The sequence below is a fragment of the Arthrobacter glacialis genome (genome assembly GCF_002909445.1).
GTDB lineage: Bacteria > Actinomycetota > Actinomycetes > Actinomycetales > Micrococcaceae > Specibacter > Specibacter glacialis.
On the sequence record NZ_PPXC01000009.1, the window covers coordinates 1 to 56,982 of the forward strand.

At 62.8% G+C, this 56,982-nt stretch carries 52 protein-coding genes and 1 pseudogene (1 of these 53 only partly in view); 30 read left to right on the forward strand and 23 right to left on the reverse strand.

All coding sequences use genetic code 11. The features are described from left to right. Positions 1 to 431 precede the first annotated feature (431 nt). Positions 432 to 974 (forward strand): annotated as a pseudogene (locus tag CVS27_RS21295) (GrpB family protein). A gap of 277 nt (positions 975 to 1,251) precedes the next feature. On the opposite strand, the gene CVS27_RS12260 reads toward CVS27_RS21295, so the two are convergent. Then, a complete protein-coding gene (locus CVS27_RS12260; RefSeq protein ID WP_103466040.1) occupies positions 1,252 to 1,938 on the reverse strand; it encodes a histidine kinase dimerization/phosphoacceptor domain-containing protein in 687 nt (228 codons plus the stop codon). A gap of 164 nt (positions 1,939 to 2,102) precedes the next feature. Between CVS27_RS12260 and CVS27_RS12265 the strand changes: the two genes are divergently transcribed. Further along, positions 2,103 to 2,774: an alpha/beta fold hydrolase gene (locus CVS27_RS12265; RefSeq protein ID WP_103466041.1), complete on the forward strand. Its 672-nt coding sequence runs from the start codon at positions 2,103 to 2,105 to the stop codon at positions 2,772 to 2,774. A 77-nt stretch (positions 2,775 to 2,851) separates the two neighbouring features. Here the strand turns inward: CVS27_RS12265 and CVS27_RS12270 are convergent, their stop codons facing one another. Next, positions 2,852 to 4,288: an MFS transporter gene (locus CVS27_RS12270; protein ID WP_103466183.1), complete on the reverse strand. Its 1,437-nt coding sequence runs from the start codon at positions 4,286 to 4,288 to the stop codon at positions 2,852 to 2,854. A 406-nt stretch (positions 4,289 to 4,694) separates the two neighbouring features. Beyond that, positions 4,695 to 5,318 carry a TetR/AcrR family transcriptional regulator C-terminal domain-containing protein gene (locus tag CVS27_RS12275; protein ID WP_103466042.1) on the reverse strand — a complete coding sequence of 208 codons (624 nt, stop codon included), beginning with the start codon at positions 5,316 to 5,318 and terminating at the stop codon, positions 4,695 to 4,697. A 182-nt stretch (positions 5,319 to 5,500) separates the two neighbouring features. On the opposite strand from CVS27_RS12275, the gene CVS27_RS12280 reads away from it, so the two are divergent. The 3 genes from CVS27_RS12280 to CVS27_RS12290 are packed head-to-tail and all read left to right on the forward strand — an operon-like array spanning position 5,501 to position 8,983. Then, positions 5,501 to 6,493, forward strand: a complete 993-nt coding sequence (locus tag CVS27_RS12280; protein WP_103466043.1) for a nitrilase-related carbon-nitrogen hydrolase — start codon at positions 5,501 to 5,503, stop codon at positions 6,491 to 6,493. Further along, on the forward strand, positions 6,490 to 7,539 hold the full coding sequence (locus CVS27_RS12285; protein WP_103466044.1) for an agmatine deiminase family protein: 1,050 nt from the start codon (positions 6,490 to 6,492) through the stop codon (positions 7,537 to 7,539). The genes CVS27_RS12280 and CVS27_RS12285 overlap by 4 nt, the downstream gene beginning before the upstream one ends. 37 nt (positions 7,540 to 7,576) lie before the next feature. After that, positions 7,577 to 8,983 carry an APC family permease gene (locus CVS27_RS12290; RefSeq protein WP_103466045.1) on the forward strand — a complete coding sequence of 469 codons (1,407 nt, stop codon included), beginning with the start codon at positions 7,577 to 7,579 and terminating at the stop codon, positions 8,981 to 8,983. Here CVS27_RS12290 and CVS27_RS12295 read toward each other — a convergent pair. Then, the gene (locus CVS27_RS12295) at positions 8,980 to 9,606 is read right to left on the reverse strand and encodes a response regulator (protein ID WP_103466046.1); all 627 of its coding nucleotides are present in this window, start codon (positions 9,604 to 9,606) and stop codon (positions 8,980 to 8,982) included. The genes CVS27_RS12290 and CVS27_RS12295 overlap by 4 nt on opposite strands. Then, positions 9,603 to 10,820: a sensor histidine kinase gene (locus CVS27_RS12300; protein ID WP_103466047.1), complete on the reverse strand. Its 1,218-nt coding sequence runs from the start codon at positions 10,818 to 10,820 to the stop codon at positions 9,603 to 9,605. Before CVS27_RS12300 ends, CVS27_RS12295 begins: the two co-directional genes overlap by 4 nt. 230 nt (positions 10,821 to 11,050) lie before the next feature. On the opposite strand from CVS27_RS12300, the gene CVS27_RS12305 reads away from it, so the two are divergent. Continuing rightward, positions 11,051 to 11,608, forward strand: coding sequence for a GlcG/HbpS family heme-binding protein (locus CVS27_RS12305; protein WP_103466048.1), 558 nt, complete (start codon positions 11,051 to 11,053; stop codon positions 11,606 to 11,608). A gap of 9 nt (positions 11,609 to 11,617) precedes the next feature. Further along, on the forward strand, positions 11,618 to 12,322 hold the full coding sequence (locus tag CVS27_RS12310; protein ID WP_103466049.1) for an ankyrin repeat domain-containing protein: 705 nt from the start codon (positions 11,618 to 11,620) through the stop codon (positions 12,320 to 12,322). Here CVS27_RS12310 and CVS27_RS12315 read toward each other — a convergent pair. Next, positions 12,306 to 12,482, reverse strand: a complete 177-nt coding sequence (locus CVS27_RS12315; protein WP_103466050.1) for a YciI family protein — start codon at positions 12,480 to 12,482, stop codon at positions 12,306 to 12,308. The genes CVS27_RS12310 and CVS27_RS12315 overlap by 17 nt on opposite strands. A gap of 237 nt (positions 12,483 to 12,719) precedes the next feature. Between CVS27_RS12315 and CVS27_RS12320 the strand changes: the two genes are divergently transcribed. The 4 genes from CVS27_RS12320 (at position 12,720) to CVS27_RS12335 (ending at position 14,966) form a co-directional block, all read left to right on the forward strand. Then, the gene (locus CVS27_RS12320) at positions 12,720 to 13,505 is read left to right on the forward strand and encodes an AraC family transcriptional regulator (RefSeq protein WP_103466051.1); all 786 of its coding nucleotides are present in this window, start codon (positions 12,720 to 12,722) and stop codon (positions 13,503 to 13,505) included. Between the two features lie 77 nt (positions 13,506 to 13,582). Continuing rightward, positions 13,583 to 14,200 carry a LysE family translocator gene (locus CVS27_RS12325; RefSeq protein WP_103466052.1) on the forward strand — a complete coding sequence of 206 codons (618 nt, stop codon included), beginning with the start codon at positions 13,583 to 13,585 and terminating at the stop codon, positions 14,198 to 14,200. Positions 14,201 to 14,280: 80 nt separating this feature from the next. Beyond that, a complete protein-coding gene (locus CVS27_RS12330) occupies positions 14,281 to 14,757 on the forward strand; it encodes a DUF2975 domain-containing protein (RefSeq protein WP_103466053.1) in 477 nt (158 codons plus the stop codon). Further along, positions 14,757 to 14,966, forward strand: a complete 210-nt coding sequence (locus CVS27_RS12335; RefSeq protein ID WP_103466054.1) for a helix-turn-helix domain-containing protein — start codon at positions 14,757 to 14,759, stop codon at positions 14,964 to 14,966. The genes CVS27_RS12330 and CVS27_RS12335 overlap by 1 nt, the downstream gene beginning before the upstream one ends. Positions 14,967 to 14,996: 30 nt before the next feature. Here the strand turns inward: CVS27_RS12335 and arr are convergent, their stop codons facing one another. From arr to CVS27_RS12355, 4 genes are all read right to left on the reverse strand, one after another. Beyond that, on the reverse strand, positions 14,997 to 15,425 hold the full coding sequence (gene arr / locus CVS27_RS12340; RefSeq protein WP_103466055.1) for an NAD(+)--rifampin ADP-ribosyltransferase: 429 nt from the start codon (positions 15,423 to 15,425) through the stop codon (positions 14,997 to 14,999). Positions 15,426 to 15,499: 74 nt separating this feature from the next. Then, the gene (locus tag CVS27_RS12345) at positions 15,500 to 16,312 is read right to left on the reverse strand and encodes an ABC transporter ATP-binding protein (protein ID WP_103466056.1); all 813 of its coding nucleotides are present in this window, start codon (positions 16,310 to 16,312) and stop codon (positions 15,500 to 15,502) included. After that, complete coding sequence (gene fepG / locus CVS27_RS12350; protein WP_370739513.1) at positions 16,312 to 17,367, reverse strand: iron-enterobactin ABC transporter permease; 1,056 nt, start codon at positions 17,365 to 17,367, stop codon at positions 16,312 to 16,314. The genes CVS27_RS12345 and fepG overlap by 1 nt, the downstream gene beginning before the upstream one ends. A 2-nt stretch (positions 17,368 to 17,369) precedes the next feature. Further along, entirely contained in the window at positions 17,370 to 18,371 is a 1,002-nt protein-coding gene (locus CVS27_RS12355; protein WP_243400176.1) for an iron chelate uptake ABC transporter family permease subunit, read from the reverse strand. 165 nt (positions 18,372 to 18,536) lie between these two features. Between CVS27_RS12355 and CVS27_RS12360 the strand changes: the two genes are divergently transcribed. The 8 genes from CVS27_RS12360 to CVS27_RS12395 all read left to right on the forward strand — a co-directional run bounded on the left by CVS27_RS12360 (position 18,537) and on the right by CVS27_RS12395 (position 28,326). Further along, entirely contained in the window at positions 18,537 to 19,589 is a 1,053-nt protein-coding gene (locus CVS27_RS12360) for an ABC transporter substrate-binding protein (RefSeq protein ID WP_442319971.1), read from the forward strand. A 105-nt stretch (positions 19,590 to 19,694) separates the two neighbouring features. Next, positions 19,695 to 21,218, forward strand: coding sequence for a SulP family inorganic anion transporter (locus tag CVS27_RS12365; RefSeq protein WP_243400164.1), 1,524 nt, complete (start codon positions 19,695 to 19,697; stop codon positions 21,216 to 21,218). Positions 21,219 to 21,325: 107 nt separating this feature from the next. Further along, complete coding sequence (locus CVS27_RS12370; RefSeq protein WP_103466060.1) at positions 21,326 to 22,063, forward strand: SRPBCC family protein; 738 nt, start codon at positions 21,326 to 21,328, stop codon at positions 22,061 to 22,063. Positions 22,064 to 22,205: 142 nt separating this feature from the next. Further along, positions 22,206 to 23,750, forward strand: a complete 1,545-nt coding sequence (locus tag CVS27_RS12375) for an aldehyde dehydrogenase family protein (RefSeq protein ID WP_103466061.1) — start codon at positions 22,206 to 22,208, stop codon at positions 23,748 to 23,750. Continuing rightward, positions 23,743 to 25,011, forward strand: coding sequence for a CaiB/BaiF CoA transferase family protein (locus CVS27_RS12380; RefSeq protein WP_243400165.1), 1,269 nt, complete (start codon positions 23,743 to 23,745; stop codon positions 25,009 to 25,011). The genes CVS27_RS12375 and CVS27_RS12380 overlap by 8 nt, the downstream gene beginning before the upstream one ends. Next, positions 25,004 to 25,795 (forward strand): enoyl-CoA hydratase/isomerase family protein, encoded by a 792-nt coding sequence (locus CVS27_RS12385; RefSeq protein ID WP_207767521.1) that lies wholly within the window; start codon positions 25,004 to 25,006, stop codon positions 25,793 to 25,795. The genes CVS27_RS12380 and CVS27_RS12385 overlap by 8 nt, the downstream gene beginning before the upstream one ends. 234 nt (positions 25,796 to 26,029) lie before the next feature. Then, positions 26,030 to 26,659: a TetR/AcrR family transcriptional regulator gene (locus CVS27_RS12390; protein ID WP_103466062.1), complete on the forward strand. Its 630-nt coding sequence runs from the start codon at positions 26,030 to 26,032 to the stop codon at positions 26,657 to 26,659. Further along, positions 26,656 to 28,326, forward strand: a complete 1,671-nt coding sequence (locus CVS27_RS12395; protein WP_103466063.1) for an MDR family MFS transporter — start codon at positions 26,656 to 26,658, stop codon at positions 28,324 to 28,326. The genes CVS27_RS12390 and CVS27_RS12395 overlap by 4 nt, the downstream gene beginning before the upstream one ends. Before the next feature lie 89 nt (positions 28,327 to 28,415). Here the strand turns inward: CVS27_RS12395 and CVS27_RS12400 are convergent, their stop codons facing one another. Together CVS27_RS12400 and CVS27_RS12405 are read right to left on the reverse strand one after the other, a co-directional pair. Beyond that, entirely contained in the window at positions 28,416 to 29,102 is a 687-nt protein-coding gene (locus CVS27_RS12400) for an ABC transporter ATP-binding protein (RefSeq protein WP_103466064.1), read from the reverse strand. 3 nt (positions 29,103 to 29,105) lie between these two features. After that, positions 29,106 to 30,578, reverse strand: coding sequence for an ABC transporter permease (locus CVS27_RS12405; RefSeq protein WP_103466065.1), 1,473 nt, complete (start codon positions 30,576 to 30,578; stop codon positions 29,106 to 29,108). 161 nt (positions 30,579 to 30,739) lie between these two features. Between CVS27_RS12405 and CVS27_RS12410 the strand changes: the two genes are divergently transcribed. Next, positions 30,740 to 31,813 (forward strand): lipid II:glycine glycyltransferase FemX, encoded by a 1,074-nt coding sequence (locus CVS27_RS12410; protein ID WP_103466066.1) that lies wholly within the window; start codon positions 30,740 to 30,742, stop codon positions 31,811 to 31,813. 228 nt (positions 31,814 to 32,041) lie between these two features. Next, positions 32,042 to 33,469, forward strand: coding sequence for a threonine/serine exporter family protein (locus CVS27_RS12415; protein ID WP_103466187.1), 1,428 nt, complete (start codon positions 32,042 to 32,044; stop codon positions 33,467 to 33,469). Between the two features lie 392 nt (positions 33,470 to 33,861). Here CVS27_RS12415 and CVS27_RS12420 read toward each other — a convergent pair whose 3' ends face one another. After that, a complete protein-coding gene (locus CVS27_RS12420; protein WP_243400166.1) occupies positions 33,862 to 34,716 on the reverse strand; it encodes a siderophore-interacting protein in 855 nt (284 codons plus the stop codon). 76 nt (positions 34,717 to 34,792) lie between these two features. Continuing rightward, complete coding sequence (locus CVS27_RS12425) at positions 34,793 to 35,551, reverse strand: uracil-DNA glycosylase (protein ID WP_103466189.1); 759 nt, start codon at positions 35,549 to 35,551, stop codon at positions 34,793 to 34,795. Between the two features lie 219 nt (positions 35,552 to 35,770). Between CVS27_RS12425 and CVS27_RS12430 the strand changes: the two genes are divergently transcribed. Beyond that, positions 35,771 to 36,046, forward strand: a complete 276-nt coding sequence (locus CVS27_RS12430) for a DUF3263 domain-containing protein (RefSeq protein WP_243400178.1) — start codon at positions 35,771 to 35,773, stop codon at positions 36,044 to 36,046. Between the two features lie 42 nt (positions 36,047 to 36,088). After that, entirely contained in the window at positions 36,089 to 36,691 is a 603-nt protein-coding gene (locus CVS27_RS12435; protein ID WP_243400167.1) for a LytR C-terminal domain-containing protein, read from the forward strand. Between the two features lie 129 nt (positions 36,692 to 36,820). On the opposite strand, the gene CVS27_RS21485 is transcribed toward CVS27_RS12435, so the two are convergent. Then, positions 36,821 to 37,429: a TM2 domain-containing protein gene (locus tag CVS27_RS21485; RefSeq protein ID WP_103466068.1), complete on the reverse strand. Its 609-nt coding sequence runs from the start codon at positions 37,427 to 37,429 to the stop codon at positions 36,821 to 36,823. Positions 37,430 to 37,879: 450 nt separating this feature from the next. On the opposite strand from CVS27_RS21485, the gene groL reads away from it, so the two are divergent. Continuing rightward, positions 37,880 to 39,508: a chaperonin GroEL gene (gene groL, locus CVS27_RS12445; protein ID WP_103466069.1), complete on the forward strand. Its 1,629-nt coding sequence runs from the start codon at positions 37,880 to 37,882 to the stop codon at positions 39,506 to 39,508. A gap of 177 nt (positions 39,509 to 39,685) precedes the next feature. Then, entirely contained in the window at positions 39,686 to 40,666 is a 981-nt protein-coding gene (locus tag CVS27_RS12450) for a ribonuclease HI family protein (RefSeq protein ID WP_103466070.1), read from the forward strand. A gap of 481 nt (positions 40,667 to 41,147) precedes the next feature. On the opposite strand, the gene CVS27_RS12455 is transcribed toward CVS27_RS12450, so the two are convergent. From CVS27_RS12455 to CVS27_RS12465, 3 genes are all read right to left on the reverse strand, one after another. Next, positions 41,148 to 41,441, reverse strand: coding sequence for a WXG100 family type VII secretion target (locus tag CVS27_RS12455; RefSeq protein ID WP_103466191.1), 294 nt, complete (start codon positions 41,439 to 41,441; stop codon positions 41,148 to 41,150). Between the two features lie 177 nt (positions 41,442 to 41,618). Beyond that, a complete protein-coding gene (locus CVS27_RS12460; RefSeq protein ID WP_103466071.1) occupies positions 41,619 to 43,211 on the reverse strand; it encodes a sensor histidine kinase in 1,593 nt (530 codons plus the stop codon). Positions 43,212 to 43,216: 5 nt separating this feature from the next. Further along, on the reverse strand, positions 43,217 to 43,927 hold the full coding sequence (locus CVS27_RS12465; RefSeq protein ID WP_103466192.1) for a response regulator transcription factor: 711 nt from the start codon (positions 43,925 to 43,927) through the stop codon (positions 43,217 to 43,219). Between the two features lie 266 nt (positions 43,928 to 44,193). Between CVS27_RS12465 and CVS27_RS12470 the strand changes: the two genes are divergently transcribed. From CVS27_RS12470 to CVS27_RS12480, 3 genes are all read left to right on the forward strand, one after another. Next, positions 44,194 to 44,505 (forward strand): ArsR/SmtB family transcription factor, encoded by a 312-nt coding sequence (locus CVS27_RS12470; RefSeq protein ID WP_103466072.1) that lies wholly within the window; start codon positions 44,194 to 44,196, stop codon positions 44,503 to 44,505. 106 nt (positions 44,506 to 44,611) lie between these two features. Continuing rightward, on the forward strand, positions 44,612 to 45,787 hold the full coding sequence (locus CVS27_RS12475) for an MFS transporter (RefSeq protein WP_103466073.1): 1,176 nt from the start codon (positions 44,612 to 44,614) through the stop codon (positions 45,785 to 45,787). 321 nt (positions 45,788 to 46,108) lie between these two features. After that, the gene (locus CVS27_RS12480; protein WP_103466074.1) at positions 46,109 to 47,386 is read left to right on the forward strand and encodes an SdrD B-like domain-containing protein; all 1,278 of its coding nucleotides are present in this window, start codon (positions 46,109 to 46,111) and stop codon (positions 47,384 to 47,386) included. 127 nt (positions 47,387 to 47,513) lie between these two features. Here the strand turns inward: CVS27_RS12480 and CVS27_RS12485 are convergent, their stop codons facing one another. From CVS27_RS12485 to CVS27_RS12500, 4 genes are read right to left on the reverse strand one after another with little or no spacing between them, the layout of a single operon-like run. Then, positions 47,514 to 48,950 (reverse strand): sulfatase family protein, encoded by a 1,437-nt coding sequence (locus tag CVS27_RS12485; RefSeq protein ID WP_103466075.1) that lies wholly within the window; start codon positions 48,948 to 48,950, stop codon positions 47,514 to 47,516. Continuing rightward, entirely contained in the window at positions 48,950 to 49,882 is a 933-nt protein-coding gene (locus CVS27_RS12490; RefSeq protein ID WP_103466076.1) for a carbohydrate ABC transporter permease, read from the reverse strand. The genes CVS27_RS12485 and CVS27_RS12490 overlap by 1 nt, the downstream gene beginning before the upstream one ends. 9 nt (positions 49,883 to 49,891) lie before the next feature. Further along, complete coding sequence (locus tag CVS27_RS12495) at positions 49,892 to 50,857, reverse strand: carbohydrate ABC transporter permease (RefSeq protein WP_243400168.1); 966 nt, start codon at positions 50,855 to 50,857, stop codon at positions 49,892 to 49,894. Then, positions 50,858 to 52,165, reverse strand: a complete 1,308-nt coding sequence (locus CVS27_RS12500; RefSeq protein ID WP_103466077.1) for an ABC transporter substrate-binding protein — start codon at positions 52,163 to 52,165, stop codon at positions 50,858 to 50,860. Positions 52,166 to 52,426: 261 nt separating this feature from the next. On the opposite strand from CVS27_RS12500, the gene CVS27_RS12505 reads away from it, so the two are divergent. Together CVS27_RS12505 and CVS27_RS12510 are read left to right on the forward strand one after the other, a co-directional pair. Then, the gene (locus CVS27_RS12505; RefSeq protein WP_103466078.1) at positions 52,427 to 53,566 is read left to right on the forward strand and encodes a LacI family DNA-binding transcriptional regulator; all 1,140 of its coding nucleotides are present in this window, start codon (positions 52,427 to 52,429) and stop codon (positions 53,564 to 53,566) included. Positions 53,567 to 53,575: 9 nt separating this feature from the next. Further along, positions 53,576 to 54,580 (forward strand): Gfo/Idh/MocA family protein, encoded by a 1,005-nt coding sequence (locus CVS27_RS12510; RefSeq protein ID WP_103466079.1) that lies wholly within the window; start codon positions 53,576 to 53,578, stop codon positions 54,578 to 54,580. A gap of 96 nt (positions 54,581 to 54,676) precedes the next feature. Here the strand turns inward: CVS27_RS12510 and CVS27_RS12515 are convergent, their stop codons facing one another. Continuing rightward, a protein-coding gene (locus tag CVS27_RS12515; protein ID WP_103466080.1) for a polysaccharide lyase 8 family protein crosses the window boundary here: on the reverse strand, positions 54,677 to 56,982 show its 3' portion. The gene runs 61 nt beyond the window's last position; only the last 2,306 of its 2,367 coding nucleotides appear in the window; the start codon falls outside the window, past its right edge — the gene reads right to left on this strand; it ends in the stop codon at positions 54,677 to 54,679.

A 56,982-nucleotide genomic window follows, 5' to 3' on the forward strand; every position in this document is an offset into this window, starting at 1 on the left:
ATTGATCACCCTCCATGATGGTTGGTGGCCCTGTTTTCAATTGGCAGCCGTGGCCCTATTTTCGGTTGGCGTTAACACCTGGCACCAGGATCGCATGGTGGGCCGCGCGCGCGGAGCGGTTGCCGCGGCAGGAGCATACCGTTTTTCAAGTCCAACCAAGCCCCTTGGGAACTGCGTTCGGGTATCGCTCCGCCCGACCGCAGCACTTGAATATGAACGGGACCGGTTTCTCAGGCCGGTCTCTGGCAGCGGATATGATCAAAGCATGATCGGACCCGCAAATGCTTTCGGCCCCATGCTTGAAGTGAAGACGTGGGTGGGACTCATCCCCTGCCCTCCGTTATTCCGGTGAGGTTTCCGGTTATGGGCCCAGCAACCGACCGGTGTGTTGGCTCCGGAGAACGTGGATTGCTTTGTTGTAGCCTTGACCGATGAATATTGAAGTGGTGCCCTATTCGTCAGACTGGGCAAAGCAATTCCATGACCTTGCTTACGACCTTCGGTCATGGCTTCAAAGTGTGCCAGTGATCGCGATCGAGCATGTCGGTTCTACTGCGGTTCCGGGGCTTTTTGCGAAGCCGATCCTCGATGTCGACATTATTGTGCGTCGCAAGTATGTGAATGCCGCGATCACCGCACTTACAGCAGCCGGCTAGACCCACCAGGGAGACCTGGGTGTGACCGACCGTGAGGCATTCATCGCACCCGATAAGAACCCAGCTCGCCACGTGTATGTCTGCGTCGAGAACACCTTGCACGTTCGTAACCATCTGGCAGTGCGCAACACACTCCGCCAGGGTTCTGATCTCCGAAACCGCTATGAACAAGTGAAGAGGCAACTCGCGAGCGATACGGAAATAGTCATGTCGCGCTGCGTAGCAGGGACGTCCGAAGTGCTTCAGGACGTGCTGGCGGCCTCGGACCTCACGGCTGAGGAGAAGCAGCAGATCTACGACTTGAACAATCCACCCTAAGACTTGTGCGTCAGTGGTGGCAATTGAATGGGACACGTCGAGCAAGTGAGCCCGTCCCGCAGAGCGTTCCCCTGCGAACACTGAACCGTGGCGCCGGTCCCCCTCTGCCACGGTCGAGTAAACACATCCACGGAAGTGCAAGTGAACTGACTAGTCTCGACTTTTCTTTTTCGCGAAGAAGCCCGCGCCAATCAATCCGATTGTCACGATTACGCCGATCATAATGAAGTCGGAACTTTCCATTTCGTCACCCCCATCGGTCCTTGGTCTTGTTGTACTACAGCGAAGCGCTGCGGATGGCGGTCAGAGCCTCCCGCGCCCTCTCGGGTTTGGTCTCCAACGAGGAGGACGCAACGCCCGCGCTGAGACTGATCACCGATATCTGGTGGGCCACCACATCGTGGAGGTCCCTTGCGATGCGGACCCGCTCCTCAGCCACACGCCGTCGTGCCTCCTCCCGACCCTGCTCGGCACGCTCCGCCCGCTCGGTCAACGCCGTGATGCACTCCCGCCGCGACCTGGCTGCATCACCCAGCGCCCCCGCAAGGACAATGAACATGACGAACTGCAGTGCACGCGAATCGAACAGCTCCCCGCCAAGCGGAACCGCGTTCACCACGAACACCACCAGAACAGCCGCCGCAACACACGGGATGCCAACCATCCGGCGTCGACGGTCAGCCACCGAGAATGCAGTGATTGCGACAGCCAGCAGCGAGCTCGGTGACAAAACACCCGTGAAGGCAACGGCCACGTTGCAGACCAAGCTCACCCCGAGCGCGGCGATTGGCCAGCGGCGACGCAGCGGCATCACCGCTGCCGGCAGAAGCGCCGCCACCAGCAGCAGCCCACGGACGCGGAAAAGTTCATCGGGGAAGGGGAACACGCCAACGATCACAACGGCGGCGATGGCCAGGAAATCGCTCCCGCGGGCCGCGAATGGTGGGGGAGGAGGTGGCTGCACACTTCCAGTTTCTCCCCTTCCGCGCTGCAGCGGCTCAGCCCAAAGGACGATATGCGCGTACCGCGAACGCGGTACAAAGGTGTCCCCGTGGGGGTGACGCGCCGGGAGCCGCCGACTAGAAGACTCAATGGCAGGGCGCACCGTGGGCCATTGGAAGGGTAGCCATGAAGAAGCATCTCAAGAGAATCCTGGTATCGGCAGCGGCTGTGGGTGCCGTGCTGGCAGTCGGGTTGACCACCACGTCAGTGGTCAATGGTGTTGCGAGTGAGTCCGAGAGTCACCGGATTGAGCAGTACGGGCAAAAGGTGGAGGTCGACGGCGGCGCCATGAACGTTTTGATTGCCGGGGCAGGCCCGGCGGACATTGTCCTGCTCCCGGGATTCGGCACAGCCTCCCCGGTCCTGGACTTCGAACCGCTGGTCACCGACCTGGCCAAGGATCACCGGGTGATTGTGGTTGAACCCTTTGGCTACGGACTCAGCGACGGCTACAACGATTCCGTATACGCCGAGCACGCACGTGAGCAGATCAGCCTGCTCAGCAACAAGAACTCCCTCACACCCACCTATCTCAACGAAATGGCGCACATTCGCACCAACTTCGAAAGCGCACGTGGCACGAGCTTCCCCGCGGACTTGCCGCTGCTCTTGTTCGTTGAATCTGACAATGCGAAGAACCCGGACTGGCTGGGTCTGCACCAGCGGCAGGCCTCGAGTGTCGCGGACGGGACAGTGATTCCGGTCCTCGACGAGCACTACCTTCATCATTCCCATACTGGCGAGATTGCCGATGAATTCCGGTCGTGGGAGGGCGATCGCACCCCAATAAGTAGCTGAAGGACACACCCGTCGGGCGGCTGGGTGCGCCCACCTTGACGGTGACCGCACCCAGCCGCCGCAGTTAGCGAGCGGCGTTATCGGGCGCTGGCCGTTTCCTTTTCGGCCACCGGGGCACGCTTGGGTCCGTGCAGGGTCATCGCGGCCAGCAATGCTCCGGCCAGGGCGATCACGGCTGCGCCGATGAATGCTGAGGAGAAGCCGGTGGTCAACGCTGGGAGGTTTCCGAGGTCGGAGGCGCCATTGGCGGCTGCAATTGCTGTCATCGCTGCCAAGCCAAGTGCGGACCCTACCTGGTAGCTGGTGTTGACCAGACCCGAAGCCAGGCCGCCTTCTTGCGGTGGGGCGCTGGAGATCGCCGTGCCCAGGGTGGGGATGAATGCCAAGGACATTCCCAGTGCGGCCAGAAGCGATGCAGGGAGCACATCCACCCAGAAGGTGCCGTCCACGCGAATAAATGACAACCAGAGCAGGCCGCCTGAGAGAGCTAGCAGACCGCTCACCGTCATGGTCTTGGGCCCGAACTTCGCGGTGAGTCGCGGTGCGAAAACGATCATGGTGATCATGGTGAACGCCGTCATGGGCAGTAGTGCGGCGCCGCTGGGGAATGCCGAGTAGCCCAGGACTTGCTGCAGGTACAGATTCAGGAAGAACCACATGGGGATCCAGGCGGCGGCAAGCAGCAACTGGGCCAGGTTGGCCGCGGCCAGATTCGGGATGCGGAAGATGGAAAGCCGCATCAGCGGCTCCTTCCGGAGGGCCTGAACCAGCACGAACAGTGCAAGCAAAACCACGGCCGCGACGAGTGTTCCCCAGGTTTCCACACTGGTCCAACCCACCTCGGGTGCCCTGACAATGGCGAAGACGCCCACGGCAAGTCCGGCCGTGACAAGGAGTGCGCCGGCGATGTCGATGGAGCCGCGAATCCGCGGCCCGTCTGCCGGGAGCGCCCTGGCCACGAGCGCAAGGACCAACAGTGCGAGCGGGATGTTAATGAAGAAGACCCACGGCCATGACATGTACTCGGTGATGACGCCGCCGAGGAACACCCCTGCCGTTCCGCCTGCCGGCGCGGCGGCACCGTAGAGGGCCAACGCACCGCCCAGTTCCTTGGGGCTCGATCCAAACGTCTTCATGAGTAGGGTGAGCGCAGCAGGTGCGATCAGTGCCGCGCCAACTCCCTGCACGCCGCGCCCGATCAACTCGAACGCCACGTTCCCGGCAAACCCTGCCACGGCGGAACCGGCGAGTAAGACTACCCAACCAGTGGCGAACATCCGCCGGGCGCCGAAGACATCACCCAGCCGCCCGCCCAGAAGCAGCAGCCCGCCGAAGGTAATGACATAGGCGTTGAAAACCCAAGAGAGGTTCTCGGGGCCAAAACCCAGGTCCTCCTGCATACGGGGCAACGCGACCCCCACGATGGAGGTGTCCATGATGACGACGAATTGCGCGAGTGCAATGAGCAAGAGCGCAAGCCGCTTCTTCCCCCGACTCGGTGTTGATTGAGACATGCTCTGGTTCCCTTCAATTGCGCCATTGTTGGCCATTCCACAACACTGATGAATACCCTATGGGGGTATGGAAATCAGTCTAATTGGATACCATACGGGGGTAGGGTATTTAATGCAAGCGCAGCCAAGTGCGCCATCGAAGTTCGATGGGCTGACAATGGGGAGGAGTGTGGGGTTGAGCCTGGTTGCGGAATTGCCTGAAAGGAGCCCTATTTAGGGGCCGGGGCAGCATTTCGGAGTTGCTGTTTTAGGCCGGTTTCAGCGGGCCGGGGCAGCATTAAGTGGTCAGGCGGACTGGGTGCGGATGCGCGCCAGATGCGCAGCAGAAGCGGCCGGACAATACTGATCATTGCGGCCGGCGCGGCCGGACAGCATTAATCGGCACCGCAGTCATGGCACTATGCCGTTAGCGGGACCGCTCGATCGCGGCCAGCTGCTGGGCCAGCCCGTTCATCACTATCTGCAACCCATATTCGAAGGCTTCATCCGCCCGCTGTTGCGTGCCCTGTGGCGGCGTCGCGAGGGCGGCCGCCAAGGCGGGCTCGGCATGGTCGCCCGGCGTCCACACCACTTCCGGTGCGGCAACGTCCAATGCTGAGCCGAGCACGAAGCTGTCCAGGGTGGTGATGGCTTTCAGTACTTCTGCCGGATCAAATCCGGCCTCCGTGAGTACGTCAGCCAGGAGGTTGTACATCCGTGTGGTGGCGGGGTGGGAGACCGGGTATGCGGTCAGCAGCGGAATGAGCCGGGGGTGGCGGGCGTAGCTGTTGCGGTACTGCCGGCAGGTCTCGCTGATGGTTGCGTACCAGTCGGAATCGTGGTGGGGCAGGCGAATGTGATCGGAGGCCAATCCGCGCATGAGTTCGACGATTTCCGTCCGCCCGGAAACGTGGTTGTACAGCGAGGACGGCCGGACTCCCAGCTTTGCGGCCAACGCGGGGATGGTGAACTCCCCGCTGTGGTCCACCAGCTCCAGGGCGCCCTTGGCGATTCGGTCCACGGATAACAGCGGCGTCAACGGGCGGGCCATGGCTCTCCTTGGGTAGGTGCCGAGTGGACGGCAGTTGGTTGCCGCTCGGGTTCTTACCGTTGAATCTACCAATTCCCGAGCCGGGATCTTGCATCCTGTCGCCATTGGCCCCATACTAAACGAATGCCATTCGTTTTACGTGATCCAAATCTCATTTCCCCCAATCCCGCAGGAGCGCCAGCATGATCGAAATAACCGCACTTGTTCCGCCACCCTCGTTCGCCCGAGTCGATGAACCCCGTCGCCTCCCGCTGCGTGTGGGCGTTGTGCAGCACCGATGGCAAGCCGATGCCGCTGCGCTGCGCGCCGAGCTGTCCCAGGGAATTGCCCGCGCCGCCGGGCACGGCGCGGCCATTGTGTTCCTGCCCGAGCTCACCTTGTCCCGCTACCCTGCAGATGCCATTCCGACGTCGGCGCCCGGTGCCGCCGCGGAGGACCTGTCCACCGGACCCACCTTTACCTTCGCGGCGGAAGCGGCACAGGCGAACGGCGTCCACGTGCATGCATCGCTCTATGAAAAGGCCGACGCGGGCGACGGGCTGGGATTCAACACCGCCATCCTGGTTTCCCCCGCCGGGGAGCTCGTCGGCCGAACCCGGAAACTGCACATCCCGGTCACCGAGGGCTACTACGAGGACAAGTACTTCCGCGGCGGCGACGGCGAGGCACCCTACCCGGTCTACACCCTCAAGGACCTCGACGGCGTCCGCTTGGGCATGCCCACGTGCTGGGATGAATGGTTTCCCGAAGTGGCCCGCCTCTACTCACTGGACGGGGCGGAACTGCTCGTCTACCCGACAGCAATTGGCTCAGAACCAGCCCATCCCGACTTTGACACGCAACCGCTGTGGCAGCAGGTCATCGTTGGGAACGGGATCGCCAACGGACTGTTCATGGTGGCACCGAACCGCTACGGCGACGAAGGGGCCGTGACCTTCTATGGCTCGTCGTTTATCTCCGACCCGTACGGACGGATCCTCGTCCAGGCGCCGCGCAACGAGTCCGCCGTCCTGGTGGCGGACCTGGATCTTGACCAGCGCAAAGACTGGCTGGATCTATTCCCCTTCCTTGCCACCCGGCGCCCCGACACTTACGCCCGCTTGAGTGAACCGGTCAACAGTTTGCAGCCGCACGGCAGCCATGAGAGCCAATTTGCGCACCAGGGGCGGGCATGAGTTGGCGGATGCCGGCGGAGACCGAAGCTCAGGAACGCATCTGGATGGCGTTCCCTGTCGACGGCTACACGCTGGGTGAGACGGCGGCTCAAGCCCATGAGGCGCGCTCAACGTGGGCCGCGGTGGCCCACGCGGCGGCCGAGTTTGAGCCGGTCACCATGGTGGTTGACCCGAGCGCCGCTGCGGTTGCCCGGGAATACCTTTCGGCAGAGATTCGCATCGTTGAGGCGCCGCTGAACGACGCCTGGATGCGGGACATCGGGCCGACCTTCGTGATCGACGACGGCGGCAACCGGCTCGGCGCCGTCGACTGGGTCTTCAACGGCTGGGGCCGGCAGAACTGGGCCGCGTGGGACAAGGACACCCTGATCGGAGCCGAAGTGACAGCCGGCGCCGGGGCCATGCCGGTGCCGTCGAAACTGGTCAACGAGGGCGGCGGCATCCATGTTGACGGCCGAGGCACCGTGCTGGTCACGGAGACCGTCCAGCTTGACCCGTTCCGCAACCCCGGGACGAGCAAAGCCGAGGTCGAGGCCGAACTGGCCCGGACCCTCGGGGCCAACAACGTGATCTGGCTGCCGCGCGGTCTCACCCGCGACTCCGATACCTTCGGCACCCGCGGCCATGTCGACATCGTCGCGACCATTCCTTCCCCCGGCGTTTTGCTGGTCCACCGGCAAACGAACCCGGAACACCCGGACTACACGATCTGTGCGGAAATCATTGACCATCTCGCCGGCACCAGGGACTCCGACGGGAATCCGTGGCGAATCGTGGAACTGCCCGCACCCGCAACCCTGCGGGACGAGGAAGGATTCGTCGATTACAGCTACGTCAACCATCTTGTGGTCAACGGGGGTGTCATAGCGTGCAGTTTCGACGATGTTGCGGACCAGGCGGCGGTGGAAATCCTCCGCGCATGCTACCCGAACCGCCGGGTCGTCACCGTGGACGCCCGACCACTTTTTGCCCGCGGAGGCGGCATCCACTGCATCAGCCAACAACAACCCGCACTGGCTACTGACTCCATTGTCTTTTCGCGGTAACCCATTCGGCGACCACCTAGCTAAGAAAGGCGACAAGATGTCACCGCAACCAGGAACACTGCAGCGCCGGCTGAAGCTGCGACACATAGTCTTCATCGGCCTTGCCTACATGTCACCCTTTGCGGTGTTCGATACCTTTGGTATCGTCACCGAAGCGACCAACGGCCATGTCCCGGCGTCGTACATCATCGTCACGATCGCGGTGATTTTCACTGCCTTTAGCTATGCCAAGATGGTGCGGATCTTCCCCTCGGCTGGGTCGGCGTATACCTACACCCGCAAGACGATTAATCCGGGCGTGGGTTTCCTGGTGGGCTGGGCGGCCCTGCTGGACTACATGTTCCTGCCAATGATCAATGCCCTCCTGGCCAAGATCTACCTCTCCGCCCAGTTCCCCGACGTCCCCGGCTGGGTTTGGATCGCAGGCCTCATCCTGGTCGTCACGCTGCTGAACATTGTGGGCGTGAGGATCAGTGCTTCCGCCAACATGGTCATGGTCGTTTTTCAGGCCCTCGTCGCGGTCGCCTTCGTGGGCCTCACCCTCAGGGCGATCCTCTCGGACAATGCCCTGCAGTTCTCTCTTGCCCCCTTCTATGCGATGGATATGGACACGGCAGGCCTGGTCGGCGGCGCGTCGGTGCTTGCCTTGGCCTTCCTGGGCTTCGATGCTGTCACGACCCTGTCCGAAGAGACCATCGACGCCGAGAAGAACATGCCGCGCGCAATCATGTGGGTGGCAGCACTCGGTGCCCTCTTCTTCGTCACGGTCACCTACGTCATGCAGACCCTCGTCCCGGATTTGGCGTCCTTGGAACGCATCACCACGGAAACGGAGAGCGCATCAGGGCACATTGCGCTGTTCATTGGCGGCATTGCCTTCCAAACAATTTTCCTGGTCGGTGCGATCTGCTCAGTACTGGCTTCGGGCCTCGCCTCACAGACAAGTGCCTCCCGCCTGCTGTTCGCGATGGGCAGGGACGGAATCCTGTTCAAGCGATTCTTCGGCTACTTGCATCCGCGGTTTGGCACACCAGTGCTGAACATTCTCGCCATCGCGGTGATCGCCTTGACAGCACTGATGTTGGACCTGAACTCAGCGACGTCGCTGATTAACTTCGGTGCGTTTACGGCCTTCGCGTTTGTGAACTTGTCTGTCATCGCGTTCCACCTCCGGCGAAAGGGCCCCCGGTCCGGGCGGTCGATGATCGGCTGGATCGTGGCGCCGGGCGTTGGTTTCCTGATCAATGCCTACCTCTGGGCCAATCTGGCTCCGCTGGCCATGAAAGTGGGCATCGTGTGGACCTTGCTCGGCGTCGTCTACCTGCTGTGGATCACCCGGGGATTCCGGCGGCCCACACCGGAAGTGGCTTTCGATGAAGCCGAGGGGACATCGCACCGCGAATCGGATGCCGGAGCCGAGCTCACCATGTCACGGGACGCTTAGCGCATGCCCTCGCGCCGGATGGCCGTGGAAATGGCAGCCGCCCTTGTTTCAACTCCGAGCTTGGCGTAAATATGGGCCAGATGTGTCTTGACGGTGGCCTCGGAGATGAACAGCCGCTGCCCCAGCGCCTTGTTGCTCAGCCCCTCCGTCAACAGGCTCAACAGCTCGGCTTCCCGGGGTGTCAGCACCTCGTCGGGATTGCGCAGCTGCTGAAACAGCCGGGATGCAACAGGAGCGCTCATGACACTTTTCCCCTGCACCGCGCCCCGGACTGCGGCAAAAATCTCCTCGGGCGTGGCGTCCTTGAGCAGATACCCCATGGCGCCTGCGTCCGCGGCCCGGACAATGTCGGCGTCGGAATCGTAGGTGGTGAACACAAGAATGGCCTGCCGGCTGTTGATCCGCCGCACCTGCTTGATGGTCTCTATGCCGTCGATGCCGGCACCCATGGCGAGGTCCATGACGATCACCGAGGGACTGTGCTCCGCCATGGCCAGCAGGGCCGCTTCCCCGGAGGCGGCCTCGGCAACAACGCTGATGTCCGGCTGGGTGCCCAGCAGGGCCTTGAGCCCGCTGCGGACCACCATGTGGTCGTCCACCAAGAGAACAGAAATGGGAGTCATGCGTCGATATCCTCCGTGGGAAGCTGCGCAGCCACGATGGTTCCCTCGCCGGGCGTGCTTCCCACCGAGAATACTCCGCCCAGCTGCTCCACGCGTGCCCGCATGGCCCGCAGCCCGTAACCACCGGTTTTCGACGGCGGGGCGGTGCCGCCTGGGTCGAAGCCGTCTCCGTCGTCGTAAATATCCAAGGTGACAGTGCCCGGCAGGTACCCCAAGGTCACCGTTGTGTGGGGAGCGGCAGCGTGCAGTTTGATGTTGGCGGCGGCACTCTGAACCACTCGGAGCAGAGCATGGCGGACATCGGAGGGAAGGGTGCGCGCCATGCCAGTGACTTGCACCCGGACGTCGGGAACGTAGGCGGATGCGGCCTGCAGCAGGGCCTCGGCCAGCGGCACGGTGTCCAGCCCCGGCGAGGCCAGTTCATGCACGAGGCTTCGAGTGTCCGTGAGGTTCGCCCGCAACAGTGTGCTGGCCCGGTCCACATCTCCCTTGGCGGCGGTGCTCGGCCAGGTCCTGGTGGCGGCCTCCAGCAGCAGCAGGCTGCTGGCAAGGCCTTGCGTCACTGTGTCATGGATTTCACGGGAAACCCGCTCGCGCTCGGCAATGGTGCCGGCCCGGCGCTCGCTGGCGGCGAGCTTGGCCTGGGCCGCTGAAAGCTGCGCGAGAAGGCGGCGCTGTTCCCGGGCATCGTGTTCAATCCGGTCGTAGATCAGCGTCAACATGGCACCGACGGCCAGCGGCCCCAGCAACATGGCGATGTCGCTGCCGCCGCTGAGCCTGAATAATCCTGCTGACGTTGCCAGGGCGATCACTCCACCTGCCAGATGTGCCGCCCAGCCAGACAAAACGGTCCGGCAGAGGAAGAACACAGCAACAGAACACCACGCAAAACTTGGTGCCACCAGAACCAGTGCCGACCACAAAACAACCAGGGCAAACATCCACAACGCCCAGGGTCGGCGTCGCCGTGCCAATACCGCCACCACCGCATAGATGCCGCACACGCCCGCCGCGAGAGCCAGCACCCAAATGTTGTCTGCGGGCGGATGCCGCATGACGTATCGCACCAGTGACGCCATCATAAGCACCACAAAGCCCAGGTGCACCACCGCATCAATCCGGCCCAGCTGGCGGGACTGTGGGATGACTGATTCCTGGACGCCACCGGAGGGATTGCCGGGGCGGGGCAGCGTGGCTGGAGCTGAAGGTGGCATGGTCCTGTTCCGGTGCAATGAAAGGTGTTTCTCCCATGCTAGAGCGTCTGCCGTTGCTGGTCTCTCAGCCTTTTGGCTGATGCGGCCACCGCATTGGATGATCCTGCTCCAGCCCAAGGCCCGATGCGCTGGCATGGCCGTCCGCGAAACCATGAAGACACGGCACAGGCACCCAAAAGCTGGCCAGTCCCACCCACAGGCCCAGCATTCAAAAACCCAAGGAGACCACCATGAAGAAGTCCACCAAGATCATGTCCGCCGCCGCCGTTGGAGCGTTGCTGCTCACGGGAGGCACCACCTTTGTTGCCAATGCCGGCACGAGCCCCGCCGCGCCAGCTGCCAAACCGGCCGCAGATGTCCTCATTGCTGCTTCAAACGCAGTGCCCCAGAACCGCATTTCCGTTGGTGCGTCTGCAAAAGCTGTGGGCGCGGCCCTGGAAAAATGCCAGGCAGACAAGCTTCCCTTCGTGACCGTTGCGTTGGTTGACCGCTTCGGCACCGTCCAGGCAATCCTGCGCGGTGACAATGCCGCCGAGCACACCATCGAAGCAGCCAAGGCGAAGGCCTACACGGCCGCCGCCTTCGGGGCACCCACCAGCGAGCTGGCCAAGCGCATCCAGGGCAACGGCCCCAGCATCGCGGACCTGCCCGGAACCTTGTTCCTGCCCGGCGGCGTTCCCCTGAAGGTCAACGGTGTCTCCGTGGCCGGGATCGGCGTGGGTGGTGCCCCCGACGGCATGCTGGATGAGGCCTGCGCAGCTGCCGGCGCCGCGGCCCTGATCAAGTAGCCTTTCCTCATGGCACGATTCACAGCGTCCAGCCCACACCAGCGTCTATTGCTGGCGGCCGCAGTGGGGGCCTTGACGGTGTTAATCTCGGCCTGCACAGCAGGCGAAGGGACGACGGCGGCAACCCAAGTGCCGCCGTCGTCCGCCGCCACGAGCCAATCACCTCTCCCCACCCTCGCAGCAACCGCAACCACGCCCGCTGCCCTGTCCACGGAGGCCCAAATGGACCTTGACCAGCAGCTGGTTCTCGCCGCCAAGGCCAACGACCTGCCCCTGGTGGACCGGCTCATCCAGGGCGGCGGCAACGTCAATGCCAAAGATTCGATGCAGGACTCGGCGTTCCTCTACGCCGGGGCCGAAGGGTTCAACGAGATCCTGGCGCTCACTCTTGCCCACGGGGCCGATGTGTCCAGCACCAACCGCTACGGCGGAACCGCCCTCATCCCGGCGAGCGAGCACGGGCATGGGGAGACCGTACGGATTCTGATCAAGGCCGGGGTGCCGGTCAACCACGTCAACAACCTTGGCTGGACGGCCATGCAGGAAGCTGTCCTGCTCAACAACGGCGGCCCCAAGCAGCAGGACGTTGTCCGGCAATTGCTGGACGCCGGTGCCGACCCGGACCTGCGGGACCCAGAGGGGTGCACTGCCCTGGAGAACGCGCAGCGCCTGGGCTTTACGGAGATCGTGGAGATCATCAGCGCGCACAGCTGAGCTGTACCAGTGCGTGGGCCAGTGTTCGGTTGCTAGCCCATTCCAGCGCGGCTTCAAGGTCGCTGGCTTCGATGACCCAGAAGCCGCCAAGGTATTCCTGGGGCAGCGTGTAGGGTCCGTTGCGCACAACGGCTGAGGCGCCATCGTTGTCAACAGTCATGGCTTACCGAGATCATGTACTGCTTCATGCGGTGCCTCCGCTGGAGATGTGAGGTGCTGGGACAATTGCCACTGTAGCGAGGACCGGGGCGCCACCGGCAGGGGCGGCCCGCACGTCGCCTCAGCGGTTCCGCCCGGAATTTAGCACTGGCATTGCTGCCTAGACTGGTTGAGCGGCCCGTGAACCTACGGGGCAAGCGCCGATGCCGGCATCGGGTGAAAAGAAAGAGGGAAAACGGTGACAGAGTTCTGGCACAGCAACAAGCTGCCGCACTTGGAATCGCGCCGCTCGTGCCAAGAGAGCGCAAGCTACCGGCCACACAGTCATGACAGGTTTTCAGTTGGCCTGATCGACTCGGGCAGCACTGTATTCAGCGGGGCCTCGGGGTACCCCGTTCCTTTGGCCGCCGGCGATGTCATTCTTATTCCGGCGGGTCACGTCCACGCCTGCAACCCGGACAGCGGTCACTGGCGGTACCAAATGATCCAGGCCGATCAGGACTGGGTTGGTGGGCTCCTGCAAGAGGGAACCACAGAGCTTGTCTCCGGAATCAGCGTGTACCGGCAGCCGGAAATGTACGGGCAATTCTCACTCATCAACGAACTGATTTTTACCGGCGCGGCACCCGGCCGGATCGAGGCAGGGTTCCGCGAGGCGTTGGCAGCATGTGCGGAACGTGAACCGGCGCATCGACTGCTTGCCACCACCGACGTTGAGCTCCTGCACCGGCTGAACCCGGTGTTCATCCGGCTGCGGGATGATGAGGAGAATCCACTGCTCGATGAACTGGCCCAGATCGCGGGGATGGGCAAGTACCAGCTCATCCGGGCCATGAAAAAGCTGACAGGATTCGCGCCACTGGCGTGGCGGCAGAACGAGCGTGTCATCACTGCCCGGAAGATGCTCCGCGAGGGACGGCCCCTGGCGGAGACAGCCCACGCACTTGGCTTTGTCGATCAAAGCCACTTCCACCGGGTATTCCGCGCCCATGTGGCTTCATCCCCGGGCAGTTATCGCAGCTAGGCGCAATATCGTACAAGACCGCACCGCTGCCATCTAGCAAACTTGACCACGTTCGCAGTCGAGGCAGTGGGAGACATATGGAACAGTTCTTTGCCGTGGCGGCGGCGCATTTCTTGGCGTTGCTGATCCCAGGAGTCGATTTTTTCCTGATCGCCCGCACCACCATGAGTCACGGATGGCGCAACGCCAGTGGTGCCTGCCTGGGCATCGCACTGGCCAACGGTGTGTTCATCGCGGCCGCGTTCTCGGGGCTGTCCCTAATCTCCCACCCGGTGCTGTTGGGAACAATTCAGGCGGCAGGTGGCATCTTTCTGAGCTACATCGGTGTGATGTTTCTGCGCGCAAGCACAGCAGTGCTTGTCCCCGAGATGGCGGTGGCGGCGCGCAGCACCTGGGGAAAGAGCTTGGGTCTCGGGTTCGCCTCCGGCCTGCTCAACCCGAAAAACGCACTCTTCTATGTCAGTCTCGCGGCGGGCCTTGCCGCCGCGGATGCCGTGTCGCTGGGGCTCTATGGTGCCTGGATGTTCGCCGTGGTCCTGCTGTGGGACCTCTTCCTTGCGATTGCCTTGGGGTCGGAACGGGCGCTCAGCAAACTGTCCCGCTTCCTGCCGTGGATGACAAAGGTCGCCGGAGGTTTTCTTGTGCTCCTGGGGCTCGGGATGGTCGTGACCCTCGTGGCAGGGCTGTGGCAGTAGCTGTGCCCCTACGGCCGCCTGCCTTGTCTAACCTATCGATTAACGATATATTTGCATCGTTGTTCGATGGAAGGATGGGGATGGGACGCTTAACTGTTCTGGCGCTGCGCACATGCCTCGCGGTGGGATTGGCTGGCCTGTTATTTGTGCAGCTGGTGATGGTGCCGTTGCTGGCCGTTGACCTGAGTGAGGCAGGACCCGAAGTGCTCAGGGTCAGGCCGGCCATTGTGGTGATAGTTCTGTTGGGACTGTTGGCCATCCAGGTGACGCTTGTGTGCGTGTGGAAACTCCTGAGCCTGGTGCGCAGGGACGCGGTGTTTGCGCAGGCGGCGTTCAAATATGTGGACGTCATCATCGCCGCCATTGCGGCGGCCGCGCTGCTCACCTTTGCCATGGGTGCAGTCCTGGCCCCTGGCGAGGCGGTGGCGCCGGGAGTGGTGCTCATGCTCGGGGGCGTGGGGCTGTTGATTGGCGCTGTGGCGTTGATAGTGGTGGTCATGCGCACTTTGCTGGCCCAGGCCATGACCATGCGCCAAGAGCTGGATGAGGTCATCTAGTGCCCATCATGGTCAATATCGACGTCATGCTGGCCAAGCGCAAGATGCCGGTGGGTGCCCTGGCCGAACGTGTCGGCATCACCCCGGCCAACCTGGCAGTGCTCAAGAACGGGCGGGCCAAGGCCATCCGGTTCACCACGCTTGAGGCATTGTGTGAGGCACTCGACTGCCAGCCCGGGGACCTGCTGCGGTGGGAACCCGAACCCTAAACCGGGCGCGGGCCCCGGTATTGCCGCGGATCAGTCGTTGATGGCTTCCACGCCGTCGCGCTTGAGCTGTTCAAGGTGGCCACGCATGTGCCCCAGCGCCTCGGGGGAGTGGGGTTCCCAGTCCAGCACCTCGGCAATGACCCGCAAGGGTTCGCGCGTGCGGTAGGACCTTGTGGGATTGCCCGGGAATTTCTTGTCCGTCAGATTGGGGTCGTCCTCGAAGGGACCCGTGGCTTCCACCCGGTAGATCCGCCCGGGGCCCTCGCCAGCGCTGAGCTCGGCGCCCCAGGTGGCCGCATCCAAGGTTGCCGTCAGGTAGAGGAAGTTGGCTGTTTTTCGTTCACCGTAATTTGAGCTGTGTCCGGTGTTCAACAGCTCGCCGGGCACCAGTGCGGCCTTGGTGCCGTGGTAAAAAGGCCCGGAATCGTTGGGCTGGGACGGTGTTGTCTGCTGCTCCATGGGTACCCCTGCGTTGACGTTTGCATCCCACTGTAGCCCCGCGCGGAGCACTGTGGTCCAAAAATCTTCCGCCCTCAGGCGGTGCGGGGGCGCCCCAGCGGAATGACCAGGGGCGTGTGGGAGACCGGGTCCTCGATAATCCTGCAGGGCATGCCGAAGACTTCCTCCACCAGTTCCTCGGTGATGATGTCAGCCGGTGCGCCCTCAGCCACCACAGCACCGTCCTTCATGGCAATGATGTGGCTGGCGTAGCGGCTGGCATGGTTGAGGTCGTGCAGTACGGCAACCAGCGTGAAGCCTTTGTCCAGATTCAGGTCACGGCACAGTTCCAGCAGTTCAATCTGGTGCGAAATGTCCAAAAACGTGGTGGGCTCGTCAAGCAGCAGCAGGGGAGTCTGTTGGGCCAGCACCATGGCCACCCACACCCGCTGGCGCTGCCCGCCGGAGAGCTCGTCAACAAGGCGGCCGGACAGTGATTTCACCCCTGTTGCTGCCATGGCATCGACGACGGCGGCTTCATCCGCCACGCTCCACTGCCGCAACAGTTTTTGGTGCGGGTAGCGGCCGCGGGCCACCAGATCGGCCACCGTGATGCCGTCCGGGGCAATCGAAGACTGGGGCAGCAGGCCCAGCTTCCGCGCCAATTCCTTGGCCGGGAATGCGGCCACGGACTTGCCATCGAGCAGGACCTGCCCGTTGCGCGGTTTGATCAGGCGAGCCAGCGCCCGCAACAGCGTCGACTTCCCGCACGCATTCGGGCCCACAATCACGGTGAACGAACCCTCGGGGATCTGGATGTTCAAATGCTCCGAGATGACCCGCTGGTCGTAGCCGATGGCCAGATCGGTGGTTTTCAGGCCCGGGTGGGTGGCTGTGGTGAGGCTCATTATTTCCTTGCTTCCCTGGCCAGCAGCCAGATCAGGTAGATGCCGCCGATGCTGACGGTCACGACGCCCACGGGCAATTGGATCGGCGCAAACAGCCGCTGGGCGGCGAGGTCACTGGCCACCAGCAACAAAGAGCCCAGCAATGCCGAGGGCAGCAGGGAAATCCCGGCGTTGCCGCACAAGCGGCGGGCCAGCTGCGGTGCTGCCAGCGCAACGAAGGCGATGGGGCCGGCGACGGCGGTGGCGGCGGCAGTCAGCGCCACCCCAAGAATTAGCAGCAGCAGACGGGTGGGTTCGGCCCGGACGCCCAAGGCGCGGGCTGCGTCGTCGCCCATTTCCAACATCCGCATCCGGCGCGAAACACCGAGTACAGCCGCCGACACCACCACGACCACCAGCACAGCGGGCCCGGCCTGTTCCCAGGTGATGCCGTTGAGGGAGCCGGCGCCCCACACGGCCGCTGCCATGGCCGCCTCAAGTTCGGCTTGCAGAATGAGCCAGTGGTTGAAGGCGGCGAGCATGGCGCTCATGCCAATGCCCACAATGATGAGGCGGAAGCCGTGCGAGCCGCGCCGAAACGCCAACAGATACACCGCCAAGGCCGTGAGAATACCACCCGCGAGTGCCCCGGCGGCCACTTGCCAGTAGCTTCCACCAACGGCCAGGATCACCAGCAGCGCCCCAGTGTATGCGCCGGTGTTAAAGCCGATGATGTCCGGGCTGCCGAGCGGATTTCGGGTCAGCGACTGGAAGATTGCCCCACTCATGCCCAGTGCGGCGCCAAGGACCAGGGCCATGAGGACGCGGGGGAGCCGCCACTGGGTCACCACTGTCTGGGTCATGGGATCCCCGCCGCCGGTGAGTGCCCGCAGCACCTCCGGCAGGGGCACGGCAAAGTCGCCCGTGGCCAGGGCGACGGCGGCGAGCAGCAGGGACAACAACAGAACCGCGAAGCACACCAGCACGGTGCGGGTCTCCAAGCGGAAACTGGCGGCGCCTCCCGGGATCCGCACCAGCAAGGTCTGCCGGCCAAAGTCCAGGTCCGGGCGTGAGATGCTCACAGGCCGCTCACCTTCTTCCGGCGTGCCAGCGCAATCAGCACAGGGGCGCCGATGAACGCCGTGACCACACCCACCGGGAGCTCGCCGGGCACGGCAATGCGGCCAACCACGTCCGAGACCAGCAGAAGAATGGGGGAGAAGAGGAGCGTTGCGGCCATGATCCACCGCTGGTCGGGGCCCATGACCCAGCGCGCCACGTGCGGGATCATGAGTCCCACAAAACCAATGGCGCCAACCGCGGCCGTGGCCGAACCGCTCAGCAGCGTAATGGCCAGAACGGCCAAAATCCGGGTGCGGTTCACGTTGCTGCCCAGGGAGGTTGCCAGATCGTCGCCCAGTGCCATGGCGTTCAGCCCGCCCACCGCGAAAAGGGCAATCACCAGCCCTGCCGCCATGAACGGGGCCACGGTGGCGACCATGTCCATGGTGCGCTGGTCCAGGGAGCCAATGCTCCAGGACCGCAAGTGATCAAACGCCTTCGGGTTCAGCAGCGTCAGCCCGGACCCAATGCCCGTCAAGACCGCGCCTAGGGCCACACCGGCCAGCGTCAGGCGGATCGGATTGACAACATTTCGCCCGGAGGTGCCGATCACGTAGACGGCGGCGGTGGTCAGGACGGCCCCCGCGAACGCGAACCAAATGTAGGCGGTCAGCGAGGAGATGCCCAGCAGGCCGATCGCAACGATCATGGCAAACGATGCGCCGGCATTGACGCCCAGGATGCCAGGATCGGCTAGGGGGTTGCGGGTGATGGCCTGGATCAAGGCACCAGCCACACCCAGGGACAGCCCGACGGCGATGCCCATCAGCGTGCGGGGGAGGCGGCTCTCCAAAACAATTGCATGGTTCACGCTGTCTTGCGGATTCAGGAAGGCTGCGACGACGTCGGACACGTCAATGAACTTCGCGCCCACACCCAGGCTGAGCAGGGAAGCGCCCACGAGTGCCACTGCCGCAATCAGCAGGACCAGAAGCCGCCAGCTGGGTGTGCCGGCCACGCCGCGCCGCTCCTTGAGGGTGCGAGCGGAACGCTCAACGTGATGGGTTGTCACTTGGGACACTGTAAACCGTTCCGGAAGGCTGGGATAAAGGGGGGCGCGCCGCCTAAGTGACCCCCATCACTCGCCGCCAGAAACGCCCTGTAATTAGGTTAGCCTTAGTCAGTGAAAAACAACGATTCGGCGTCTCAGCCGCCTTCCCTCATCCGCACCCGCCGCCTGATGCTGCGCGCCGTTGGCGCCACCTTGGCCATTGGCCTGCTGGCAGGCTGCGGTGCTGCAGCGACCACCGGCTCCGGCGCCGGCAACGCCGACGTAGCCACCGGCGGATCCAAGTTCACCACCGCTGATGCGGAAACCGCCAAGCTCGGCACCGACGCCGCACCCGGCGAGTTCCCCCGCGTGATCAAGCACGCCGGCGGTGAGACAAGCATCGAGAAGAAGCCCACCCGCGTGGTGGTCCTGGACACCGGTGAACTGGACGATGTCCTGTCCCTGGGCATCACGCCCGTCGGCATCCCCACCACCGAAGGCAAGAATTCCATCCCCAGCTACCTGGCCTCCAAAGTGGAGGGTGTGGCCACCATCGGCACCATCCAGGACCTGAACCTTGAGGCGATTGCCGCGCTCAAGCCTGACTTGATTCTGGGCAGCAAGCTGCGCGCGGACAAGCTGTATACCCAGCTCTCCAGCATTGCCCCCACGGTCTTCAGCATCCGCCCCGGTTTCCCCTGGAAGGAAAACTTCCTGCTGGTGGGCAAGACCCTGGGCGAGGAAAAGCAGTCCGTGGACATCCTCAACGACTACCAGGCGCAGGCCGAGGCACTCAACAAGGACGTCACAGGGGACCCGAAGATCTCCCTGGTCCGCTTCATGCCCGGAAAAATCCGCTTGTACGCCAACAAGTCCCTGATCGGGGTGATCCTGAAGGATGCCGGGCTGGCACGCCCGGAGAACCAGAACATTGACGAGTTGGCTGCGGAAATTTCCGCCGAAAACATTGACCAGGCCGACTCCGACTGGGTCTTCTACAGCAGCTACGGCGACCCCGCCACAACCGGCGAACAGGCAGTGGTTGACGGCCCCATCTGGTCCAAGCTCGGTGCCGTCAAGGCCGGCAACGCAAAGTCCATCAACGACGACGTCTGGTTCCTGGGTCTGGGCCCGGCCGGCGCGCAGTTGATCCTCGCCGATTTGCGCACTCTCTTGGTCAAGTAGGTGGTCAAGCAGGCAGGCAGCCCTGTCCGCTGCCCGCCACGCTAAAGTTGGACGTTGGGCAGGCTTTCATTTGTCGCGCCCCTTGACTATTGAATGGAGCCGACATTGGCGCTCGAAACCGCTGCGCTGAAGCCGGCACCCACGCCCCAGGAACTGCAGTCCGTCTGGGGTGCGTTGAAGTCCCCGCGGCGCCTGCGGACCGAAGTGCTCGGCGGACTGGTCGTGGCCCTGGCACTAATCCCGGAGGCCATCGCGTTCTCCATCATTGCCGGGGTGGACCCGCGGATCGGGCTGTTTGCCGCGTTCACCATGGCGGTCACCATTTCCTTTGTTGGCGGGCGGCCGGCCATGATTTCCGCGGCCACCGGCGCCGTCGCACTGGTCATTGCGCCCCTGATGAGGAGCCATGGGCTGGACTACCTCATTGCCGCCGTCATACTGGCCGGAATCTTCCAGCTGGTACTGGGGCTGGCCGGCGTCGCGAGGCTGATGCGCTTCATTCCCCGCTCGGTCATGGTGGGGTTCGTCAACGCCCTGGCCATCCTGATAGTCATCGCCCAGCTGCCCGAACTGCTAGGTGTGCCATGGATGGTCTACCCGCTGGCGGCTTTCGCGCTGCTGGTCATGTTTGGCCTGCCCAAGCTGACCACGGCGGTGCCCGCACCCCTGGTGGCCATTGTGGTCCTGACGCTGTTCACGGTTCTGGCCGGAATAGTTGTCCCCACGGTGGGGGACAAGGGTGAGCTGCCGGACAGCCTGCCGTCCCTGTTCGTGCCCAACGTCCCGCTGACCTGGGAAACGTTCAAGATCATTGCCCCGTTCGCGCTCGCCATGGCCTTTGTGGGCCTGCTGGAATCCCTCATGACGGCCAAGCTGGTTGACGACATCACGGACACCCGCTCCTCCAAGACCCGAGAGGCGCTGGGCCAGGGTGTGGCCAACGTTGTCACCGGATTCCTTGGCGGCATGGGCGGCTGCGCCATGATTGGCCAGACCATGATCAACGTCAAGGCATCCGGGGCCCGCACCCGCATCTCCACGTTCCTTGCCGGCGTTTTCCTGGCCGTGCTGGTGATCGTGCTGGGTGATGTTGTGGCGCTGATTCCCATGGCGGCCTTGGTGGCGGTCATGATTTTTGTTTCGCTCGCCACCTTCGACTGGCACAGCATCCGCCCGGCCACCTTGAAAATGATGCCCAAAAGCGAGACTGCCGTCATGGTGGTCACGGTTGCCGTGGTGGTGGCCACGCACAACCTGGCCATAGGTGTTGGGGTGGGCGTCCTGGTTGCCATGGTCCTGTTCGCCCGACGTGTGGCCCATCTGGTCGCCGTGGAGCGAACCGTATCAACCGTCAACGGCCGGGAGACGGCAAGCTACCGCGTGGACGGTGAACTCTTCTTTGCCTCCTCCAACGACTTGTACACCCAGTTTGAGTACGCGCTGGATCCACACCATGTGGTCATTGACCTCAGTGCCTCCCATGTGTGGGACGCCTCCAGCGTTGCCACCCTGGACGCGATCACCTCCAAATACCGCCGCCATGGCAAGACTGTGGCGATCACCGGCCTGGACGTGGCCAGTGCCGCGATGCATGACCGTCTCGCCGGGAAGCTCGGCGGGCAGGACTAACCATCGCGCCGCCGTCGTGCCTCCCAGCGACAATGTCGCACCACGGGAGCATAATGGCTGGTAGTTGGCGACGGCGCTCGCCAGGCGGCCATGATGAGGAGCAGCAGATGACCAGGGAATTCAAGATTGTCCATGAGCAGCAGATTGACGGCACCCCCGAGCAGGTGTTTGCCGCGGCCACTGAGGGCAGCGCCGGCTGGTTGTGGCCGGTGGACATCGAGTTGAAGCTTGGCGGTGCGGGGCCCTTTGGCAGCAGCGTTACAGCGTGGGATCCGCCGCATCGCTACGCGAACCACATGGACGGCGAGAACGGTTTTTACAACACCTTGGAGTTTGAGATCTCCGAGCGCCCCGACGGCAAGTCGTGGCTGCGTTACGTGCACAGCGGTGTCATTTTCGAGGACGAAGAGAACCAGTATGAGGCGGCCCAACAGCACACGGCCTTCTACCAGCACACCCTGGCCCAGGTGGTGAAGTACTTCCCGGGCCGGCAGGCCAGCTTCGCTGAGGTCCAAGGCCCGGAGGGTTCGGGCGCGGCTGATGCCCTGCAGCGGGTCAAGGCCGCATTAGGGATCTCCGACGTCGAAGCCGGGCACCGCGTCAGCGTCACCATCGACGGGCTGGGGCACGTTGACGCCGAGGTGGACTACCTTGCCGAGAACTTCGTGGGCTTGCGCACCGAGGATGCCATGTACAGGTTCTTTGGCCGCAACGCCTTTGGCTCGGTGGTGGGCATGACCATCCACCTCTTTGGCGGGGACGCCAGTGACGAGGCTGCCGGCGATGAAATTGCCCGCACGGAAGCAGCAGCGTGGGGAGCCTGGCTGAACGGGCTCTTTGGCTGAGCGCTTTTAGCCATGGCGCGGCGACAATCAACACTTCTCCCTAGGGCGCGTTGCTTGCACCAGCGATGACCAAGTGTGACAGTGGTCATGGACGGCAAACACCCATGGCCGCCACCGTTGATAAAGCAAAGGGGCTTTAGATATGACAACTGAGACACCCATCAGTTCCAACCCTGAGTGGTCCAACCCTGTGTGGTCCGTAAGGGATCACCCGATGTGGATTGATGGCGTGCCTGTGCCATCGCGCAGCGGCCAATGGCGCGATGTGCACAATCCCGCCCGCCGCGAGACGGTCATTGCCCGCGTCCCTGCCGGCACGGTGGAAGACGCCGACCATGCAGTGACGGCAGCCCGTGCAGCGTTCCCGGCCTGGCGCGCCCTGCACTTCACGGGCAGGGCCAAGGCCTTGTGGGCCATTGCGGATGAACTGGAGCAGCGGGCCGAGGAGTTTTCCAGACTCACTGCCTTGGACACGGGCAACGCCCTGCGCACCCAGGCCCGGCCGGAAACCGTCAGCATGGTGGCCATGTTCCGTTACTTTGCGGGCATCGCCGGTGAGGTTAAGGGAACCACCCTGCCCGCCGGGGATGACCAGCTGCAGTACACCAGGCTGGAACCGCTGGGCGTGGTGGCCGCCATCCTGCCCTGGAATTCCCCGCTCCTGATAGCCGCGTTCAAGGTCCCTGCTGCGCTCGCCGCCGGCAACGCCGTGATCCTCAAGGCCGCCGACGACGCCCCGCTGACTATCCTGCTCCTGGCCGAGGTGTGCAATAAGCACCTGCCCGCAGGTGTGCTCAACGCGCTCACGGGCCGCGGTGCCGTGGTCGGAGACGCGCTGGCCACCCACCCCGGCGTGGACAAAGTCTCCTTCACCGGATCCACTGAGGTGGGGCGCCAGGTGGGCGCCCAAGCCGGAGGCCGGCTGGCACACATGTCGCTGGAACTAGGCGGAAAAAACCCCTCCATCGTGTTCCCCGACGTTCTCGACGGAGGCGGGGAGTCCGACGTCGAACTCATGAACGGTCTGCTCCTGGCCTCACGCTTCACCCGGCAGGGGCAAAGCTGCACGGCAGGCTCCCGGCTGTACCTGCACGAGGACATTTTTGACGAGGTTGTTTCCCGGCTGACGCAGAAGCTTGGCGCGCTGACGGTGGGCGACCCGCTGGATGAGGCCACGGACATGGGTGCCATCATCAACGCCCGCCAGCACGCCCAGATCAGCGGCTTCCTGGATGAGGGGAGGGCCACCGAAGGCATGAAGGCCGTGCTGGGCGGGGACGCGCCGCAATCCGGGCCGCTGACGGAGGGCTACTACCACGTGCCCACACTGTTTACAGGTGGCAAAAACGAGTTCCACATTGCGCGTGAGGAGATCTTTGGGCCCGTGCTGGTGGCGATTCCTTGGCGTGAGGTGGACCAGGTGGTGAGCATGGCCAATGACACCCACTACGGGCTGGCCGCATACGTGTGGAGCCACAACCTCGACGACGCCCTCAACACGGCGCACCGGATCGACGCCGGCTGGGTGCAGGTCAACCAGGGCGGCGGGCAAATGGTGGGGCAGTCCTACGGCGGGTACAAGCAAAGCGGCATGGGCCGGGAAGTTTCCCTGGAGGGCATGCTCGAGGGATTTACCCAGACCAAGCAAATCAACGTGAAACTGCGCCCGAGCGGTACCCGTGGCTGAGGGCGTCAGGGCTGAGGGCGCCAGTGCTGAGGGCGCCGCATCAGCGGGTGGCCTGCCCCTCGCCGGGGTGAAGGTCATGGACCTGTCCCGTGCACTCGCCGGCCCCTATTGCGCGGCACTTCTCAGTGACATGGGCGCGGAAGTCATCAAGGTGGAAAGCAGCAACGGTGGTGACTCCAGCCGCGCCTGGGCTCCCTTCGACGGCGTGCACTCGCTGTACTTCGACTCCGCCAACCGCAACAAACAATCGGTGGCCGTGGACTTTTACTCCGAGGCCGGCAAGACCCTGTTGTGGGACCTGGCCGTAGCCAGCGATGTGCTCATTGAAAACTTCCGTCCGGGAGTGCTGGCCGCCACGGGTCTGGACCCGGATCTGCTGCGGGAGGCCAATCCGAGGCTGATCATCGCCTCGGTGACAGGGTTCGGGGCAACCGGGCCGCTGAGCCAGGCTGCCGGCTTGGATCAGGTGGCCCAAGGCATGTCCGGGCTCATGTCGGTGACGGGTTTGGACGTTGACCATATGTACCGGGTGGGGGTGCCCATCGTTGATTTGGTGACCGGGATCTATACGGCCTTTGGCATTGCCGCAGCGCTGGCCGGGCGCAAGGAGGGTGGGGCTGGAAGTACGGTGTCGGCGTCGTTGTTGGAAACAGGACTCTCGCTCTCCGCGTTTCAGGGCCAGCAGTACCTGAGCACCGGCGAGGTGCCCGTGCCGCGCGGCAACAACCACCCTGTTCTTTCGCCGTATGGGGTGTTCAAGAGCGCGGACATTCCGCTCATCATCGCCGTGGGCAGCGAAAAGCAGTGGGTGCAGCTGTGCGAGCTGCTGGGGCGGCCGGAGCTGGCCGCGCACCCGGACTATGCCTCCAGCCGCCTGCGCACTGTCCACCGGGAGGAGCTCCGGGAGCTCATCGACGGCCTGCTGGAGCGGCAAAATGCTGCCGATTGGCTGCGTGATCTGCGGGCCGCAGGCATCCCGGCCGGACCCATCTACAACTACGCCCAGGCCTTCGCCGACCCGCAGGTGCAGCACCTGAACATGGTGCAAACAGTTTCCCGCAGCGACGGCTCCGAGCTGCCGCTGCTGCGCGGCCCGGTGTCGGTCAACGGGCAAGCGCCCGCCGTCCGCAAGGCACCTCCGGCGCTGGGCGAGGACACGCTGGCCGTGTTGGCGGGGCTGGGGCTCACCGCCGAACAGATCGCCGGCCTGGTGGACGCCGGGGTGGTGCTTGCCGCGCCGGCGGTGGCTCCCCGTGGCTGAGCTGCGGGTGGAACGCCACGGCGAGGTGGCCGTGCTGGTGATCAACAACCCGGCCATGCGCAACGCCGTCACTCATGCCATGTGGCAACAGTTCATGGCCCTGCTGGCTGTCTTGGCGAAGGACAGCGGCGTCAAGGTGCTGGTGGTGCGCGGGGTGGGGGAGCACTTCTCGGCAGGGGCGGACATTGCCTCACTCAAAAGCATCCTGCACGACCCGGCCACGGGGCATCACGGCGGCCTGGACATCACGGCCGCCGAGGACGCGCTCGCAGCATTCCCCAAGCCGACCATTGCCGCCATCGACGGCTACTGCGTGGGCGGCGGCTGGCAAATTGCCGGGGCGTGCGATCTTCGGCTGGCCAGCACCAGGGCGGTTTTTGGTGTCACGCCAGCCAAAATCGGCATTGTGTACCCCCTGTCCGGAATCCAGCGGCTCGTGGAGATCGCAGGTCCGGCAACCGCCAAGTACTTGCTGCTCACGGGCGATTTTGTTCAGGCGCCCGAGGCTCTTCGCTTGGGGCTGGTAACGCAACTTCTCCCCGGGGAATCGTTTTGGGATCAGGTCAGCGACTTTGCACACCATGTTGCTGCGCGCTCGCAGTTCTCCCACCAGGCACACAAGGAGTTGGTCAACGCCCTGGGCGCTTCGACGGCGGACGTGGCCGAACTCTATGATCGCTGGCAACAGGAAATGGTGCGCAGTGCCGACGCCGAGATCGGGATTGCAGCATTCCTGGCCAAGGAAACCCCACGGTTCACCTGGTTGAAGCCGCTCGAGGGCTGAGCCGGAGGTGGATAGGCCGGCCTCTGTTTCGGCTCCCGGCGGCGTGCCAAACTGACCACAAATGTTCCACGGCGTGCCAAAGTGGCGGGGACCCATGAAATTTCATGGGCCCCCGCCACTTTGGCACGCCGCCGACAGGAGGTGGCCCGGGAGCTGAGCCACTGTGAGCCAAAACATGCACAGATGTAAACTTTGCACTTGTGCAATAAGTGCACCAGTGCGTATTCTTGAGGTATGCAAAAAACCACTGTGCCGTTGCGTGAGCGGAACCGCCTTGAGACGTGGGCGCTGATCCATGACAAGGCCTCGCTCATCGCGAGCGAAGAGGGCCTGAACAAGGCAACCGTGGAAGCCATTGCCGATGCGGCGGGCATTTCCAAGCGCACCTTCTTCAACTACTTCGCGTCCAAGGAAGATGCCATCTTGGGCATTCAGGCACCCACACTCTCCGAGGAGACCATCGCGGCCTTCCGTGCTGATGGGGACCAGGACCTGTTTGGCAGAACGGTGCACCTGATGGCCGCCGTGATCCGGTCCATGTTCCCCGCAGAATCTCTGAGTGAGCGCCGCAGGCAGCTTAAGGCCGCCTACCCGGAGCTGGGGAAACGCATTTTCGCCCACATGCGGGCCTCGGAGGAACTGGTGGAGGCTGCCCTCTTGAAGCGACATCAGGACGGACTGCCGGAGGATACGTGGTCGGAGCTGCCGCCAGGACAAGACTCGGCGATGGCCTTGCTGATGATGGCGGGAACTGTTCTGCGGTTCGCGTTCTCCAAAGACCCCACCGTGACAACAAACGAGGACAGCCCCGCCGTTTACGAGGCCATCGAAATTTTCAGAGAGGCCATTAAGGCAACGCTATGAGTACCAAGAAAATAAGTTCCACCGCCCAGAAAGCCGGGGCAGGTGCCCCGGCCGAACAGGGTGATCCCCATGCGCAGCGCAGGATAGTGCTGCTCTTTGCCGGCCTGATGGTCACCATGTTGCTGGCCTCCCTGAACCAAACAGTGCTCTCCAGTGCTTTGCCCACCATTGTTGGTGAGCTTTCCGGCGTCGAACATATGGCATGGATCATTACGGCCTTCATCCTGGCCTCCACCATCATGATGCCCGTCTACGGCAAGCTGGGCGACCTTTTGGGCCGCAAGCCCATGCTGCTGTTCGCGATTTCCATCTTCATGGTGGGCTCGGTGATTGGGGCACTGGCTCCGGACATGACCACCTTGATCGTGGCCCGTGTGGTCCAGGGTCTGGGTGGCGGTGGCTTGATGATCCTCTCGCAGGCCACCATTGCCGATGTTGTCCCTGCCCGCGAACGTGGCAAATACATGGGCATCATGGGCGGCGTCTTCGCGTTCTCCTCAGTGGCCGGACCGCTCATTGGTGGCGGGCTCACGGAGGGACCCGGCTGGCGCTGGACGTTCTGGATGAACGTGCCGCTGGCTGTGCTGGCCATTCTTGCCACGGTCTTCCTGCTTCATGTGCCGCGCAAGGTGCACGCAACCCGCCCCAAGATTGACTACCTGGGCATGATACTCATTGCCTTGGCCACCACGGCGATTGTTCTGGTGGGCACCTGGGGCGGCTCGCAATACGACTGGAATTCACCGGAAATCATCGGTCTGGCCATCGCGGCTGTTGTCACGGGCGTGCTCTTTGTCATCGTGGAACTGCGCGTTTCCGAGCCCGTCATGCCCATGAGCCTGTTCAAGAACCGCAACTTCAACCTGACCACCGTTGCCGGGTTGCTCACCGGTATCGCCATGTTCGGTGCCATCGGCTACATGCCCACCTACCTGCAGATGGCCACCGGCTACTCGGCCACCGAGGCCGGGCTGCTGATGATCCCCATGATGGCCTGCCTCCTGGTTGTCTCCGTGGTGGTTGGCCGCCGCGTCTCCAACACTGGCCGGTACAAGGTCTCGCCCATTGTTGGCTCACTCATCCTGGCCGTTGCGCTGGCGCTGATGGCCACCATCACCGTGGGCACCCCCATCTACGTCATCTGCATCTACCTGGGCATCATGGGCATTGGCCTGGGTGCCAGCATGCAGATCCTGACGCTCGTGGCGCAAAACTCGTTCCCGCTGAAGTTTGTGGGAACGGCAACGGCCGGGCAGAACTACTTCCGCCAGGTGGGTGCCACCCTGGGCTCCGCCGTAGTTGGTGCAGTTTTCGCCAGCCGCCTCCACGAACTGGTTGCCGAGAAACTCCCGGGCGGTACCGGGGGTGGTGGGGCCAACTCCTTCACGCCGCATCTGGTCAACAGCCTGCCGCCGCAGATCAAGGCGCTGGTGATTGAGTCCTACAACGAGGCCCTGATCCCGGTCTTCCTGTGGATGGTGCCGCTGGCCGTGCTCGCAGCAATTGTGCTGTGCTTTGTGAAGGAAGTCCCCTTGGAAACCAAGGCCGACCGCGAGATTGTTTTGGATGTGAGCCCCGAGGGGATGGCTGAATTTGAGTCAGCTGTACAGTACGACGCCGTTGCCTCCGATGAGTCTTCGGCGAAAGCCCCGGCGCCAAGCAAGTAAGCAACGCCCCCAACGATGACCGCCCCCAACTATGGCGCAGTAGGTGCTGAAAATCGCCGCGAAAATGGCACCTACTGCGTCATAGTTGGTTAAGCGGGGTTCTTGGTGTCTTCGGTGATCTTGCCGCGGGCCAGCCGGAACTTCCGGTCCGTCTGGGCTGCCAGGGCCTGATCGTGCGTGACCACCAGAATGGTTGTCTTCTTCTCATGGGCCAGCCGCCGCAGCAGGGCGATGATGACCTCTCCGGTTTCATCATCCAGGTTCCCCGTGGGTTCATCGGCCAGGATCAGCTTGGGATTGTTGGCCAGGGCCCGGGCAATGGCCACGCGCTGCTGCATGCCGCCGGAAAGCTTGTTCGCCTTGCGGGAGTGCATTTCCTCGGTCAGCCCCACTTGGTTGAGCAGTTCAGCCGCCCGCTGGCTTCTTGTGGCATGGGATGCGCCGGCAAACTCCATGGGCAGCATGACGTTTTCCTTGGCGGACAGGTTGGGAATCAGGTGATAAGCCTGAAACACGAAACCGATGTCGTCGCGCCGGTAGGCGGTGAGCTTGCCGTCCGGCAGGGTGGAAATGTTCACGCCGTCCACCACAACATCCCCGGATGTTGCCTTGTCCAGTGCCCCCAGCAGCGAGAGCAAGGTGCTCTTGCCGCTGCCGCTCTTGCCCAGGATGGCGGCAAAACTGCCTTGTTCCAAGCTGAAGCTGACCCCGTTGACGGGCTTGATGGTGCGATCGCCTGAATTGAAGGTCTTGACCACATCTGTCACTGTTAGCATCGCTTACTCTCCTCGCAGAACTTCAATGGGACGCACCTTGGCTGTCAGCAAGGCGGGAATGAGGGCGCCCAGGGCCGCGATCAGCAAAATGCCGGCCACCCCAAACACCAGTGTTTGCCAGCCCAGAGACGTGCTGACAGTGCCAATAAGCTGTTCGGCTCCGGCAAAGGCGCCGCGGGCCCGGGTGAAATCCTCGCCGCCGCCGAAACCGCCACCCGGGCCTGCGCCGCCGGGGCCCGCACCGGGTACGCCCACAGCGGTGGTGCTGGTGCTCGTGTTGCCTGCCACCAGGGCGTTGGCGATGGGGTTGCTGCTGAAGGCGGCCACGACGGCGCCCACCACAGAGCCCATAACCACCAGGACCAGGGCTTCGATCACGAACTGCGCGCCAATGGTGCGGTTGGAGGCGCCGATGGCTTTCAGGACACCAATTTCACGGCGCCGCTCACGCACCACCATGATCATGATCAGCAGCACAATGAGCCCGGCCGTCACCAGTGAGGCGATGAAAGCGATGAGGGAGATGTTTTGCACGCTGCCCAGGGAAGTGATGGCCGAATCCAGATTGGCCGAACCGGAGGTGACATCAACCTTGTCGGCACCCAGCGCGGCAGTAAGTGCAGTCTGAGTGGCAGCCATGTTCTCGATGCTGTCCACCGTCACCGTGAGACTACTCAGCTGATCTGTCTGATCCGTGAGGGTCTGTGTTGCCGCAAGTGGCAGGTAGATGGCGTTGTTATCGAACTCGGTGCCGGCATCGAAAATGCCTGTGACCGTCATGGTCCTGTCCTGGACGGTGAAGGTGGAGCCGACCGTCAGGCTGTTTTTGGTGGCGAGTGTGCTGCCCACCAGTGCCTGCTTGGATTCCGCGGCAAAGTCGGTGAGCTGTGCGCCGCTGGTGACATTGATGGCTGCCCCTGTGGCTGTTGTGGAGGTGGAGACTCCCGTGGCCTGGATGGGGATGCTGAAGCCGGCGGGAGCGGCTACAGGCCCCTGCCCGGAATCTGGACTGCTGCCGCTGCTGCCGTTGCTGTTGTTGCGCTGGCCCAGTGACCCCGGCTCCACCGCCGATTCCAGGCTGGTGGTGCCGCTTGCGCCGAAGCCGCCGCCGGGGCCGCCCTGGCCACCTGCGGGCCCGTTGCCCCCAGTGGAAGTGTTGGTCTCCGCAGCCGCATTGCTAAACCGCACGCTCAGCGTCCCGGTCACGTTGGTCACATGCTCGACGGCGGATGCCTTGGTGAGTTCCGCCGTCGTCAACGGCTCGCCGCCGCCCAAGCCGCCGCGGGATCCTGCCGGGTTGACCGTGAGGTTGTTCCCCACGGACGCTTTCAGTGAATCAACCTTGCTGGCAACGGCTTGGTTGGCAACCAACATGGACAGCGCTAGACCAATGGCGACAGCCAAAATGATCACCACAGCGCTTGTCCGAATCTTGTTGCGGAAGGCGTTGCCCACGCTTCGGGACACCACACTCATGACTTGCTCCCAACTATGTGGCCGCCCATGCGGCGACCGTTCAGAAGCAATCGTCTGACAGTGATCGGTGCATTCAATATGGGTCGGCTGTGAATGGGCTGTGAGATTCTTCCCGGCTAGACTAAAAGCAGCACACACATGCCAACGTAATTGAGGGTCACTTGCCAGAATTTACCGCCCGCTTTGCCACCGCCGCCGAAATTGCACAGTGGGATTCGCTGGTCACAGCAAACCCCAACGGTGGCAATTTGCTGCAGTCTGAAGCGTTTGCCGCTGTCAAGAAGAATTATGGCTGGGATCCCCAGTTCATTGCGTTTGAGGGACCTGATTTCACCAGCTACAACCTGGTGCTGCAAAAGCAGTTTCCGGTTCTGGGCAAGCTCTGGTACCTCATCAAGGGCCCGGATGCTGCGGACGTTTCCGAGATTCCGCCCATGCTTGAGGCGTTGCGCGTTTTTGTGAAACGCGCCAAACTCAAGGTGTTTGCCGCCAAAATCGAGCCCGATGTGATTGCCTCCGACGATGCCCACGCTGTGCTCAGCGGCGCCGGCCTGGTGAAGGTCCCGGACCTGCAGCCCAATGACAGCACTGCGTTGCTGGACATCTCACCCGAGCCCAATCAGTTGCTGCGCAACTTGCACTCACGTGGCCGCAACGCCGTGCGCCGGGCTATTCGCGAAGAGGTCCAGGTGGTTCCCATGGAACCCACCGAGGAGACTATGCGCACCATGTACGACCTCATGGTGGGCACCATCACGGCCAAGTCCAACAGCCAGGCCCGCGACTTTGACTACTACAAGCAGTTTTGGAGCGAATTCGCCAAGCGCGGCCAGGGCCGTTTCTACTTTGTGTTTGAGGACGGCGTCGCCTCGGTGGGGGCGTTTGTTATCAACTACGGCTCCAAAGCCACGTACAAGGATGGCGGTTCGCTGCAAAAGCGCAACCAGTACGGAGACTCACATTTGGTCCAGTGGGTGGCCATCAATGACATGAAGGAGCTGGGCGCGCTCCAGTACGACTTCTGCGGCACGCCGCCGTCGGACAGGCTCAAGGATCCCACTCATCCGCACCACGGTTTGGGCTTGTTCAAGACCAGTTTCTCCAAGAGTGTCACCGATTTTGTGGGCTGCTACGACCTGGTACTCAGCCCGTTGCGGTATAAATTGTGGTCAGTGGCAGGCGAACGAGTGTTTAGGCAGCTCTACACCCGCCGCACAGGAAAGCAGTTCTACTAAATCGTCTTTTTGGCCTCACCGCGGGAGAAGAGCATCCCGCGGTGAGGCCCACGGCCATAGGGAGTAAGAATGACCACCAATCCCAACAGCCGGGACCAAGGCGATGCTGGCCGAGGCCAGCCTGAAAAAACCCAGCATGGGCAAGGTCCCTTGGGGAAAGCCTTCGCCAAGGGCGCCAAGAGCGTTCCTGCCGGACGGGGCAGCAGCGACCCGGTGCCGGCGGCTGGCATGATTCCCGTGGTGCCACCTGCGCGCCCCAACAAGGCTGCGCGGAATGTGCTGCGCAAGCTGGTGCAGGGTGAAGCGCCGCCCACGGCGCCCATGAACATTGTTGACAGGCTCGCAGGCAGCCCCTACGCCAATTTCACCATCCAGGTGGGCAAGGCTGAGGAATCAGCCCGCAAAACCATTGACTTTGCGCTGCGCCTGGCCGAGACCATGTTCAGATACGGCGCAGGCGCCCTCGAAGTGGAAACCAGCATCATCGCCGTCACGGCCGCCATGGGGCTGCGCAACATCGAGGTCGACATCACCAACCAGTCGGTCATCATCAACTACGCCCCGCGGGACGCCGTGCCCATCACGCTGCTGCGGGTGGTGCGGTCCTGGACCAACAACTACGCGGGCCTGGTGGAGATTCACGAGTTGGTGACCGACGTTGCCAGTGGGGGAGTCAGCCGCGACGAGGCGCACAGGCGCCTGGACGTCATCATCAAAAAGCCCAAGCCCTTCCCGCGCTGGATGGTGTCCATGGCTGAAGCAGTGTTTGCTGCGGCAGTGGTAGGCGTCATTGGTGGCACAGTCGTTGGCATGATCGTGGCGTTCATGACCATCCTGTTGGCAGGGCAGGTGGCCCGTGTCCTGGGCAAATGGCGGGTGCCGGACTTCTTTGTCACCGCCATCAGCTCCTTCATTGTCACCATGGTGGCCGTGCTGTGCTTCATGATGGAGGTGCCGTTGAGTCCTTCCATTGTGGTTGCGGGCGGGATCTTGTTGATGCTGCCCTCGGGCCGGCTGGTCTCAGCGGTGCAGGATGCTATCAACGGATTCCCCGTGACAGCCGCCGGGCGGTTCCTCTCAGCATTTTTGACGTTTGGTGCCATTGTTGCGGGCATCGCCGTGGGGCTGGTGTCCAGCGCTGTGTTTGGGGCGGACAGGCTCAACGTGGCCGAGACCATCAGCGGGACGCTGCCCCTGTTTTGGGTGCTTGCGCTGGTGGGGTTGGCCACGGTGGCCATCTGCATTGCCGAGCAAACATCCGTCAAGTTAGTGCTGCCCACCACGGCCGTTGCCGTGATCGGTTACGTCGTTTACTACTACGGCATGGAGTTCGGCCTGGGCGGGCGCTTTGCCCCGGCCGTGGCAGCAGTGGTCATCGGCATGCTGGCCCGGGTCATTGCCCTGCGGCTGGGTGCGCCGCAGCTAGTGGTCGCCGTCCCGTCCATCATTTTCCTGCTGGTGGGGCTCTCCATCTTCCGGGCCATGTTCGTCATGACACTGACCCCCGAGGACTCCGTGACAGGCGCCGTGGGAATCTTCAATGCCCTGGTGGTCATCCTCGCGGTGGCTGCCGGCGTAGTGCTGGGCGATAACGCCGCCCGCCCGTTCACCCGCAGCAGCGGCCAAAAGGACCGGCGAAGAAACCGCCGCCGGTAGCCGTCCAGGGTGGTCGCGGACCGCCGTTGGGTCGGGGGATCCCTCGCGAGCAGTAAGATTTTCCGCCCGTTCCCAGCTGCTCCAGCTGCTCGCAAGCTCGCAGCGGGGCCCTCGCAGCTGTGCCCGTGCGGGGAAAATCCATCCTCGCTCCGGGACCCCCGACTCAACGGCTTACTTACCTGTCCAGCCTGCGGCGAACTTGCACTCATGCGATGTGCTGGGCTGTTCCACTGTGCATATGCGCATGGCTGTGTTTCGGCGGTGCGCAGCTGCCAGAGTGGCGCCACGTTGGCCATGATGGCGGCGCATAAACAAAGTCGCCTGGGTTTATGCGCCAGCGCAGGTATTTGTACGGCGCATAAGCTAATTAGCGGTGGCTGGGCCGCGGCGAGTTACAGGATTTTGCCGATGGGCTGCTTCTTTTCGGCCTGAAAGTAGTCCTCGGTGCGGCCGTAAGCCCAGTAGCCCGAGAGGGATACCTGCGAGCGGTCCAGGCCGCGCTGCTTGAACAGCAGATCGCGCAGAGCCTTCATATATTCGCGTTCACCGTGAACAAAGGCGTCGACAGTTCCAGCTGGCCACGGCCCGTTGGCAACTGCGTCCAACAGGGCCGTGCACTGATCGGGGGTGGCGCCTTCGCGGAACACCCAGGTGAGTTCAACGCCGCTGGGCTTTGCCACGGGCTGGATGTCGGCAGCCGTGTCCACTTCAATGTAGGCGTGTCCGTTGGCGTCCTCCGGCAGGGATGCCAGAGATGAGGCAATGGCCGGCAAAGCTGACTCGTCGCCGGCAAAAAGGTACCAGTCGGCGTCGGCGTTGGGCTTGTAGGCGCCACCGGGTCCGGAGAAAATGATCCTGTCTCCGGGAGCCGCAGCGTTGGCCCACGGCCCGGCCAGGCCGGAATCGCCGTGAATGACAAAGTCGATCGCCACTTCCTGGGCAGCCAAATCCACCCAACGAAGCGTGTAGGTGCGTGTCATGGGCCAGTGCTCCCGCGGCATGGACTCGCGCAGCGCAAAGACGTCCACGGGTTCTGCGTATTCCACCCCGGGCACCAGGAAATGAATCTTCACATACATGTCTGTGGCGTCTTTGGCCGTGAATTCGGCCAGTGCCGGGCCGCCGGCAACGATGCGCACCATGTGCGGGCTGAGTTGTTCACGCCGGCGAACAGTCAGGCTGTACTGGGTGCGTGGTTTGACGGCGGGGGCCACGACGGTGGCAGTTGGGGTGTCTGCTGTTGTCACAATTATCTCCTCGATGCGGGCACAAGCCAGCAGGGGCAGGGGCGAAACCGCCCCGAGTTAGGTACTCCTAACTAGTCTAGTTCACTGGGAGGGCCCAGTCGATCGGGGCCGCGCCTTGGCCGGTCAGCAAGTCGTTGACCCGGCTAAAGGGCTTGGAGCCAAAGAATCCCCGGGAGGCAGACAACGGGCTGGGGTGGGCCGACTCGATCACGGCCGTCCCCTCCAACAAGGGTGCCAGGCGCTGGGCGTCGTTGCCCCACAAGACGCTGACCAGTGGCTGCTTGCGGGCCGCCAAGGCCGTGATGATGGATTCGGTTACTTCTTCCCACCCACGACGCCGGTGTGAGCCTGCCGCTCCCGGCGCCACGGTGAGCACACGGTTGAGGAGGAGGACGCCTTGGTCGGCCCAAGCGCTCAAGTCGCCGTGGGCAGCCGGGGGAATGCCCATATCAGCGCTGAGTTCCTTGTAGATGTTGTTGAGGCTGCGTGGCAGCGGCCGCGTTCTTTTGTCCACTGAGAACGCCAGCCCCACCGAGTGCCCGGGGGTGGGATAAGGGTCCTGGCCAACAATCAGGACCTTGACCTGGGCCATGGGTGTGCCCAACGCATGCAAAACCAAAGTGGGGTGGGGCAGGAAGCGGGTTCCGGCGTCGTACTCTTTGGTGAGCATGGCCCCCAACTGGCGCAGATTTGCTTCCAATGGTGCCAGCGTGGCGGCCCAATCCGGCGCCATTTGGCTCAGGGGGGCCGTCCGCAACGCCTCCAATGCCTGCAATTGCTCCTGGCTCCACGGAGGCGGTGCTGGCATGTCAAAGAGGCTCGGTGTGCTGTCCATGGTTTCCATTGTGGTCCATGGAGGGCGATCACATGATTGATCCACAGCGGCAGCCGGTTGAGTTGTTGTCCACAGTTTTCCAAATGACATGGCTGTCATTCGCACCTATTATGGACAGAGCAGTGCATGGATCATGCGTTGAGAGCGCGTCGAAAAGAATGGAGGGCTGTTGTGGTCGAAGCAGACCAGCATGGGCAGCCCCCTGCGGACGACGCCGGCTTGCCTGACTCCGCGGAAGGCGCCAATGAGCGCGTGCTGAGTGACCGTGAAGAGCAAATGTTGGGTCTGGAACGGCAGTGGTGGAAGTACGCCGGTGCCAAGGAGCAGGCTATCCGGGACCTGTTTGACCTCTCAGCAACCCACTACTATCAGGTGCTCAACGCGTTGATCGACACGGAAGCTGCATTGGCGCATGACCCGATGCTGGTCAAACGGTTGCGTAGACTACGGTTGTCACGCCAACAGGCCCGTTCCGCACGCCGGCTCGGTAATTGACGCGCCCTTCACCACGATGACCCACAAGGACACCACTGCACTATGAGTAATTACCCGCGGGATGAATTCGACGCCATCGAGGAGAACTCGGCGCGCCACGGCGTCCACCGCGCTTCCATGGAGATCCGGGGGCGTTCGCTGGTGCCCTTGATGATTGTTGGGGTGGTGGCGCTGTGCATTGGCGTGCTGGCATTTTTCATCATGCCCAAGATGCTCAACAACTCAACGCCGGACCAGCCTGCCGTGGTCAACAGCAGCACCGCACCGGCAACCACGGCTGCCGCTACGGTTGCCCCCACTCAGGCGCCCACCGAGGCTGCTGAAGTGACGCCGTCGCCCACTCCCACGCCGAGCCCCACCCCTGCCTCAGTGGTGGACAAGAGCGTTCCGGTGGCGATTTTCAATGCAACAGGAGTGTCCGGCCTGGCTAGCAGGTATTCTTCGCTGGTGATGGCTCAGGGCTGGAGCGTCTCGCAGTCGGCCAACTGGGCAGGGCAGCCCCAGCCAGCGTCTGTCATTTTCTACAACGGCATTGCGCAAAAAGCCAACGCCGAGTCCTTGTCGACAACACTGAACATTCCCACGCTGGTGGACACTGCCGAACTGGGCATCCCGCTGGCAGTGGTGCTGGGGCCTGGCGCCTAGGCAGCCGCCAGTCGGCTCCTTCGCTCGGCGAGGGCACTGACGGCAGGAACAGAAAGTTATGGCGGGCAAACCTTGTGGTTTGCCCGCCATAACTTTCTGTTCAACAAGGAACTTCGGATCCTGGAAAGACTAGTCCTTCAGCGGAATGCCCTTGGCATCGGTGCGGTAGTTTTCACTGCCCATCAAGATCAATATGCCTTCCACCAAGCCCCAAATTGCCATGAAGACGTAAAGAACTCCGAAGCTCAACACGGATACGAGGAGCTGGATCAACGCAATATTGGTCTTGCCGAGGTAGAAGTTGTGAATTCCAAGGCCACCTAGCAGGATGCCCAAAATACCGGCGACTACTTTGGACTTCTGCTCAGTGCCGTACGGCATGTTGTAGGCAGGCTGCTGGCCGTAGCCCGGCTGGCCGTAACCCTGCTGAACGTTCTGCTGATCGTAACCCTGCTGCATGCCCGGCTGAGGGTAGCCAGCCTGAACGTTCTGCTGATCGTAACCCTGCTGAGCACCAGGCTGCGGGTAGGAAGGGGTCTGGGGTGCCTGGGGGTAAGTCGGCGCCTGCGGGTAGGCCGGGGCCTGGGGGTTTTCCGCAGAAGCTGCGGGTGCCTGGTAGGCGGGTGCCGGGTAAGCCTGTGCCTGGTAATCAGGGGTCTGGGGGGTTGCGGGCTTGTCATAGCCTGCGGGAACGTCGGCCGGGTTTGCCGGCTGTTCGGGCTGTGAATTCTCACTCATGATGTCTCCTGGTGCTAGTGCTGCGGCGCAAGGCCCTACCGGGAGGCAGGGTGTGACCCATGCAGATGCGCGAATCGGAATACTTACATGCCCCACGCTAGTCTGTTGCCGCCCCAGCTGAAAGAGCCACCCGCCTGTGGTGGCGAATGTTTCCTTCGTTGCAAGGCGGTACGCTCCAAGGGTCTGCCCCTTTTCCCGTTCGCCCGGAGCACAGAGCGCCCGCTCCGCTTGCACTCTGGGGTGTCGAGTGCTAATTATTGAGTTAGCACTCTGAGGTGGCGACTGCTAATTATTAGCCAGTCAACCGCCGTCGGAGTATTGAACTTTCCTCATTGGGTGAGGGTTCGCGGTCGCTGTAAATAGATCAACGGCTGCGCATCCGTCCGTCGCGGGCACCGTGATGAGGATCTTTGTATCCGAAATGACTGTCCCGAAAGGACTGAAGCCTCCATGGCCAAGCTCATTGCATTTGATGAAGAGGCACGCCGCGGTCTTGAGCGTGGGTTGAACATCCTCGCCGACGCCGTCAAGGTAACCTTGGGCCCGCGCGGTCGCAACGTGGTTCTCGAGAAGAAGTGGGGCGCACCCACAATCACCAACGATGGTGTCTCCATCGCTAAGGAAATCGAACTTGACGATCCTTACGAGAAGATCGGCGCCGAGCTCGTCAAGGAAGTCGCCAAGAAGACTGACGACGTCGCAGGCGACGGCACCACCACTGCAACCGTTTTGGCACAGGCACTGGTCAAGGAAGGCCTGCGCAATGTTGCGGCCGGAGCCGACCCGTTGTCCTTGAAGCGCGGCATCGAGAAGGCTGTTGCAGCCGTCATCGCGCAGTTGCTCGAAGACGCCAAGGAGATCGAAACCAAGGAAGAGATCGCCGCCACGGCTTCCATCTCTGCCGGCGATCCCGAGATCGGTGCCCTCATTGCTGAGGCACTGGACAAGGTTGGCAAGGAAGGTGTTATCACCGTCGAGGAGTCCAACACCTTCGGCCTGGAACTTGAACTCACCGAAGGCATGCGCTTCGACAAGGGTTACATCTCCGCTTACTTTGTGACCGACACCGAGCGTCAGGAAACGGTTCTTGAAGACCCGTACATCCTGATCGTGAACTCCAAGATCTCCAGCGTCAAGGATCTTGTTGCAGTTCTGGAAAAGGTTATGGCTTCCAACAAGCCGTTGCTGATCATCGCCGAAGACATTGAAGGCGAAGCTCTTGCCACGTTGATCGTGAACAAGATCCGCGGCCTGTTCAAGTCCGTAGCCGTCAAGGCTCCGGGCTTCGGTGACCGCCGCAAGGCTCAGCTCGCTGACATCGCCATCCTCACCGGTGGCCAGGTCATCGCTGAAGAAGTTGGCTTGAAGCTGGAGAACACCACCCTTGACCTGCTGGGCAAGGCTCGCAAGGTTGTTGTCACCAAGGACGAGACCACCATTGTTGATGGTGCCGGCGACGCCGAAGCCATTGCTGGCCGTGTTGCACAGATTCGTGCCGAGATCGAAAACTCCGATTCCGACTACGACCGCGAGAAGCTGCAGGAACGTCTGGCCAAGCTGGCCGGCGGCGTTGCAGTCATCAAGGCCGGTGCCGCAACCGAAGTTGAGCTCAAGGAACGCAAGCACCGCATCGAGGACGCAGTGCGCAACGCCAAGGCTGCTGTTGAAGAAGGCATCGTCCCCGGCGGTGGCGTTGCCCTGATCCAGGCTGGCGTGAAGGCATTTGCCGGTTTGAACTTGACCGGCGACGAGGCCACTGGCGCCAACATCGTCAAGGTTGCCATCGATGCACCGTTGAAGCAGATTGCCTTCAATGCAGGCATGGAGCCCGGCGTCGTTGTTGACAAGGTTCGCAGCTTGCCTGTTGGCCACGGCTTGAACGCTGCAACCGGCGTTTACGAAGACCTGCTGGCTGCCGGCGTCAACGACCCGGTAAAGGTAACCCGTTCCGCACTGCAGAACGCGGCTTCCATTGCTGGCTTGTTCCTCACCACCGAAGCCGTTGTAGCCGACAAGCCCGAAAAGGCTGCACCGGCTGGCGGCGGCGGAGACGACATGGGCGGCATGGGCGGTTTCTAACCCACCCCCAGTCTTCTAGCACAAGGCGCCATTGCCCCGCGGGCAGTAGGATTTCGCGAAAAGCATGCGAAATCGATCCCCGCTACGGGCAATGGCGCCTTTTGCTTGCCCAAGTGATGGCCACAGTTGCCGCCCCTTTGGCATTTAGATGTCAGTGGAGTCTGAAAGTATGGATGCATGACTATTACTGCTGCTGCCGATGGTTCGGCTTTAGGTAATCCTGGACCTGCAGGCTGGGCTTGGTACGTGGATGACAATTGCTGGCGCGCTGGTGGCTGGCCCCACGGCACCAATAATATGGGCGAGCTCATGGCTGTCCTTGATTTGTTCGTTTCCACAGCCCACCTGCCAGAGGAGCCGTTGCATATTCTCTGCGACAGCCAGTACGTCATCAACTCGGTGACCAAGTGGATGCCGGGCTGGAAGCGCAAGGGCTGGAAGAAGTCAGACGGCAAGCCCGTCTTGAACCTTGATCTGCTCAAGGAGATTGACGCTGCCCTGGTGGGCCGCAAGTACACCTTTGAATGGGTCAAGGGCCACGCCGGCCATGATTTGAATGAGGCGGCCGATGACCGTGCTCGCGCCGCCGCCACCGCCTACCAGGCCAAGCGCGAACCGAATGCCGGCCCGGGTTTTCCCGGATCCAAGGCTTCGGCCGAGCCCAAGGAATTGAACGACGCCGGGACGTCCAGCGCCGCCGCCGAATCGCGTCCGGTGGCCCCAGCCCAGAACACGTTGTTCCTGGATGAGCTGGAGCAGCCTGACTTGTTTTCCATGCTGGAGGATGAGGCGGATCCTGCCTTCTCGGCTCACCATGCGGACGCGTTGGATGCCGTGGTGGGGCTGGAGCGCGAACTCCTGGACCCTGCCGTTCGCGCGGATCCGCTCCGGGCGGGGGAACTGCTGCACCCGGACTTCGAGGAAATCGGCGCATCCGGTCGCCGATGGAGCCGGCAGGAAATTCTGGAGATGTTCAACGATGAGGAATCGGCCACCGTTGAACTGCAGGTCCTCTCGCTTTCTCAGGTGGACACTTCCACCGCCCTGCTGAGCTACCGCAGCGTCTCCCCGGCTGGAAGCGCGCTGCGCAGTTCCTTGTGGCAGCGCGAGGACGGTCAGTGGCGCCTGCGGTTCCACCAGGGCACCCCCGAAAGCTAGAACGGGGCCTCAAGGTCACCCTGCGTCTGCAGGTTCTCAACGCTGGGTTCGCCTAACGACAAGAGAGCGCCATCTGCGCTGTAGCTGCATCTGTTGTACGGCCTCGAATGGTCCAGTTGGAGGTCGTGGGTGGGGCCACGCGTCCGAGGGTTCCCTGGCCGAGCGGAGTGGTGTTTGGAGGTCGTGGGTGGGGCCACGCGTCCGAGGGTTCCCTGGCCGAGCGGAGTGGTGTTTGGAGGTCGTGGGTGGGGCCACGCGTCCGAGGGTTCCCTGGCCGAGCGGAGTGGTGTTTGGAGGTCGTGGGTGGGGCCACGCGTCCGAGGGTTCCCTGGCCGAGCGGAGTGGTGTTTGGAGGTCGTGGGTGGGGCCACGCGTCCGAGGGTTCCCTGGCCGAGCGGAGTGGTGTTTGGAGGTCGTGGGTGGGGCCACGCGTCCGAGGGTTCCCTGGCCGAGCGGAGTGAGGCTAGGGAGGACGTGGGGACTACCGCGCCGTGAACATCCGGGTGTTCGCGTCCTCGGCCTGAGCGTATTGCGTTGCAGCCATCGAGAGGGCGGCGTTGATGCTTTCCAGTGATGCCTCCACCCGCAACTCAGTGGCATGCCATTCCTGCAAGAGCAGCTGGAAGTTGTTGGCTGCGGTGCCTGTCCAGGTGGCCTGCAGATCCGCGAGGTTGCGCTTCATGGCGTCAACTTCCATGCGAATCCTGTCCACTGAGCCCTTGACCGCCGTGCTTTTGACCGCGAGTTCGTCGCTATTGACGTTGAATTGTGCCATGACCATTTCCGTCCCTGCTTGGTGAATCTGTCCGAACATCTCTGACAGTTTCCAGCGTAGGAGGAGACTAATGGCGGAGCCAGCCGCACAGCGGCAGTTGTGGATAGTGAGCGCCCCGGCCCCGGCTGTGGATGAACAGGCAGCCAGGAGACAGCTGCCTGGCCCCATGCTTCGGGTTTATTGCTCCGGCGCCTGGCCGGGAGTCGAGGACGGGGCTGGCGGCATGGCGCGTTGCGGCGGTGCTGCCACGTCGGCGTCGTCGAACCTGACATCGTCCTCGATATCGGATTCAGCCTCAGCGCCGGGGTCGGGCGCGGCGAAGGGCAACTCGATCGCCAGGGTTGCGCCGCCGCCAGGGGTCGTCTCCAGCCTCACGGTGCCAGCATGGGCCGCCACCAGGGCTGACACTATTGCCAGGCCCAAACCGCTGCCGCCGGTATTCCTGTCACGGGAAGAATCTGCGCGGTAGAAACGCTCAAAGACGCGGGGGGCCTCCTCGTCGGAGATTCCGGGGCCGTGGTCGCGAATCTTGATTACCGAGAACTTTTGCTCACCCTCCAGCCGGCTGCCCACCATGATCTCTATGGGGGAACCCTCAGGGGTGTAGCGCAGCGCATTGCCCATGAGGTTGGCCACCACCTGGCGCAGTTTGGCCTCGTCCCCCATGGTGGGTGCGGCAGAGCCAGGGCCACCATCAAGTCCGACGACGGTAAACGTCCTGTCGCGCGCCGCCGCCCGCGCGTCGAGCACGGCGTCATGGCCAATGATCAGCAGGTCAACGGGCTTGCGCTGCAGGGGCCGCTGCTCATCGATCCGGGCCAGCATGAGCAAGTCCTCGACCAACTCACCCATGCGCTTGGCTTCGCTTTCAATGCGGCCCATGGCCGTGCCCACATCCTCGGGCGTTTGCAGCGCCCCGTGGCGGTACAGCTCGGAGAAACCTCGGATGGTGACCAGAGGGGTGCGCAGTTCGTGGGAGGCGTCAGCCACAAAGCGGCGCATCTTTTTTTCGGAAGCGGTCTGGGCAGCAAAAGCATGCTCAATATGGGCCAACATGGCGTTCAAGGAACCGGACAGCCTGCCCACCTCTGTGGCCGGATTTTCAATGTCTACGCGGCGGGACAGATCGCCTGCCGCGATGGCCGCAGCAGTTTTCTCCACCCTGCCCAGAGGCCTGAAGGATCTGGTGACAGTCCAGTAGGCAATCATGGTGCCCAGGGTGATGGTCAGTATTGCGACGCCGGCAATCACCACCGCCAGCCGCTCCATGGTGATGTTTAGGTTCTCATACGGGAGGCCCACCACCACATAGCCCAAATACTCGGGCCTGTTGTTGGTGGTGTCGGCCGGGCCAAAGCTGAACATCTGCGGGGCAATGACCTTGATGCGCCACGGTGCGCCGCCATCGCTGCTGGGCACCGTGAACGTTTGGCCGTTCAAGGCTGCTGCCTCGGCCGCGGAGTAATTGGGATAAACGGGCTTGTCTTTGCCGGAGCGGTTTTGGTCAGCCAGAGTTCCGTCCTGGTAGTGGAAGCCCACAAAGTAGTCAAAACTAAACGGCGTTTGTCCCGCGTTTTGTGAATCGACAGTGCCGTAAACAACGATGGATTTTTGTGAGGTTGTCAGCTGCGTGTCCATCTGGTCTTCCAGAAAAGAGTGCAGCAAAAGGAACGTTGTGACCCCCAGCGCCAACAGGGACAAACTCAACAGGGTACTGATGATGGCCACCAGCTGTGAGCGCAGGGAGGCGTTCTTCCACAACGAAACCAAGGCGATTAGCGCTTATCGGCCGTTCGCAGCACGTAGCCCACGCCGCGCTTGGTCTGGATCAGGGCAGGCAGCGAGGCGTCAGTGTCCACCTTGCGGCGCAGGTAGGAGATGTAGGACTCCACAATGGAGGCATCGCCGTTAAAGTCGTATTCCCAAACGTGGTCAAGGATTTGGGCCTTGGACAGCACCCGGTTGGGGTTCAACATCAGGTAGCGCAACAGCTTGAACTCGGTGGGGGAGAGTTCCACGGTTTTGCCGGCGCGGCGCACCTCGTGGGCGTCGTCGTCGAGCTCCAGGTCGGCAACGCGCAGCACGGCGTCGTCGTCCTCCATGGGCTGGGTGCGGCGCAGTACGGCCCGAATGCGGGCCACCACCTCATCCAGGCTGAACGGCTTGGTGACGTAGTCATCCCCGCCAACCGTCAGGCCGGTGACCTTGTCCTCGGTGTCATCCCGGGCCGTGAGAAACAGGACAGGGAAATGGCGTCCGGCGGCCCGCAAGCGGCGGGTCACCGTGAAGCCGTCCATGTCAGGAAGCATCACGTCCAGAACGGCAAGATCTGGGTTGTGCTCCTCAGCAGCTGCGAGGGCTTCACGGCCATTTGCAGCCGCAATCACCTCAAACCCGGCGAAACGCAGGGAGGTGGAGAGGAGTTCACGAATATTGGGCTCGTCGTCAACAACGAGCAACTTAGCTTCTGGTCCGGTCTTCTTCACCATTACAGTCTCCGACTATTGGCTGGGAATACTCTGGATATTCCTTGGGTAAGTACTGTCAGCTTACGCCCAGTCAGCTCCCAGCTCTAGTCTCGATTCTTCACGTTGCATGGTTTCTGCCGGGTTCGACGCCGGTGCGGTGAAAGTCAGGTGCGGGGTCACCAACTGGTGGTACTTTGACATGAGTCTACAAATCTATGAATATAGATTCATAGGATATTGCCGGGCGGACGTGCCGCGGCCGATGAATGCGAAAGGGATCTGCCATGGAGCCGGAACTGGTCTACAAGACGCTGGCGAATGCGACGAGGCGGCAGATTCTCCGGTGGCTCAAGAGTCCCGGCGAGCACTTCGACGAGCGCGAGTATCAGCGAAGGGGCCTTGAGTTCTCCTCCGGCGTGTGTGTCAGTGACATTGGCGCCAAGACTGGCCTGGCGCAGTCTGTCGTTTCCAGTTACCTGCAGGGCATGCAGAGGGCCGGGCTCCTAGAATCTGAGCGGATTGGCAAGTGGACGTACTACCGTCGCAACGAAAAGGCCATCCGTGAGTTTGTCGACTTTATGAGCGAAGAGCTCTAAGCGCCTGTGGCAACGATCAGTGTGGCAATTTAGCCAAACGCATCTACATTATTAGATTTAACGAATTGAAAACAGGCTGTTGCATTCCAGCAGCGGAGAGGCACGAATGAAGAGCAGCAGTTCGCCATTAATTGCCGTGTTGGCACTGGGCGTGTTTGGCATCATCACCACCGAAATAGGGATCGTGGGTGTTCTTCCGCTGGTGGGTGAACGGTTTGGCGTTTCGACGGCGGACGCGGGGTGGTTGGTCAGCATTTTCGCCCTGGTGGTGGCCGTTTGTGGCCCGTTCACCATTTTGTTGACCTCCGGCATGAACCGCAAGTGGGTGCTGCTGGGGTCCATTGGCGTCTTCGCCGTGGCCAACCTTGTGTACGCGTTCGCCACTGATTTCGGCTGGATGCTGGCCTTCCGCGTCATCCCTGCCATTGTCCATCCGGTGTTCTTCGCCGTAGCCCTCACAACCGCCGCACGAATGGTTCCAGCTCACGAGGCTGGCAAGGCTGCGACGAGGATCTTTGCCGGTGTCACGGTGGGATTCGCTCTGGGTGTTCCCTTGACGGCGTACCTGGGCTCGCAGTTTTCCTTAGAAGCCGCGTTTCTCTTCGGCAGCCTGGTGAATCTTGGGGCCTTTGTGGGGATATGGAAATGGCTACCGTCAATGCCCGCCGAGCGGCGCATCTCTTATAGCGGCCAACTGGGCATTCTGCGGAAGCCCCTGCTCTGGCTGAATCTGGGTTCCATTGTCCTCATCTTTGCGGCCATGTTCTCCACCTACAGCTACTTTGCCGACTATCTGGGCCAAGTGGCGAAGATGGACGGGACGTGGGTGAGCGCACTGCTTGTGGCCTTTGGCGTTGTCATGATCTTTGGCAACTCAATCTTTGGTTTCTTACTCCAGCGCAATGTGGTCCGCACGGTGGTGGCATTCCCGCTGGTCTATGTTGGCGCCTATGCCCTGGTTTTCGCTGCAGGCCCGTACCAGATACCAATGGTTGCGGCGGTCCTGGTGTGGGGCTTGGTCCACTCGGGCGGGTTGATTGTGAGCCAGCGGTGGGTTGGTCTCGATACTGCTGACGCCCCTGACTTTGGCAACAGCCTCTTCATCTCCTTTTCCAATCTTGGCATCACAGTGGGTGCGGCGCTGGGTGGCTGGTCCATCTCGACGGCGGGCATCCGCCAGCTGCCGTGGACGGGCGCCATTTTGGCGGGGTTGGCCCTGGCCGCTATCGCTGTGCGCGTGTTCCTGCTGCGCCGTGCGGAACTCAAGGTCCTGGTGGCATGAGGTGATGATAGGTATCGAGAAGATGGCCAACAATCCCCTCCGACACCCTTCAGTGTTCCGCCATAACCGCCGACAGTGAATATCCGCCGACTGCCGAAGCGGCAGCTTTCGGGACAGTTTCACCGTTTCCTGGTCGGGTCAGGCACATTCGGGGGCAGTCCAGCCGTTCTTGGGCGCAGCGGGCACTGCCGTTGCTTCTCTTTCCGAGCGACGCAGGAGGGCTTCGACATCTAGACCGGAGCCGGGTCGCTTCTGCTACATTAAGCATGTTCTGACGGAATGTGCGAGGCCGCACGAGTCTAAATCCGTCACCGATGACTTATGGGGATCACATTGAGAAAATACCTGCCCGCCGTTGGAGTTGCCGCTATGGTGGCTGTCCTGGCCTTCGGAGGTACAACTGCCTCGCAAGCAGATATGGTCGACGGCGGTGGCGGCGGCTACGGTGCCTGGCAGCTTGCGGGTCAGGCCCCTGCCTACACGGGCTCCGTGCAACTGGGTGGCGGATTCCCGCAAACCACCTTCGCCGCATCGTCTCGGCTGGTCACCACCCAAACAGGTGCATCAACATACCTGCCGGCCGGCAGCGCCCCTGGCCTCGTGTTTGGATCAAGCCAGGATCAGGGCTACATCAACCAGCGTCCGCTTCAGGACACTCCCACAGGACCTGGCACCACCACATATGCCTTTGATGCGCCGACACCGGCCAGCGCATGGGGTTTTGTGCTGGGTGATATCGATGCCGACAAGGCCGTAGTCTCGGCCCTAGACGCCGCCGGCCAGCCAGTCCCCGTCGCTGACCTTGGCTTCCAGGGCGTTTTCAACTACTGCGATGCCCCTACCCCGCGGTCTTGTACCGGAGACCTTGTCGACGGCGTGCGTCAATTTGATCTGCCGACCTGGGATGCTGCCACTGGCACGTTGCTGGGCAGCGGTTTCGGAGTCAACCAAGACACCTCAGGTGCCTCCGGTTGGTTCATGCCACGAGTACCACTCACCAGCCTGACCGTGACCTATACGAGAACCACCGGCTTGCCGACCTACCAAACCTGGTTTGCAACAGTGGCTCATGACATTTCCGGATCAGTGTCCGGTTGCACCTTGCCGGGGGTTGCTGTGGACCTCAAGGATGCCGCCAACACAGTTGTCGCTTCCACCATCACCGACTCGCTCGGGACCTATTCGTTCACCAACTTCCTGGCCATCGATTCCTATACAGTTTCGGCAACAGCCGCCGAAGGCTGTGAACTGGTGGGCGATGCGAACCAAACCGTTGATCTCAGCCAAGGCGACGTCACCGGCGTGGACTTTGACCAAGCAACAATCCCCACCCCGACGGTTGACCCCACCATTGATCCGACAGTTGATCCGACCGTGGACCCCACGGTTGATCCCACAGTGGATCCGACAGTGGACCCCATAGTTAGCCCGACGGTAGCGCCAGCAGTCACCCCAACGCAGCAAGCGACGAATTCTGCCAAGGCCCTGGCTTCAACCGGATTTACCGGAGCAAATTCGCCTCTGGTGGTGGGTGGCGCGCTGCTGCTCGGCTGTGGGTTTGCCGTAATGGCTACAACTCGGCGCCGGCACAAGCACTAGCCTCGATAGTTCTTCCGGGCGGGCGAACCAACGGTCAGAAACGCCGTGAGGCACACGAAGATGGGTCCACGGCACCCCTGTCAGTGGGCGCCAGGCCTGCCCACAACCCTGAGGGATACCTTCGAGGCTATGGGGGGCACAGCTCGCCCGCCGCCAGGGCCGCCAACGCCGGGGCGCCGGTCCATGACTGGCCCGCCGCGGCCAACGCGTCGGTCAGCGCGGCGGCGTGCCCCCTGACAAGTGCCGGCTCGGTGATGGTGCGGAGCTCGTATGGATCGGCCACCAAGTCATAAAGCGCCGTGGACAGGCCGGATGCCGGATGAAAAGTGGCAATGAACTTCGCCGTGGCCGTTCGCAGGCCCCGCACATCTACGTCGTGCCGGTCGCGGGGGTAGTAAAAGTACAGGGCCGACGGCGTACCCAGCTCGGGTGAGCCGTCCGCCGTCGCGCCGGGGTGGTTGCCGGCCGCGTCGGCGAGGAGCGCCGCGGAGACATCCCGGCCCTGCATGGGTGCGGGAACGTCAAAGCCCAGGAGCCCCAACAGTGTGGGTGCGATGTCCACGCTGGAAAGCCCCGCAGCCGTGGCAGGGTTGAGCCGCCCGGGCCAGCGCAGCACAAACGGGATCCGCATGGACTCCTCAAAGGGCACGTTCTTGTACAGCAGTCCGTGGCTACCCATTTGCTGGCCGTGGTCGGAGGTGAAAATGACCAGCGTATTGTCGGCAAGGCCCAGGGAGTCCAGGGCTTCCAGCAACCGCCCCACTTGGGCATCAATGGCGCCGACAGCGGCATAGTACAAGGGAGCGATGGCCGCCGCCTCGCGCCCCGCATCGGATTTCAGCACAACATTGGGTCGGGTGAGCAGTTCCGCGGCAGCAAGCTTGCCGTAGCTGCGCTCAAAGTCCGGGGGCAGCTGGTCAAAGGGCTGGTGCGGTGGGTTCCACGAGAGAGCCAGGGCGAAGGGCGTGCCGGCGCGGGCGGCACCGGCGGCCCGTTCCAGAAATTCCACCGCAACGTCCGTCTCATGGGCGGCCGACCATCCGGCGACGTTGACGCGTTGGTGCCGTCCGGCGTCGCCCGTCCAATAGTGCGGGCTCAGATGGGCATCATTGCAGCCGTACGAGTACCAAAAGTCAAAGCCATGGCGCCGGTCAAGGGGCGAGTACGCATCCCAATAGCGGCCGTCCCCGAGGACGCCGGCACCGTGGATGGCGTCCTCGGGGACGGGTGCCTCCAAATGCCATTTGCCGATGTATCCGGTCTTGTAGCCGGCATCCCTCAGTGCGGCAGCCCAGGACGGCGCATCGGGACGCAATCCCACACCCCACCCGGCGGTTTCGGAGTTCACATTGTGGGTGACCCCGTTGGCGTCCGGGTACTGCCCGCTCATCATCATGGCCCGGTGCGGGCTGCACACGGGGTAGTTGCTGACGGCGTTCGCCAAAGAGACTCCGCTGGCCGCCAAGGAATCCAAAAACGGGGTGGAAACAGGGTCGCCGCCCGGCTCCAGGCACATGGCCCGGAACTGGTCGGCGACAATGAACAGCAGGTTCGGAGCTGGCATTATTTGCCCATGCCCAGGGTCAGCCCCTCGGTCAGACGGCGGCCCAGCCAGACATAAATGATGAGCATGGGCAGGACCACAATGCACAGACCCGCAAAGAGCCCGCCCCAGTCGGCGCCGGAGTAGGTCTGCTGCTGCACAAAGGAGATCAAGGCAACCGGCAGCGTGTACTTTTCGGTGGACTGGATCAAGGTCAGGGCCAGCAGTGTCTCATTCCAGTGCGCCACCACTTGCAGGACAAACGCCGTCAGGATGCCGCCCTTGGCCAGCGGGAGCGTGATCTGGACAAAGGTGCGCAAGGCGGATGCGCCGTCGAGCGCGGCAGCCTCCTCCATTTCCAGCGGAAGGCTGCGGAAGAATGCCGTCAGCAAGAACACCGTGAACGGCATGGACATGGCGATGTAGACCAGGTTCAGGCCAATCAGGCTGTCCGTCAAGTTCACCTCGTTGAGCATGATGAACAAGGGGATGAGGATGACCTGCGCCGGGATGCCCAGGCCCAGGATGAAGTACAGGCTCAAGCCACCGGTCAGGCGGCTTTCCACCCGGCTCAAGTAGTATGCGGCCGGCGCGGCGATGGCCACCGTCAAAAATGACGAGATGCCCGTGGTAACCACGCTGTTGAAGGTTGCCGTGGCGAAGTCGCTGACGGTCCAGGCCCGAACAAAGTTAGAGAAGTCGAACGTGGCCGGCATGCCCCATGGGTCGCTGAGGATGGCCCGGGTGTCACGGAAGGCCTGCAGGACCATCCACGCCAACATGGCGATGCTGATGACCACCACGGCCCACAGCACGAACACGCCAATGCTGCGGATGACGTTGTTCTCCGCGCGCAGTGCCGGGCTGACGCCGCGGTGGTTCCTGGCCCGGGGTTTGGCAGGTTTGGCCGGCTCGGGTGGTGTTTTTGTTGTGGGTGCGGTGAGGGTGCTCATGGGGATTCCTTAGAATTCAACGGCGTCACGGCGCATGGCGCGGCGCAGTAGGACGACAAGTACCGAGACCAAGGCAAGCGAGATGATCGCCGACGCCGTGGCGGCACCGTAAGCGGGCGTGGACTGGCCGGAGAACGCTGTGACGTAGGTGTACACGGCCGTGGTCCAGCTTTGCGTGGGCGGAATGCCGGCGCCGCTGCTGCCACCAAAGACCCAAATGATTTCAAAGATCTTGATGGAGGAGATGGTCCAGAGCACGGCGCAGGTGCCGAAAACATCCCAAGTCAGGGGCAGGATCACATAGCGCAGGCGTTGGAAGGCCGTTGCCCCGGCCAGGGCACAGTCCTCGTAGAAGTACGGCGGAATCCTGTCCACCCCGGCCATCAAGATGGTGGTGAAATAACCGGTGGTGGTGGCCACCAGGGTCGCCATGATGAGCGGGAAAATGTTCTCCTGCGCCAGCCACGCCGGTGGCTCCGTGATGCCCAAGGGCTTGAGTAGGGTGTTGACCATGCCGCCGGGGTTGAAGATGAAGCCGGCCAATACGCCAAAGACCAGGGCGTTGATCAGGTGCGGGAAGAAGATGACATTGCGGACCATCTTTTTCCCAGCCATGTCCCGCAGCACCAGGGTCATGGCAAACGCCAGGATGAAGATCGCGGCGCCCACCACAAACAGCAGCAACAAGGTGTTGCCAAAGGACTTCAGGAAAAGGTCGTCCTTGAATACCCGCGCGTAGTTTTGCAGGCCCACAAACTTCATGGGACCGGATCCGGCCCACACATGCAGGCTGATCCAGGCGGCACCAATGGCCGGAACAATGAACAGGACTGTGTAAAAGATGAAGGCGGGGCCCACAAAGGGCATTAGAAGCTTGCGGCGTTGCCGGTCTATGCTGCCGCCCTGGCCCTGCTTCTGCTTTTTTGCAGGAGCAGGGGAGTCGGTAGCTGCGCGGCGTCCAATGGTGGTGGACATCTAGCTGTTGTCCTTCCAGTACCCGATCTGGGCGGCCTTCATCTTGGCAACAAATTCCTCAGCCTTAATCTTGCCCAGGAAGAGTTCGTCATTGATGGGCCACAGGATCTTCTCCACATAACCCGGCGCCGTGACGCCGTCGTTCTGCAGGTAAACGCCGTCCGCACTGTCCAGGGCCTTCTTGACGGAGGCGATCTCCGGGGCCGTGGCCGCGTCGGTGCGGATGGGCAGGACCTTGGCGTCGGTGCCGTAGGCGTCCTGGTACTTCTTGCCCAGCATGAAGGTCGCCAGTTTTTGCGCCAGCTTGGGGCTCTCCGCCTTCTTCGGGATGGCCCAGCCAACAAAGTCGGCGCGCACGGTCTTCGGCTGGCCTGAAACGGGTGGGAACGGGAAGGAAGAGAACTTGAAACCCTCAGCGGCGTAGGTGCTGGTTTCGGTGGGGATCCAGGAACCGTTCAGCAACAATTCAGCGCCGCCATTGGCCCACACCTGCTGCTGGGCCGGCCACTTGCTGGCGTTGTAGCCCTTGACCAGGTAGTCGCCCTGGGCGATCTGCTCAACTTTTTTCGCCGCGGCCAGGACCGAGGGCGCATCCCAGGCTGCGCCGGACTTGTCCGCGGCGACCTTGGCGAAGGCGCCCGTGCCGTCGGTGCGGACCAGGGCCGTGGTGAACCACATGGAGTTGTAGCCGGCAATGTCGCCGTCGGCCGCCAACGGCACCTTGCCCTCTGCCTTGAACGTCTCCAGGGCCTTGATGAAGTCATCCCAGGACGCAGGCGGTGCAGTTTCAAGCCCGGGGTGCTTGGCGGCGTCGTACCAGATGCCGTCGGAACTCAGGCTGTAGGGCAGCATCCAAGGCTTGCCGTCGGCATCCTTGATGTTGCTGACTTCGACGTATTTGGCCGGGATCAGCTCCGACACCTTTTTGCCGTCAACCTCGGCGGCGTAGGCATCGGTAAGCGGCAGGGCCTGCCCCGTGTCCCCAATGACCGGGGCCAGCTTGGCGTAGGGGCCATCCACAATGTCCGGGACATTGTTCGTGTTCAGCGCCGGGACAAGTTTTTGCACGTTGGAGCGGCCCTGCCACTGCACCTTGACCGTGGCCCCGGTTTCCTTCTCAAAATCGGCAATGGCACCGGCAATGACTTTTTGCTGCGGTTCGCCCTCTTTCCACATGGACCAGTACGTCAATGTACTGCCCTCCTGTGCGGCCTGGGGGTTCTCTGTTCCGCCGCCGCAAGCCGTCATGGCCAATGACGCACCGGCCAGAACAGCCAGGGTCCGCGCGATTCGGGATTTAGTACTCATGGAAGACACCTCGTGAAGTAGTTGTGCCGTGGATCACGACTCAGTGACATGACTCAAACAGCAGTGAAAGAGAGGAATCAATGAGTACTTTGAAAGTTCTTTTCAAGGAGTTTTCTCAACCGTGGGCAAATGTTGGGCGGGCTGCCGGTTGACGAAAGAACTCAAAAAGAGGATTGTGCCAATTGAGATTGAATTGCACCTTTATTCATCTCTTTTGTTTCTGGCAGGCTCATCCTGAGGTGAGCTACGAGAAAGGGCACCGTGACACGAAAATCTGTATCCGGGCACATCCGCGACACCGATTCCAGGGACCTGAAGTTCCAGGCGCTTGCCGATGAGCTGCGCCGTGGAATCCTGGCCGGCACCTGGGCCGTGGGCGCCAAGCTGCCCACCGAGGCACAGCTTGCCGCCGAGACAGGACTGTCCCTGACCACTGTGCGCAGGGCCTTTGACGAGCTGGTGCAAGCGGAAGTGGTGGTGCGGCGCCAGGGCGCGGGAAGCTTTGTGGCCGACCGCCAGCCAGTCCGGCGTCGTTCCCGGTTTACCGTGGGAGTCCTGTTGCCGGACACCCAGCTGTACTACCCGCGCGTCCTGCAGGGCATTGAGGAGACGCTGTCCGCCCAGGATGTGGGCCTGCAGCTGGCCACCTACAACTACCAGCCGGAACGGGAGGATTCCAGCATTGAGTTCCTGGTGGAATCTGGCGTGGACGGGCTGATCCTTGTCCCCACCCTGGGCGGCATTGCCGATCCCCAGCAGCGGGTCAGGGAGCTGACGTCCTTGAACGTGCCCGTGGTGCTGCTGGAGCGTAGCTTGATGGACCTGGGCTCGGGGGACAGGACCGAGCATGTGTGCTCGGATCATCAGGGTGGCGCGTACGACGCCGTCACCCACCTTGTCGGTTTGGGGCACCCTAGCGTTGCGTTGCTGACGCGGGCCCAGACACCCACGGAGCCGGCCATTGTTGCCGGCTATGAGCGTGCCGCAGCCGATGTGGGCTTCGCGCCGCTGATCCTGGCGGCCCTGAAGGAGGAATGGGAGGACGGTGCGGCCGAAGGCTTGTTGGCGCAGCTGCTGGCTGCCGGGGCCACCGCCGCGCTGGTGTTTGGTGACAGGGAGGCCACCTTATTGGAGGCTGCCGCACGTCGGGGCGGTGTCAGGGTGCCGGAGGATTTGGCGTTGGTGTCTTACGACGACGAATTGGCGGACTTGGCGGAGGTGCCCCTGACGGCTGTGGCCCCGGCAAAGCACCGCATGGGAAGGATGGCCGCGGAAATTCTATTGCGCCGCCTGGTGGAGGGCGATGATTGCCCCATCCACCAGGTGCGTTTGCGCCCGCGGCTTGTTGTGAGGGAATCTTGCGGGGCCAAAAGGCTGTCCGTGCAACACGAACAGGAATGAGTCAAGGAAATGAGACTGGGAATTATTGGGGCAGGCGCCGTTGCCGGTTTGCATGCGCACGGTGCTGACGTTCTTGACGGGATTGAATTGAGCGCAGTCTGCGACCTGCGTGAGGACGTGGCAGCAGCCGTGGCGGCACCCTGGGGCGCGGCCGTGTTCACCGATTATCAGGCAATGCTGGCTGCGGGGGTGGTGGACGCCGTGGTGATCAACACCCCGCACAGCCTGCACCGGGACATGGTGCTGGCCGCGGCCGCCCAAGGGGTGCACGTCCTGGTGGAGAAACCCATGGCCACCACCCTGGCCGACTGCCGCCTCATGGAACAGGCGTGCGCCGATGCGGGCGTGGTCATGGTGGTGGGGATGATCCAGCACTTCATGGCTGAGAAGCTGGCACTGCAGGCGGCACTGGCCACGGGCCAACTGGGCCGGGTGTTGATGATTCACGACTACCGCAGCACCGACTACCGTCCAGGCACCCGCCCCGACTGGTTCTTTGACAAGGAAATTTCCGGGGGAGGGGCGTTCATCAACATTGGTGCGCACTGCCTGGACAGGTGCCTGTGGGTGGGTGGTGCCCCGGCCGTGCAGCTCGGCGCCACCACCCTGAGGCGTTTTGGGGCGCCCGTGGAAACCGATGGTGCCATGGAGCTCACGCTTGCCAACGGTGTCCAGGTTCGCATTTCCATTGTCTCGGACACCCCCGATCACATCGATGAGATGCTGGTTGTTTGCGAGCTGGGCACCGTCACGGTTGACCCGCGCAAGGGCACCTTTCTGGAGATCGATGGAACGCGCTCGCAGCTGCACGCCACTGCTTCCCACGACATCCAGGACGCCTTCACTGCGCAGTTGGCCGATTTTTCGGCCGCCGTTGGGGGCGCTGCGCCCAGTGTTAGCGGGGACCACGCCACACATGTGGTGGAGCTGGTGTTGGCGGCGTACCGCTCGGCCGAAGACGGTACGCCCGTGCGGCTGGACGAGGTGCACGTGGCCAGCAGCCCCCTCGGCTGATTTCCCCTGAACGTATGCGCGGAACTCACGGCGGGTTCCGCGCATAAAAAATCATGCGCAGGACTCGTGGTGAGTCCTGCGCATGATTTTTCGTTTTTAGCGGTGCAGTTCAAGCTCCACGGTGGCGCCCATGAGCCCGGCCGTATTGACGGTGACAACAGTGTTGCCGTTTGCATCCAGCGCCAAGGTGGCGCCGGCGGTGGTGCGTCGGTACGCCGTGCCAGCCACTGTTACCGTGAGCGTGCCCGCACTTTGGGTGGGGTCCGAAACAGCCAGCACGCCGTGTCCTGGATTGCCGTTGAACAGCACGCATGCCGGGCCGTCAGCGGACATGATGCCCACCGTGCCTGCCTGCCAGAAGATGGCAGCCGTTTCCTTGGCGCTGAACTCGACGCCCTGACCCACGGCGTCGTTGCGCAGGACGCGCGGCGCCTTCCGGGAGGCCTTCTCGGTTTCCCGCGCGGACGCTCCCGGCAGGATTGCGTAGGCGTAGCTTGCCTGGCGCGGTGCTGTGCCGTGGTCAATGAGCAAGGTGGCGTACTGGCGGCTGGTGGTGGCTGCCGGGCCTCCCGTGTTGACTTTCTGCCAGGACCCGACGCGTTGCTCACGCAGAACTGTCAGCGATTCCTCGCCGAGCATCAGGTAGCCGCCGGTTCCCTCAACATGGGCCCAGCCCGGGTTGCCGTGGACTGCATGGGTGCCGGTGGGTGCGGAGTGGGCAACGCCGTCGACCGTTATGGCCTGCCCGCCCACGGCACCCAGGTTGCGGTGTTCCACAATGCTCTCCACCAGGGCCCCGCTGGCGGTCTTGATGTCCGCACCAAGGGCCACCACCATGTCCCGGGCGTAAAACCAGGCCTTGCGGGCAGCCATGCCGGTGCCACCCGGGGCCAGCAGGTGCATGCCGACGGCCCCGGCCGTGCCCAGGGACGCGCCACCGGTCCACTCGTTTTTGGGTGTCTTGGCACCCCATTCACCTTCCACCTTGGCAGGCAGGGGTGTGGTGTCCACCGTGATGCCGGGAAGCCGGCTGAGGTTTGCGGTGGGCCAGAAGTCGTCATCAAAGTGGTCGGCCTTGCCCGTGTACACGTACGTCATGCCCGAGCCGGTCTGGCCGCCCAGGTTGTTTTCCCCGTTGCCGCACTCGTACCAGGCGATCCGGTTGCTACACAGCCCCAGAGCGGCGGCCCAGCCGTCACCGCGGAACACCGAGCGGTCCATGCCGGCGAAGAAGCTGTGCCCGGGCGTTTCGGCGATGGGGGCGACACCGGCGGCGGCCAGGTCCTTCAGCAGTGCGGTGCGCGGGATTGAGGCCCCCTTGAGGGGGCTTTCGAAGCTGTTGCGCTCGATCCAGCCCTGGCACAGGCCCTGCCAGCGCGTGGCCGTGGCAGGGTCCACGGCCCGCGCCAGCCACAGGATGGACTCGATGGCGCCGTCGCCGTTGTCGTAGCTGCGCTCCTGGGTGCGCGAGATGGCCCGGCCGCGGACCGAATCGAGCATTTGCCCGTTGTGCAGGAACGGGGCGAAGGAGTCCTCAACGGACTTGAACAGGATGTCGCGGCTGGGGTCCGAGACTGCGTGCGCCGATCCGCCCAGCAGGGAAAATAGTTTGGCAAGCCCGCCCAGCAGCACCAGGCCGTAAGTGCCGGTGTAGGCGATGGTGGAATGCTGCACAAAGGAACCGTCGGTGAAAAAACCGTTCCCGCTGGTGACGTACTGCCACACCGGGCTGAGCGCCGCGACGGCTGCGGCCAGTCGCGCCGGGTCGTTGCCCACAATGGAGCGGACGATGATGCCCTGACAAATGTCCACCCGGTTGGCGCCTTCGGAGAGAATCTTTCCGCGCTCGTCCGAGAATTGCAGGGTGGGGTCCGGGATGAAATGGTCGACGGCGGCCGTGTACCGTCCCAGCAGCTCCGCCGGCACGTGGCTGCCCAGGATGGCGAGGATGTCTCCCAGTGCCCGCGGTGTCCCGATTTCCCAGGACCACCAGTTGCCGAATTCCTTCTGGGTGGCGTTGTAGATGAGCCGGTTGCCGTCCTGCAGTGCAGCCAGCATGTGGCCCAGCAGGGCTGCGTTGCCCTCATGAACTGAACCGGGAGTGGCCCAGGCCGTGGCCATCAGGGCCAGCCGCTTGTAGGTGGTGACAATCTGGGCGTCGGCGGTGAACGGGGCGTCACTGAAAATCTGTGTCCGGGTCCCCGCAGGCAGGAGCAGGGCCACCGACTTGCTGACGTCCGCGTCCAGCCGGGCCACGGCTGCCGTGAAGTCAGGGTCTCCTGCTGTGATGAGCTTCCGGCCCGTGATCTGGTCCACCCACCGTTCACGCAGCGCCTCAAATTCGGGCACAGTGGCGGCCTGTGCGGCCTGGGCCAGGGGGCCGAATCCGCCCGCGAGCAGCC

Bases quoted from the DNA above. Each gene is read 5' to 3' on its own strand.
- CVS27_RS12265 (WP_103466041.1), top strand. From the start codon at position 2,103: ATGAAGAAGCATCTCAAGAGAATCCTGGTATCGGCAGCGGCTGTGGGT.
- CVS27_RS12270 (WP_103466183.1), bottom strand. From the start codon at position 4,288: ATGTCTCAATCAACACCGAGTCGGGGGAAGAAGCGGCTTGCGCTCTTG.
- CVS27_RS12275 (WP_103466042.1), bottom strand. From the start codon at position 5,318: ATGGCCCGCCCGTTGACGCCGCTGTTATCCGTGGACCGAATCGCCAAG.
- CVS27_RS12280 (WP_103466043.1), top strand. From the start codon at position 5,501: ATGATCGAAATAACCGCACTTGTTCCGCCACCCTCGTTCGCCCGAGTC.
- CVS27_RS12285 (WP_103466044.1), top strand. From the start codon at position 6,490: ATGAGTTGGCGGATGCCGGCGGAGACCGAAGCTCAGGAACGCATCTGG.
- CVS27_RS12290 (WP_103466045.1), top strand. From the start codon at position 7,577: ATGTCACCGCAACCAGGAACACTGCAGCGCCGGCTGAAGCTGCGACAC.
- CVS27_RS12295 (WP_103466046.1), bottom strand. From the start codon at position 9,606: ATGACTCCCATTTCTGTTCTCTTGGTGGACGACCACATGGTGGTCCGC.
- CVS27_RS12300 (WP_103466047.1), bottom strand. From the start codon at position 10,820: ATGCCACCTTCAGCTCCAGCCACGCTGCCCCGCCCCGGCAATCCCTCC.
- CVS27_RS12305 (WP_103466048.1), top strand. From the start codon at position 11,051: ATGAAGAAGTCCACCAAGATCATGTCCGCCGCCGCCGTTGGAGCGTTG.
- CVS27_RS12310 (WP_103466049.1), top strand. From the start codon at position 11,618: ATGGCACGATTCACAGCGTCCAGCCCACACCAGCGTCTATTGCTGGCG.
- CVS27_RS12315 (WP_103466050.1), bottom strand. From the start codon at position 12,482: ATGACTGTTGACAACGATGGCGCCTCAGCCGTTGTGCGCAACGGACCC.
- CVS27_RS12325 (WP_103466052.1), top strand. From the start codon at position 13,583: ATGGAACAGTTCTTTGCCGTGGCGGCGGCGCATTTCTTGGCGTTGCTG.
- CVS27_RS12330 (WP_103466053.1), top strand. From the start codon at position 14,281: ATGGGACGCTTAACTGTTCTGGCGCTGCGCACATGCCTCGCGGTGGGA.
- arr (WP_103466055.1), bottom strand. From the start codon at position 15,425: ATGGAGCAGCAGACAACACCGTCCCAGCCCAACGATTCCGGGCCTTTT.
- CVS27_RS12345 (WP_103466056.1), bottom strand. From the start codon at position 16,312: ATGAGCCTCACCACAGCCACCCACCCGGGCCTGAAAACCACCGATCTG.
- CVS27_RS12370 (WP_103466060.1), top strand. From the start codon at position 21,326: ATGACCAGGGAATTCAAGATTGTCCATGAGCAGCAGATTGACGGCACC.
- CVS27_RS12375 (WP_103466061.1), top strand. From the start codon at position 22,206: ATGACAACTGAGACACCCATCAGTTCCAACCCTGAGTGGTCCAACCCT.
- CVS27_RS12390 (WP_103466062.1), top strand. From the start codon at position 26,030: ATGCAAAAAACCACTGTGCCGTTGCGTGAGCGGAACCGCCTTGAGACG.
- CVS27_RS12395 (WP_103466063.1), top strand. From the start codon at position 26,656: ATGAGTACCAAGAAAATAAGTTCCACCGCCCAGAAAGCCGGGGCAGGT.
- CVS27_RS12400 (WP_103466064.1), bottom strand. From the start codon at position 29,102: ATGCTAACAGTGACAGATGTGGTCAAGACCTTCAATTCAGGCGATCGC.
- CVS27_RS12405 (WP_103466065.1), bottom strand. From the start codon at position 30,578: ATGAGTGTGGTGTCCCGAAGCGTGGGCAACGCCTTCCGCAACAAGATT.
- CVS27_RS12415 (WP_103466187.1), top strand. From the start codon at position 32,042: ATGATTCCCGTGGTGCCACCTGCGCGCCCCAACAAGGCTGCGCGGAAT.
- CVS27_RS12425 (WP_103466189.1), bottom strand. From the start codon at position 35,551: ATGGACAGCACACCGAGCCTCTTTGACATGCCAGCACCGCCTCCGTGG.
- CVS27_RS12435 (WP_243400167.1), top strand. From the start codon at position 36,089: ATGAGTAATTACCCGCGGGATGAATTCGACGCCATCGAGGAGAACTCG.
- CVS27_RS21485 (WP_103466068.1), bottom strand. From the start codon at position 37,429: ATGAGTGAGAATTCACAGCCCGAACAGCCGGCAAACCCGGCCGACGTT.
- groL (WP_103466069.1), top strand. From the start codon at position 37,880: ATGGCCAAGCTCATTGCATTTGATGAAGAGGCACGCCGCGGTCTTGAG.
- CVS27_RS12450 (WP_103466070.1), top strand. From the start codon at position 39,686: ATGACTATTACTGCTGCTGCCGATGGTTCGGCTTTAGGTAATCCTGGA.
- CVS27_RS12455 (WP_103466191.1), bottom strand. From the start codon at position 41,441: ATGGCACAATTCAACGTCAATAGCGACGAACTCGCGGTCAAAAGCACG.
- CVS27_RS12470 (WP_103466072.1), top strand. From the start codon at position 44,194: ATGGAGCCGGAACTGGTCTACAAGACGCTGGCGAATGCGACGAGGCGG.
- CVS27_RS12475 (WP_103466073.1), top strand. From the start codon at position 44,612: ATGAAGAGCAGCAGTTCGCCATTAATTGCCGTGTTGGCACTGGGCGTG.
- CVS27_RS12480 (WP_103466074.1), top strand. From the start codon at position 46,109: ATGGGGATCACATTGAGAAAATACCTGCCCGCCGTTGGAGTTGCCGCT.
- CVS27_RS12485 (WP_103466075.1), bottom strand. From the start codon at position 48,950: ATGCCAGCTCCGAACCTGCTGTTCATTGTCGCCGACCAGTTCCGGGCC.
- CVS27_RS12490 (WP_103466076.1), bottom strand. From the start codon at position 49,882: ATGAGCACCCTCACCGCACCCACAACAAAAACACCACCCGAGCCGGCC.
- CVS27_RS12495 (WP_243400168.1), bottom strand. From the start codon at position 50,857: ATGTCCACCACCATTGGACGCCGCGCAGCTACCGACTCCCCTGCTCCT.
- CVS27_RS12500 (WP_103466077.1), bottom strand. From the start codon at position 52,165: ATGAGTACTAAATCCCGAATCGCGCGGACCCTGGCTGTTCTGGCCGGT.
- CVS27_RS12510 (WP_103466079.1), top strand. From the start codon at position 53,576: ATGAGACTGGGAATTATTGGGGCAGGCGCCGTTGCCGGTTTGCATGCG.